This is a genomic window from Acinetobacter sp. TR11 (assembly GCF_027105035.1).
In the GTDB taxonomy this organism is placed as follows: Bacteria; Pseudomonadota; Gammaproteobacteria; order Pseudomonadales; family Moraxellaceae; genus Acinetobacter.
On sequence record NZ_CP114256.1, the window covers coordinates 1,324,725 to 1,382,395 of the forward strand.

General features: G+C 38.1%; 46 protein-coding genes, 6 pseudogenes and 2 other annotated features (1 of these 54 only partly in view). Of the genes and pseudogenes, 28 read left to right on the plus strand and 24 right to left on the minus strand.

Features of this window, described 5'->3' with window-relative positions:
• Together O1450_RS06440 and O1450_RS06445 are read left to right on the plus strand one after the other, a co-directional pair.
• Positions 1–1,503 carry the 3' portion of an AAA domain-containing protein gene (locus O1450_RS06440; protein WP_269230134.1) on the plus strand. 249 nt of this gene lie to the left of the window's left edge, so only the last 1,503 of its 1,752 coding nucleotides appear in the window; its start codon lies beyond the left edge, outside the window; the stop codon is at positions 1,501–1,503.
• Between the two features lie 102 nt (positions 1,504–1,605).
• The gene (locus tag O1450_RS06445) at positions 1,606–3,324 is read left to right on the plus strand and encodes a DUF262 domain-containing protein (protein WP_269230135.1); all 1,719 of its coding nucleotides are present in this window, start codon (positions 1,606–1,608) and stop codon (positions 3,322–3,324) included.
• Between the two features lie 57 nt (positions 3,325–3,381).
• Here the strand turns inward: O1450_RS06445 and O1450_RS06450 are convergent, their stop codons facing one another.
• Entirely contained in the window at positions 3,382–5,649 is a 2,268-nt protein-coding gene (locus O1450_RS06450; protein WP_269230136.1) for an ankyrin repeat domain-containing protein, read from the minus strand.
• A 438-nt stretch (positions 5,650–6,087) separates the two neighbouring features.
• Positions 6,088–6,276: pseudogene (locus O1450_RS06455) on the minus strand (tyrosine-type recombinase/integrase); the annotation flags it as partial.
• Between the two features lie 66 nt (positions 6,277–6,342).
• Between O1450_RS06455 and O1450_RS06460 the strand changes: the two are divergent.
• Positions 6,343–7,144, plus strand: a protein-coding gene (locus O1450_RS06460; protein WP_269230137.1) for an IS5 family transposase whose coding sequence is annotated in 2 segments (ribosomal slippage) — positions 6,343–6,606 and positions 6,608–7,144 — 801 coding nt in all. Because the reading frame shifts where the segments join, the coding sequence is not laid out codon by codon here.
• Here O1450_RS06460 and O1450_RS06465 read toward each other — a convergent pair.
• From O1450_RS06465 to O1450_RS06480, 4 genes are all read right to left on the minus strand, one after another.
• Positions 7,087–8,208 (minus strand): tyrosine-type recombinase/integrase, encoded by a 1,122-nt coding sequence (locus O1450_RS06465; RefSeq protein ID WP_269230138.1) that lies wholly within the window; start codon positions 8,206–8,208, stop codon positions 7,087–7,089. The genes O1450_RS06460 and O1450_RS06465 overlap by 58 nt on opposite strands.
• Before the next feature lie 542 nt (positions 8,209–8,750).
• Positions 8,751–9,521 (minus strand): phage tail protein, encoded by a 771-nt coding sequence (locus O1450_RS06470; protein WP_269230139.1) that lies wholly within the window; start codon positions 9,519–9,521, stop codon positions 8,751–8,753.
• Positions 9,521–10,051, minus strand: a complete 531-nt coding sequence (locus tag O1450_RS06475) for a hypothetical protein (RefSeq protein WP_269230140.1) — start codon at positions 10,049–10,051, stop codon at positions 9,521–9,523. Before O1450_RS06475 ends, O1450_RS06470 begins: the two co-directional genes overlap by 1 nt.
• A complete protein-coding gene (locus tag O1450_RS06480; protein WP_331276167.1) occupies positions 10,051–10,785 on the minus strand; it encodes a baseplate J/gp47 family protein in 735 nt (244 codons plus the stop codon). Before O1450_RS06480 ends, O1450_RS06475 begins: the two co-directional genes overlap by 1 nt.
• Before the next feature lie 71 nt (positions 10,786–10,856).
• Between O1450_RS06480 and O1450_RS06485 the strand changes: the two are divergent.
• Positions 10,857–11,391, plus strand: a pseudogene (locus O1450_RS06485) (IS5 family transposase); the annotation flags it as partial.
• A gap of 55 nt (positions 11,392–11,446) precedes the next feature.
• A protein-coding gene (locus O1450_RS06490) for an IS5 family transposase (RefSeq protein ID WP_269228195.1) occupies positions 11,447–12,248 on the plus strand; the annotation gives its coding sequence in 2 pieces (ribosomal slippage) (positions 11,447–11,710 and positions 11,712–12,248; 801 coding nt in all).
• A 20-nt stretch (positions 12,249–12,268) separates the two neighbouring features.
• Here O1450_RS06490 and O1450_RS06495 read toward each other — a convergent pair.
• Positions 12,269–12,529: pseudogene (locus tag O1450_RS06495) on the minus strand (integrase core domain-containing protein); the annotation flags it as partial.
• A 72-nt stretch (positions 12,530–12,601) separates the two neighbouring features.
• On the opposite strand from O1450_RS06495, the gene O1450_RS06500 reads away from it, so the two are divergent.
• Positions 12,602–13,297, plus strand: coding sequence for an IS1 family transposase (locus tag O1450_RS06500; RefSeq protein ID WP_269228460.1), 696 nt, complete (start codon positions 12,602–12,604; stop codon positions 13,295–13,297).
• Positions 13,298–13,336: 39 nt separating this feature from the next.
• Here the strand turns inward: O1450_RS06500 and O1450_RS06505 are convergent.
• The 3 genes and pseudogenes from O1450_RS06505 to crp form a co-directional block, all read right to left on the minus strand.
• Positions 13,337–14,278, minus strand: a pseudogene (locus O1450_RS06505) (IS3 family transposase); the annotation flags it as partial.
• Positions 13,942–14,055 (minus strand) — a sequence feature (AL1L pseudoknot). It overlaps the preceding pseudogene by 114 nt.
• A gap of 146 nt (positions 14,279–14,424) precedes the next feature.
• Complete coding sequence (locus tag O1450_RS06510) at positions 14,425–15,201, minus strand: M48 family metallopeptidase (RefSeq protein WP_269230141.1); 777 nt, start codon at positions 15,199–15,201, stop codon at positions 14,425–14,427.
• A gap of 213 nt (positions 15,202–15,414) precedes the next feature.
• Entirely contained in the window at positions 15,415–16,122 is a 708-nt protein-coding gene (gene crp / locus O1450_RS06515) for a cAMP-activated global transcriptional regulator CRP (protein WP_269230142.1), read from the minus strand.
• A gap of 148 nt (positions 16,123–16,270) precedes the next feature.
• Between crp and O1450_RS06520 the strand changes: the two genes are divergently transcribed.
• Positions 16,271–16,693, plus strand: a complete 423-nt coding sequence (locus O1450_RS06520) for an OsmC family protein (protein WP_269230143.1) — start codon at positions 16,271–16,273, stop codon at positions 16,691–16,693.
• 70 nt (positions 16,694–16,763) lie between these two features.
• Here the strand turns inward: O1450_RS06520 and O1450_RS06525 are convergent, their stop codons facing one another.
• Positions 16,764–17,564, minus strand: a complete 801-nt coding sequence (locus O1450_RS06525) for a peptidoglycan DD-metalloendopeptidase family protein (RefSeq protein WP_442865412.1) — start codon at positions 17,562–17,564, stop codon at positions 16,764–16,766.
• Between the two features lie 262 nt (positions 17,565–17,826).
• On the opposite strand from O1450_RS06525, the gene clpB reads away from it, so the two are divergent.
• Together clpB and O1450_RS06535 are read left to right on the plus strand one after the other, a co-directional pair.
• The gene (gene clpB, locus O1450_RS06530) at positions 17,827–20,406 is read left to right on the plus strand and encodes an ATP-dependent chaperone ClpB (RefSeq protein ID WP_269230145.1); all 2,580 of its coding nucleotides are present in this window, start codon (positions 17,827–17,829) and stop codon (positions 20,404–20,406) included.
• Between the two features lie 167 nt (positions 20,407–20,573).
• Positions 20,574–20,993: a hypothetical protein gene (locus O1450_RS06535; RefSeq protein ID WP_269230146.1), complete on the plus strand. Its 420-nt coding sequence runs from the start codon at positions 20,574–20,576 to the stop codon at positions 20,991–20,993.
• Between the two features lie 19 nt (positions 20,994–21,012).
• Here the strand turns inward: O1450_RS06535 and O1450_RS06540 are convergent.
• From O1450_RS06540 to O1450_RS06550, 3 genes and pseudogenes are all read right to left on the minus strand, one after another.
• Positions 21,013–21,194: pseudogene (locus O1450_RS06540) on the minus strand (transposase); the annotation flags it as partial.
• Between the two features lie 36 nt (positions 21,195–21,230).
• A pseudogene (locus O1450_RS06545) lies at positions 21,231–22,479 on the minus strand (IS3 family transposase).
• Positions 22,088–22,204: a sequence feature (AL1L pseudoknot), on the minus strand. It overlaps the preceding pseudogene by 117 nt.
• A gap of 107 nt (positions 22,480–22,586) precedes the next feature.
• Positions 22,587–22,970 (minus strand): hypothetical protein, encoded by a 384-nt coding sequence (locus O1450_RS06550; RefSeq protein ID WP_269230147.1) that lies wholly within the window; start codon positions 22,968–22,970, stop codon positions 22,587–22,589.
• Between the two features lie 195 nt (positions 22,971–23,165).
• Here O1450_RS06550 and O1450_RS06555 point away from each other — a divergent pair, with 195 nt between their 5' ends.
• Genes O1450_RS06555 through gspM form a run of 5 tightly spaced genes read left to right on the plus strand, consistent with a single transcriptional unit; the run spans position 23,166 to position 27,035 of the window.
• Positions 23,166–23,744, plus strand: coding sequence for a nitroreductase family protein (locus O1450_RS06555; protein WP_269230148.1), 579 nt, complete (start codon positions 23,166–23,168; stop codon positions 23,742–23,744).
• A 47-nt stretch (positions 23,745–23,791) separates the two neighbouring features.
• Entirely contained in the window at positions 23,792–24,865 is a 1,074-nt protein-coding gene (locus tag O1450_RS06560) for an NAD(P)H-dependent glycerol-3-phosphate dehydrogenase (RefSeq protein WP_269230149.1), read from the plus strand.
• Positions 24,866–24,922: 57 nt separating this feature from the next.
• Positions 24,923–25,378: a phosphohistidine phosphatase SixA gene (gene sixA, locus O1450_RS06565; protein WP_269230150.1), complete on the plus strand. Its 456-nt coding sequence runs from the start codon at positions 24,923–24,925 to the stop codon at positions 25,376–25,378.
• Positions 25,379–25,416: 38 nt separating this feature from the next.
• Positions 25,417–26,556 (plus strand): type II secretion system protein GspL, encoded by a 1,140-nt coding sequence (gene gspL / locus O1450_RS06570; protein ID WP_269230151.1) that lies wholly within the window; start codon positions 25,417–25,419, stop codon positions 26,554–26,556.
• Positions 26,556–27,035, plus strand: coding sequence for a type II secretion system protein GspM (gspM, locus tag O1450_RS06575; protein WP_269230152.1), 480 nt, complete (start codon positions 26,556–26,558; stop codon positions 27,033–27,035). The genes gspL and gspM overlap by 1 nt, the downstream gene beginning before the upstream one ends.
• A gap of 46 nt (positions 27,036–27,081) precedes the next feature.
• Here the strand turns inward: gspM and O1450_RS06580 are convergent, their stop codons facing one another.
• From O1450_RS06580 to O1450_RS16525, 5 genes are all read right to left on the minus strand, one after another.
• Positions 27,082–27,678: a sensor histidine kinase gene (locus O1450_RS06580; RefSeq protein ID WP_269230153.1), complete on the minus strand. Its 597-nt coding sequence runs from the start codon at positions 27,676–27,678 to the stop codon at positions 27,082–27,084.
• Positions 27,679–28,360: 682 nt separating this feature from the next.
• The gene (locus tag O1450_RS06585) at positions 28,361–29,062 is read right to left on the minus strand and encodes a response regulator (protein ID WP_269230154.1); all 702 of its coding nucleotides are present in this window, start codon (positions 29,060–29,062) and stop codon (positions 28,361–28,363) included.
• Between the two features lie 211 nt (positions 29,063–29,273).
• Positions 29,274–29,657 carry a hypothetical protein gene (locus O1450_RS06590; RefSeq protein ID WP_254730747.1) on the minus strand — a complete coding sequence of 128 codons (384 nt, stop codon included), beginning with the start codon at positions 29,655–29,657 and terminating at the stop codon, positions 29,274–29,276.
• Positions 29,658–29,815: 158 nt separating this feature from the next.
• The gene (locus tag O1450_RS06595) at positions 29,816–30,415 is read right to left on the minus strand and encodes a phage tail protein (protein ID WP_269230155.1); all 600 of its coding nucleotides are present in this window, start codon (positions 30,413–30,415) and stop codon (positions 29,816–29,818) included.
• A 49-nt stretch (positions 30,416–30,464) separates the two neighbouring features.
• On the minus strand, positions 30,465–30,821 hold the full coding sequence (locus tag O1450_RS16525; RefSeq protein WP_275904117.1) for a LuxR C-terminal-related transcriptional regulator: 357 nt from the start codon (positions 30,819–30,821) through the stop codon (positions 30,465–30,467).
• Positions 30,822–31,079: 258 nt separating this feature from the next.
• On the opposite strand from O1450_RS16525, the gene O1450_RS06605 reads away from it, so the two are divergent.
• From O1450_RS06605 to ahpF, 13 genes are all read left to right on the plus strand, one after another.
• Positions 31,080–34,601, plus strand: coding sequence for an ESPR-type extended signal peptide-containing protein (locus O1450_RS06605; protein ID WP_269230157.1), 3,522 nt, complete (start codon positions 31,080–31,082; stop codon positions 34,599–34,601).
• A 259-nt stretch (positions 34,602–34,860) separates the two neighbouring features.
• The gene (locus O1450_RS06610) at positions 34,861–35,868 is read left to right on the plus strand and encodes a quinone-dependent dihydroorotate dehydrogenase (RefSeq protein WP_269230158.1); all 1,008 of its coding nucleotides are present in this window, start codon (positions 34,861–34,863) and stop codon (positions 35,866–35,868) included.
• Between the two features lies 1 nt (position 35,869).
• Positions 35,870–36,463: a CvpA family protein gene (locus tag O1450_RS06615; protein WP_005215519.1), complete on the plus strand. Its 594-nt coding sequence runs from the start codon at positions 35,870–35,872 to the stop codon at positions 36,461–36,463.
• Between the two features lie 40 nt (positions 36,464–36,503).
• A complete protein-coding gene (gene purF / locus O1450_RS06620) occupies positions 36,504–38,042 on the plus strand; it encodes an amidophosphoribosyltransferase (RefSeq protein WP_269230159.1) in 1,539 nt (512 codons plus the stop codon).
• 103 nt (positions 38,043–38,145) lie between these two features.
• Positions 38,146–40,035 (plus strand): M48 family metalloprotease, encoded by a 1,890-nt coding sequence (locus O1450_RS06625; RefSeq protein ID WP_269230160.1) that lies wholly within the window; start codon positions 38,146–38,148, stop codon positions 40,033–40,035.
• 129 nt (positions 40,036–40,164) lie between these two features.
• Positions 40,165–40,965, plus strand: a complete 801-nt coding sequence (locus tag O1450_RS06630) for an undecaprenyl-diphosphate phosphatase (RefSeq protein WP_269230161.1) — start codon at positions 40,165–40,167, stop codon at positions 40,963–40,965.
• A 105-nt stretch (positions 40,966–41,070) separates the two neighbouring features.
• Entirely contained in the window at positions 41,071–41,868 is a 798-nt protein-coding gene (locus O1450_RS06635; RefSeq protein WP_269230162.1) for a PaaX family transcriptional regulator C-terminal domain-containing protein, read from the plus strand.
• Between the two features lie 107 nt (positions 41,869–41,975).
• Positions 41,976–42,959, plus strand: a complete 984-nt coding sequence (locus O1450_RS06640; RefSeq protein ID WP_269230163.1) for a fatty acid desaturase family protein — start codon at positions 41,976–41,978, stop codon at positions 42,957–42,959.
• Between the two features lie 62 nt (positions 42,960–43,021).
• Positions 43,022–43,435: a PaaI family thioesterase gene (locus O1450_RS06645; RefSeq protein WP_269230164.1), complete on the plus strand. Its 414-nt coding sequence runs from the start codon at positions 43,022–43,024 to the stop codon at positions 43,433–43,435.
• Between the two features lie 126 nt (positions 43,436–43,561).
• Positions 43,562–44,338 (plus strand): tellurium resistance protein, encoded by a 777-nt coding sequence (locus tag O1450_RS06650; RefSeq protein WP_269230165.1) that lies wholly within the window; start codon positions 43,562–43,564, stop codon positions 44,336–44,338.
• Between the two features lie 12 nt (positions 44,339–44,350).
• Positions 44,351–45,475 (plus strand): toxic anion resistance protein, encoded by a 1,125-nt coding sequence (locus O1450_RS06655; protein WP_269230166.1) that lies wholly within the window; start codon positions 44,351–44,353, stop codon positions 45,473–45,475.
• 27 nt (positions 45,476–45,502) lie between these two features.
• A complete protein-coding gene (locus O1450_RS06660; protein WP_269230167.1) occupies positions 45,503–46,417 on the plus strand; it encodes a hypothetical protein in 915 nt (304 codons plus the stop codon).
• A gap of 130 nt (positions 46,418–46,547) precedes the next feature.
• Positions 46,548–48,113 carry an alkyl hydroperoxide reductase subunit F gene (ahpF, locus tag O1450_RS06665; protein WP_269230168.1) on the plus strand — a complete coding sequence of 522 codons (1,566 nt, stop codon included), beginning with the start codon at positions 46,548–46,550 and terminating at the stop codon, positions 48,111–48,113.
• 49 nt (positions 48,114–48,162) lie between these two features.
• Here ahpF and O1450_RS06670 read toward each other — a convergent pair whose 3' ends face one another.
• The 5 genes from O1450_RS06670 to dnaE all read right to left on the minus strand — a co-directional run bounded on the left by O1450_RS06670 (position 48,163) and on the right by dnaE (position 56,551).
• Positions 48,163–50,181 (minus strand): esterase/lipase family protein, encoded by a 2,019-nt coding sequence (locus O1450_RS06670; RefSeq protein ID WP_269230169.1) that lies wholly within the window; start codon positions 50,179–50,181, stop codon positions 48,163–48,165.
• Between the two features lie 119 nt (positions 50,182–50,300).
• Entirely contained in the window at positions 50,301–51,200 is a 900-nt protein-coding gene (locus O1450_RS06675) for an ABUW_2363 family tetratricopeptide repeat lipoprotein (protein WP_269230170.1), read from the minus strand.
• A gap of 114 nt (positions 51,201–51,314) precedes the next feature.
• Positions 51,315–52,127, minus strand: coding sequence for a serine O-acetyltransferase (gene cysE / locus O1450_RS06680; protein ID WP_005160644.1), 813 nt, complete (start codon positions 52,125–52,127; stop codon positions 51,315–51,317).
• Complete coding sequence (locus tag O1450_RS06685; RefSeq protein WP_269230171.1) at positions 52,120–52,974, minus strand: RNA methyltransferase; 855 nt, start codon at positions 52,972–52,974, stop codon at positions 52,120–52,122. Before O1450_RS06685 ends, cysE begins: the two co-directional genes overlap by 8 nt.
• Positions 52,975–52,987: 13 nt before the next feature.
• Entirely contained in the window at positions 52,988–56,551 is a 3,564-nt protein-coding gene (gene dnaE, locus O1450_RS06690; RefSeq protein ID WP_269230172.1) for a DNA polymerase III subunit alpha, read from the minus strand.
• Positions 56,552–56,766: 215 nt separating this feature from the next.
• Between dnaE and O1450_RS06695 the strand changes: the two genes are divergently transcribed.
• Positions 56,767–57,660, plus strand: coding sequence for an SEL1-like repeat protein (locus tag O1450_RS06695; protein ID WP_269230173.1), 894 nt, complete (start codon positions 56,767–56,769; stop codon positions 57,658–57,660).
• Positions 57,661–57,671 lie beyond the last annotated feature (11 nt).

The following is a 57,671-nucleotide window of genomic DNA, read 5'->3' on the forward strand; positions in this document are numbered from 1 at the left end:
GATTTAATGGATGATCAATCTAATATTCATGTTAATCAAAAAACAAATAAACAAGCCTTAAATGCACAAGAAAAAATTGATGAGTTTATTGCTGAGTTTCGAGCACGTGAATGCTCGTCTATGTCTATTTGTGCAACTCAACCAATACAGAAAAGTTATGAACCAAATGATGCTGCATTTAAGTTAATTCAAAAAGCTTTGGCAAGTGAAGATCTCTTTTTTATCCAAGGTCCACCAGGAACGGGAAAGACGACAGCAATTGTAGAGATAATTCTGCAACTAATTAAGGCTAAACCCAATGCTCGTATTTTGATTAGCTCTGAAACACATGTGGCTGTCGATAATGCAATAGATCGTCTGTCGAATGAAATTGGTCAAGAATTTATAAAATCAATTTTACGATATCCAAAATTTAGTATTACTGAATTCGAGTCTGAAAAAGCTCGAGAGGCAGATGCTCTGACACGAGCAGATACTCTTTGGCATCAAGCTTATGGCATAGCTCCAGAACTAACTATAGAATTATGGAGTGAGCTAAATGCCTCTAAAACCAATAATGATGACGATGTTGTATCCATTGCTCATTGGCAAGCACGGAATTTAGCAGAAATGCACCAAGTGATAGGTGTTACCTGTAATCAGATCGACCATTTGATGGATAGTGAAAGTCAGACATTTGATTTAGCAATCGTTGATGAATGTTCCAAAGCAACTATGCCTGAATGGCTTATGGCTATGAGTGTTGCTAAGAAATGTATTTTGGTGGGGGACCATAAACAATTACCTCCTACCTTTTGTACAGAAGAGTCTGAAGTTCTGGAAAAAATGGATGCACAAAAGGAATGCTTAATTCGTAATGGTGTAATTGACCGCTTATTTGATAACTTTCCAACTACTATGAAAGGAACATTAGGAAAGCAATTTCGGATGCTCCCACACATTGGTCAATTTATCTCCGAGCATTTTTATAAAGGCGAGTTAGATCATTATAGAAAGGAAACTGATCATGAATTTCAGGATTTTGGTTGGCTAACGTATAAGTCTCAAGGATATCGAGTACCAGCACAAAGAGGTAACGAAAAGAAAATCTTGATCAATGAATTTGAGATAGACATTATCTTGAAAAAATTGACAGAAATGAGTAACCGCTTAAAAAATAATTCAGTAAAGAGAAAGATTAGTGTAGCACTGATTACACCTTACCGTGCTCAATGCAAAGCTTTACGTCAAGCATTAAAGAAATATGATTATGGTGAACTACTTGCAGTAGAGGTTGATACTGTTGATGCATTTCAAGGACGTCAAGCTGATGTTGTTTTCTTCTCGTTTGTACGTAACATTGGGCCTGCAACTTTTTATGCTGATGACCGTCGTATTAACGTAGCGATTTCAAGAGCTCGTGACGCAGTGTATTTGGTGGGTGATATAAAGTATATCTCTAGTAAGCGTTTACCTGTACTTGATGCCCTCGTCAAACTACCTATCTTGAATACTGATAGCTGAATACTGTAATTAAGCTAGTTAAAAGTGTGCTAAGCATCTTAGTACTAAAGCTTTTTTACATATGGCTGGATTAATTAATTTTGTTGAAAAAGTAGATATAAAATGATTGAAAGTGAAAAACTATTCGTTGGTAAAGTTTTTGAAAAATGGTACAGAGTACCTGAGTATCAAAGACCATATGTTTGGGGTAAGGATCAAATAGCTGAGTTTTTACAGGATTTGTGTGATGCAATGAATCGTGATGAAAATTCTCAGTATTTTTTAGGATCCATGGTTTTACAAAAGAAAACTTTGGAAAAAAACAATACTCATTATGACGAGTATGATGTTCTTGATGGACAACAACGACTAACTACACTTTTTCTACTTATTGCAGTAATTCGCGATTTAACTAGTGATAAGGATTGTTTTGAAACATGTAAAGAAATTATTTTTCAAAAGAAAAATACATTTAAAAATATTCCTGAACGATTGAGAATAGTTTTCGATATTAGGCAGGAGGTGAAAGATTTTATTAATACTTATGTGAAGGATGATGGCGCCACATGTAAGCTTAACTCAACACTCATTCAAGGTTATGGTAAAGACACAGATCTTTCTGTAATCAATATGTCTAAAAATATTGTCCAAATACGAGAGTTTTTTGAAGATAATCAAAATTTTGATCAGTTTGTTAAATTCTTACTTAATAATGTCTTAATGATTTACGTCGGGTCAGAAGAGTTGGATGATGCTTTTAGATTATTTACTGTTATGAATAATCGAGGGGTTAAACTTCGTAGTAGTGATATTTTAAAAGCTAGTAATTTAGCTCTTGTCTCTGATAATGAGGAAAGAGTTAAAGCTGCAAAGAATTGGGAAGAAGCTGAAAACTATTTTGGTGAAGACTTTGATGAATTTTTATCTCATCTACGTTCAATCTTAGTTAAAAAGAAAGCAACAGTTAGCCTTTTAAAAGAGTATGAAGATAATATTTACGCACCAAAAGAATATGATCGCTCTAATAAAAGTACGAAAAATTTACCTCCTCTATTGAATAAAGGTATAGATACTTTTAACTTTATTGATAAGTATAGAAAGCACTACATTGAAATTTTTGATAATAATCACTATGAGTTATCAAAAAGTTTTGAACTGAATAACTTGCTTGTAATGATGAGATCGGGTTTTGAGTCAGATTTCTGGATTGCTCCACTATTAAAATATTACAATAAATTTGGTAATCATGAATTAATCAATTTTGTAAAATCATTAGATAATGCATTTGCTTATGATTGGTTAGTGGGTTTAACTCCAACAAGCCGAATAGAAAATGTAAATCACTGGATGGAAGCTATAGATTCAAAAACTAGTGAAGAAGTTATTATGTTGTTAAAAGGACATATAGATCAAACAGAATTAGCTCTTGAGCTAGATAAGAAAATTTATGGTAGGAGAGCTGCCAAATATCTTATGCTTAAATTGGATTGTATTCTGCATGGTCATACAACTAAATTAGACTTTCCAAGTACTATTAGTATCGAGCATATTCTTCCTCAAACACCTAAGGTCGACAGCCAATGGTTACAAGATTTTACTGAGGGGGAGCGAGACTATGCTAAAGACAGATTGGGGAATTTAGTATTACTGTCGAGACGAAAAAACTCTTCTCAAAATAACCGAGATTACGCTGATAAAAAGCAAAAATATTTCCAAGGAAATATTGAATTATTCAGTAACTCAATAAGAATTTTTCAGCAATATGCCACTTGGACTGTGACTGATTTTAGTAAAAATCATGCTTATGTGAAAACAAAATTGCTAGAGCATTTTTCAAGTTAAAACAGGTAATACCCAGACTGAATACAGTCTGGGTATTATAGAGCTGCGTATGTTCATTTAGTGTTGGGAAATTAGTCCTTTTGCTTGATTGGCTTTAAAGAACTCAGCTATTTCAGGCAAAAACACACGACGTCCTTCATCTGCTTTTACATAGCTTTGTTCCAATTGAGCCCCATGCTTGAGCATAAGATCGACAGCATAAGCATTATCTTTTTCAACAGCTAGCATGAAGGGTGTATAGCCTTTTATTGGATACTGAGCTGTATTTTGATTTGGATCGGCACCATATTGTAAAAGTAACTCGAAAATCTCGTAGGCATCGCAAACCTTCTTGTCCCCAAGAAAGATTCGCTTCACCTCCTCAAATAATACCTTTCTAGGCTCATGGCTTGGTAGGCTCTGGAGTTGCTTATAACTTTCAATATCGCTACCACCGTTAGAATGACGTCTAATCGAATCTGCAAGATATTTATCATTTGCTTGCTCAACTTTATGACCATTCAATAGGCCGATCACACCTAAATTCTGGTAAAGCATGGAAATACCATAGAGACCTGTAACATTAGGATTAGCCCCATTCTCTAATAACAATTTTGCAAGTTTTGGCAGATTTTCCTCAATAGCGTGGTTTAAAGGGCAAGTCTGCTTTTTCGCTGTACGCTCATTTAAAAGTTCTTTATCAAAACCACATTCGAATACATATTGGATGAATGCGTATGTTTCATCGGATTTAGCGGCAATGTGGTTCAATGCCAAAAGTATAATACTTTCTTTATTTGAAGTTAATGCATTTATGTTTGCACCAGCTTCAATGAGCTTTCTAGCAGTAGAAAAATCTCCGATAGCGACAAAGTACTGAAGTTGAGGCCATTTACGTCTTTGTTCAATATCAATGTAAATGCTTGCATTCACTTTTTTAAAGTCAGGGCTAATATCCATGGGAACTGTAAGGTTGCCGATTTTAGGAATTAATTTCTTAATTTCGGTACCTTTGTCGCTAAAAGTATCGGCAGTAAAATATTTAAAGAAGCCAACTATGGTTGCTTCTTTTTCCCATTCTTCAAATACAAATTCTGTTTTGAAACGGTCAGGGCGCTCAATTGGATCAAATATTCCAACTTTAAGGTCAAATTGAATCGCTAAATTTGAAATCTTTCCAATGAGTTTGTTTTGGCTCTCCACGAGTGAGGCAGTGCAAAGCATCTCATTTAGTAGTACTTCTAAATAACGCATATCACGATATAATAAACCATCCAAGCATAGTTCATATTCAGCGAGTGCTTCCTTAAATTGATATTGATATACCAAATTAATCGCTTTAGCCCAATGAATATATGGCAGTAAGTGAGCTACTTCTTGGTGCTCGGTAAGGTACTTGTCGATTTGGTTTATCATCAATATATTTAGTTGAAACGTTGTTTCACCTGTTGAGCTATATACCATTGATGCTAAACGAGTATCAGTTTGATCAATACGTTTGACGTGCGTGCTATCAAAAAACACCTGAGTTAACTTCTGATATGAAAATGGGATCTCCATCAGAAAAGGAAAATGTGTTTGTGCATTGGCAATAGCCATGGCTCTAAATGTCAATGCTTGTATATCGTGTTCCGAAATACGGTGTGATTTCAATTTTTGATTATGTTGTTCCGCTAAAAACTGAATAAAGTTTCCATGTTGCAATGAGAACCCATATTTAATTTTTAAGGCTTGTAGCAAGCGTGCAAAACACAACAATTCATAATGCGTCTGCGATGATTCCGTATTGGTCAAAAATAGGCGTTTTAAGGTCGACGGCGTAGGTAAGGCATCTGGACGACCAAATTTGCTGATGTAATTTTTCTCATCAGGATTTAAATCATCACTTTTCCAAAAATTAGCAAAGTTTTCATCATTATTTTTTAGATAGCTTAAGCTTTCTTGAATAAAGTTTTCTCCTTTCCAGTGCTTAGTGATCCCCATTTGTGTAATACAAAAGCTTATGAGTTGATGAAGAGATGGAACTAAGTAATTCGACCATAGTGAATTTCGGATAGAATCAACATTCATCAAGGCAGTTAAGCGAGCATGTAATAGCATTGCATTATAACGCTCTAACACATTGCGTTTAAGCAATGTTATAAATTGCAAATTTGTACGTTCTGAAAACTCTTTTGGGCACAACTGCTCCAAAAATAAGTCTACATCATAGTGTGAAGTGAATAGTTTGTTTGATGAACCATCTAAGTGTTTAGAGTCTGTCTCCGAGAGTTGGCTCTTGGTATCCATGTGACTAAATAAATCACGAACAATTTCTATAGTTGTTGGAAAGGTATTCTTTGGCATTGTAAAGCTCTGCGTATATCTGTCTTAAAGTTTAAATAGGTTTTTCGGTCACTAGGTGTACCTGGTATCGTAATCTTCTGTATTTGGTTTACAAGCAAAAAATCATGTTTTTTACCAGGTCTAAAAGATGCGACACCATCCTTAATAAGTTGCCGAATAAATTTGTTCAGCTCTTTGTCATTACTGTACTTTTTCATCGGTAATCCTGGATTAAGGGGATTGCTCCCCTTAATGATTATTTGGCATTACCACGACCACCACCTGATGGGCGACCTGTTGTACTTGGCCAATTGCCACCAGGGCCAGGATGGGATGATGGTGGGCGGTTGTATTGAATGTGCATGAAGTATTATCCTTCGTGTGCATAGCGAAATTGCTATGAATCGAAGAATATAGAAATGCAAGATTTTCTTCCTCTGAGAGAATGGAGTTTAATTTTTAAAAACTAATTTTGGCTTGTTCTAATACCCAGTTTTCATACTTCTGTAGATGCCCTCGCAACATATCCATGGGGCGAACGGTATAGTGCTTTTCAGCTAAAGCACTTGGTTTATGTCCAGATATTTGTGCAGTGACACCTACAGGAATATCTACCCATTCCGCCAATGATTTAAATGAACGTCTAAGAACCTATCCAATATTAATTTCATTCTTTTTTGGCAATTGGAAAAATAATTTGTTAAATTCTCCCCCATGAGAAAACCATATCCCAGCGACATTAGTCGAGAAGCCTTTAAAGAAATTGAACCGTTACTATTGAGCGGAAGAAAACAAACGCGTCCAAGAGTCGTTGATGTCTATGAAGTGTTTTTCGCCTTGCTCTATATTCTAAAAAGTGGATGTCAATGGAGTATGCTTCCTCGAGACTTTCCACCTAAAAGCACTGTGCATTATTACTTCTCGATTTGGAATAGAAAACCATCAGAAACTGAACCTAGCATACTTGAGCAGGCTTTAAAAAAATGTGGTTGGCGAGGCCCGTATCAACAATGGACGGAAAGAACAAACGAGCTTTATCATCATTGATTCACAAAGTGTAAAAAACACAGATACCGCACGTAATAAAGGCTATGACGCTGGTAAAAGAGTTTCAGGGATTAAAAGACATATCATTGTTGATACTCAAGGTCTGCCTCATGGAATATTTATTACGACAGCAGATAAAACAGATCGTCAAGGTGCATTAGATGCCATAACTTTACATAGAGACACCTTACAAAATGTAGAGGTTGTACTTGTTGATGGTGGTTATACAGGCGAACCCTTTTCTTTGGCTGTTAATGATTTAATCAGAGCGCGAGTTGAAGTTGCTAAACGAAGTGAATTACATAAATTTGCAGTCATACCACAACGCTGGGTTGTGGAAAGATCATTTGCTTGGTTAGAAAAATGTAGAAGGCTTTGGAAAAACTGTGAAAAGCACCTAAATACGAGCCTTCAGTTCATTAATTTAGCCTTTTTAAGGCTACTTTTGCATAGAAAATATTCTGGATAGGTTCTAAGACCATGTATTGTTAGCTGAATATCTATTTCATTACAGATTTTCTTAAATTCTTTGTAAGGATTAACGATGTATCCCGTCGCAGAGGTATTACTGCTAAATATATAAGATGAATCGCTGGTTTTTTTTAAGTCACGTAGTAATTTTTCTACGTATTTGGTCATAGGTATAATACGCCCATTATCTTCAACTTTATCCTTCAGTTGGATTGTTTTCCACCTAAAATCTAAGTCTTCCCATGTAAGTGATAGAAACTCATCTTTTCTGGCCCCAGTTAATAGACAACAAATATAAAATGTAGCCAAGGCTTTATTTTGAGAATTGAGAACGGTAGAGAACCATATGTCTAATTGTTCTCTTAGGAGGCAATCTTTTCTTGCTTGAACTGGCTTTACTTTGGATCTTACTTTTTTAGATTTAATTGCATTTGTAGGTGCTATTCCTTGGAATCTATCATCTTCTTCACACCAATTTAAAAAGGCTCTAATGAGACGGAAAGCTTTACTAGCTGTAGTTTCTCGGTAATTATTATTCTGAAGCCATTCAGAAAAAAAGTTGTTATCAAGATCTGATAACCTTTTTTCTAATAATTCAAAAATAGGCTGAGGTTTATAGTGAAATTTTTTTATTTCATCAAATCCACCTTTTGATAGTAATAAATGATCAAGGTAGGTGCGTTCTCTCCATCTTTCTTTATTTTCTTCAAGATAAATATTCCAAGCTTCTTTGAATAAAGTTTCTTTTCGTTTTTCAGTCTTAAGATATTCTTGGTCTGATTTAATACGTTTATTTTTTTCAACTTTGGGGTCGATCCCTTGCGTACACATGACAGCAAGCTCTTTAGCTTTTTCACGAGCTTCAGTTAGTCGCCAATCTTTAATGTTCCCAATTGTTATACGTCGTGTTGTAGACCCTACACGTCCCTGAAAGATATATGTCTTTTTATTGTTTGGGGTTACTTTTACCCCAAAACCGCTGGTAGAGCTATCCCAATAGAAAGAAGGCTTTGAGTCAGATAGGCATTCTAGTTTTTCAATTGCTGGTTTTGTAAAATTCATATAGATACCAAAAAAATAAGCAATTAGTAAGCATATTTAAGATACTATAATCAACTTTAAAGGCCAATGTTTGAAAAATAAAGTTTCGTATCTTATTGTATATAAAAATATATTTGATTTTTTTCTTGTGTGTTAATGTATGGGTTGTAGAACTCATAATCCGTTGGTCGACAGTTCAAGTCTGTCTGGGCCCACCATATATCAAACCTCATAACTATTTGAGTTATGAGGTTTTTTAGTGCCTATTGATTGTGTTTCTCACTGCTTTTTATAGACCGCAATATGGTCGATCGGTTCGATAATCCGATGGTCTATCTGTCTGATTGCCTACACAGTACCTACATATATTCTATGATTTACCCCCAGATCTGTAAGTTTTCGCCCAATTTTGCACTAATTCATTTTTAATTTTGCACTGAATTTTTATATATTATTTTGCACTAGAATATAAATAAACAACTAGTTTTAACCCCTTATTCACACCCATAGCAATTACTTATTAATAAACTGAGCAAATCTATATTAATTCATCATTAAAACACTTAAGTTTTAATGATGAACATTAATGCCAAGTTCCGTGGGCGTACTGACATAGTGGCTTGAACTGCTGTAACTGGGTCTTGTGTTTCTGCTGCGCTGGATAAAACGACTAGATTTGTTGAATCAATTATGGTGGCTTCACCGTTCAGTGCATTCATCATTGTCTGTTGATTATCGTCAGCGGTGTTATATAAGTTAGCAATACGACCTGCCGTAACTGAAGGATCTCCCATAAAAACGGATGTGGCATTTTGGAAGCTACCGAACGCTCGAATATGATCCCAACCTCGTGCAAAATTATCTAGCATATTTGGGACAGCAAAGGTTGTCACACCATCACCGCCAAAGGTGTTGCCAAGAACAGCGAACAAATTTGGATAAGCTGAAACTAAGTATAATTCCCCATTACATTCAAGATATCCCGCTGGACAAACTGAATTTGTCCATAACTCCATCGTTCCAGTCTTTACAAGAAATGGTTGAATAGCTGAAGCTAAAGCCGTTATTGCAGCCGTTAATCTGCTATCAACTTCTTGAATGTTCTCATTTGTTGCAAACAACGTGAATAGAGCAGCCTTTAATTGGTTTTTGTTATTCGGATCAAGAGGCTCATGTACCTCAACTACACCAGCAATTTCTTCTTGAATATGATTACACCATGATGGGTTAATGTAAGTAGCATCTTGTCCGCTTAAATCAGCATTATCATGAAAGCCTTTTTTACCTGCACCATTTACATTAGCACGTGCATTAACGCTATTAATACGTTCCATTAGATTTCCTCAATATCGTAGCGTAAAAACGCGGGTAAAAAATTTGAAATAATGCAATCAATATCAGCTAAAACAGGGCTTTGTAGCTTGAGTTTGACTTTATACCTAAGCTGCTCAGTATTGACTGCCGAATTGCAAGGCGCTGTACATTGCATTGGTTTATAAGTAATTAGCTCAAAATCAATGTTAAAAATCGCTAAAAGCTGCTCTAAGTAATCAAGGTTAAAAACATTTTTGATATTTTTAATCCAGTTGATCACTTGCAACCTTTCTTCAATTGTTTGAGCGACATTAGTCTGACATTTCAATGGCAAACCATATTCTTGCTCATACTCGCTTAGAAGTTCAGGTGGAATGCCTTCCAATACTGATAAAAGCCGCTTGGCATCAAGGTCACATTGAGCTAATGCTTTCGCATGAGCATATATATCTTTAGCAACCACAGTATTTAAAGCTGTGTCATAACCACCCACAGGCAACAACTGACGCAATACTGAAGCATAAATTTTTGTTGTTTCTTCTAAAGTCATTATGTAGCACTCACTGCCAAAGTGCCGATCCGTAACCAGTTTGTATCCATCCAGTCCACGATAGGCACAACGTTAGACGAAGGTGTCAGCGTCACATCTGCGACATTTGGCAAAGCCACAATTCGGGCTGTCAAAATAGCTGCTTGGTATATATCAGCGGGGGCAAGCTCAGCAAAATAATCTCGAATCACTTGCTCAACTTGATTGAGATTTATGCCGATGCCTGAGACAACAGCCGTTATATTTACTAGCTGTAAAGTAGGTAAATAGACACGACAATCAGCCCAAAAGCCTGTGTAAGTATCTAATGCGGCTTGAGCCGCATCGAGTAGCGTTTGGTTTGGTAAAGTTGGTGGATTGCCTATAGCCGTAATCGCCACATCAAGCGAACCAAGTCCGCGACGTTTTGGATAAACATAAACATGCTGAACGCCTGTCACACCTTTCATAAAACCAATCAAGTCAGCTTCACGGTCACGTGATAAACCGAGCTGCTTACGTTCTAAAAGCCTAGCTCGCCATGCCTCTAATTCTTCTTGATCTGAACCGCCGCCAATGCTTACATCAGTAGCCTTACCACTCAAGCCCGCGACAGGACTAACCCATGATAAAGACCCGTTAAAATTCCATGATGCACCTGTTTTATCAGCAATAACATTCACAATAGCAGGCGTGTTCGCTATCAATGAAACATTAGCAACTACGCTCCAGTAATGGCTTTTACCGTCAGTCAACTTAGAGTCTATCCAGTATTAATTTCATTCTTTTTTGGCAATTGGAAAAATAATTTGTTAAATTCTCCCCCATGAGAAAACCATATCCCAGCGACATTAGTCGAGAAGCCTTTAAAGAAATTGAACCGTTACTATTGAGCGGAAGAAAACAAACGCGTCCAAGAGTCGTTGATGTCTATGAAGTGTTTTGCGCCTTGCTCTATATTCTAAAAAGTGGATGTCAATGGAGTATGCTTCCTCGAGACTTTCCACCTAAAAGCACTGTGCATTATTACTTCTCGATTTGGAATAGAAAACCATCAGAAACTGAACCTAGCATACTTGAGCAGGCTTTAAAAAAATGTGGTTGGCGAGGCCCGTATCAACAATGGACGGAAAGAACAAACGAGCTTTATCATCATTGATTCACAAAGTGTAAAAAACACAGATACCGCACGTAATAAAGGCTATGACGCTGGTAAAAGAGTTTCAGGGATTAAAAGACATATCATTGTTGATACTCAAGGTCTGTCTCATGGAATATTTGTTACGACAGCAGATAAAACAGATCGTCAAGGTGCATTAAATGCGATAAATTTGCATAGAGATACCTTAGAACCTATCCAGTATTAATTTCATTCTTTTTTGGCAATTGGAAAAATAATTTGTTAAATTCTCCCCCATGAGAAAACCATATCCCAGCGACATTAGTCGAGAAGCCTTTAAAGAAATTGAACCGTTACTATTGAGCGGAAGAAAACAAACGCGTCCAAGAGTCGTTGATGTCTATGAAGTGTTTTGCGCCTTGCTCTATATTCTAAAAAGTGGATGTCAATGGAGTATGCTTCCTCGAGACTTTCCACCTAAAAGCACTGTGCATTATTACTTCTCGATTTGGAATAGAAAACCATCAGAAACTGAACCTAGCATACTTGAGCAGGCTTTAAAAAAATGTGGTTGGCGAGGCCCGTATCAACAATGGACGGAAAGAACAAACGAGCTTTATCATCATTGATTCACAAAGTGTAAAAAACACAGATACCGCACGTAATAAAGGCTATGACGCTGGTAAAAGAGTTTCAGGGATTAAAAGACATATCATTGTTGATACTCAAGGTCTGCCTCATGGAATATTTATTACGACAGCAGATAAAACAGATCGTCAAGGTGCATTAGATGCCATAACTTTACATAGAGACACCTTACAAAATGTAGAGGTTGTACTTGTTGATGGTGGTTATACAGGCGAACCCTTTTCTTTGGCTGTTAATGATTTAATCAGAGCGCGAGTTGAAGTTGCTAAACGAAGTGAATTACATAAATTTGCAGTCATACCACAACGCTGGGTTGTGGAAAGATCATTTGCTTGGTTAGAAAAATGTAGAAGGCTTTGGAAAAACTGTGAAAAGCACCTAAATACGAGCCTGCAGTTCATTAATTTAGCCTTTTTAAGGCTACTTTTGCATAGAAAATATTCTGGATAGGTTCTTAGAACACCACCAAGTTAGGCCACCTGACCTAACGGGTTAATCTTATCATAGTACATTGCTTCAAACTCAAAAGGCGACTTGTAACCCAATGCACTGTGTAAACACTCTTTATTGAACCAATCTACCCAGTTGAATGTCGCAAGTTGTACATCTGCTAAACCTTGCCAATCTGCTTTTAAATATTCAATCACCTCTGTTTTGTATAAGCCATTCACCGTTTCAGCCAGAGCATTATCGTATGAATCACCAGTCGTACCGACTGATGCTCGTAAATTTGGGTGGTGTTCTAAAAAGTATGCTCATAAGAAAAGGAGGCAACGAGGAACAATTCAGCTATATTTAAATGTGTGAAAATCGAAATAGAACTTCATTGTCCTCGATGCCAGAGTACAAGTATAAAGAAGAATGGCATTAAACACGATGGTAAGCAAAACTATCGTTGTAAAGAATGTAATAGGCAGTTTGTGGGTGACCATAATTTGACGTATTTAGGCTGTCATTCAAAAGCGGTCAAATTGATTTTGCTTATGCTTGTGCGATGTTGTGGCATTCGGGATATTGCAAAGATTACGAGGTTTAGTATTGGCAAGATACTTAAAACGCTTACACAATCAAATCATGAAATAATTCCTCAAAGAACTCATTATAAATGCTTGGAAGTTGATGAATTTTGGACATTTGTAGGCAACAAGAAAGATAAGCATTGGCTACAGTACGTCTATGATAGAAGTAGCGGAGAAATAGTGGCTTTTGTATGGGGAGGAAGAGATGCTCATACAGCACAAAGGCTAAAAAACCGTTTAGAAGAACTGGGTATTACTTATGATTGTATATCGAGTGATCATTGGGAAAGTTTCATCAAAATTTTTAAGCCGGACCAAGAAGGGAAATATTATACAGTCGGGATAGAAGGAAACAACTGCCGATTAAGACACCGCATAAGGCGAGCAGTAAGAAGAACATGCTGTTTTTCGAAGAAGGTATTGAATCATGTAAAAGCTTTTAATCTTGGATTCTTTTACATTAACCACAGTTTTGTATAGTGATGTTAAAATGATCAGCATACATTTTGAAACACCACCTAAATTTGCAGCTTCTAAACGATGGGTATAGCGAATAGAAAGATATTGCACACCTCTGTCGGAATGATGAATCACATTCTTTGGCATGCCCCGATCATGCAATGCTTGCTCCAATGCATCGAGCACCATATCTGTATTCATTCGTGTAGATACTTTCCAGCCAACAATGGCTCGTGAGAACACATCAATAATAAAGGCGGTATAGACCCAGCCTGAATTTGTTTGAATATAGGTAAAGTCAGCGACCTGAGAAGCATTGCTTCGCAAGGGTCAGGATGATCAGCTCTAAAATTCCGTTTCACCAAGTCAGGTGCTCGTTTTTGGTCATCTCGGCTACGGGTGGTTTGTTTGTTCTTACCACGCCAAACACCTTGTATACCTAGCTTTTTCATTAATCGAGCAACAGTGCAGCGTGCAATAATATAGCCTTCACGTTTCAGTTTTTGCCAGACTTTACGTACACCATACCGACCTGAACTTTCCTTCCAAATTCGTTTAATTTGTTCAGCATGATGCAAGTCATGTAAATCTCGCTTTGCTCGATGTTCCCTTGCGAAGCAATGCTTCTCATCGCAGAGATCTAAAGTTCGGTAATAGGTTGAAGCTGCGATCGGTAAAATCTTACAAATCGCATCAATACCATATAAGTCTTTATTGTTATGGATGAAATCCACCATTATTTGTGTGGGCGGTCGAGCTCCGCCTGGGCGAAAAAAGCGGCTGCTTTACGTAGAATCTCATTGGCGCGTTGCAGTTCTTTATTTTCACATTCGAGTCGTTTGATACGTTCTTGGTCTGAAAGCTGCTGTACTTTAACTGGATTTTGTTTATCTAAATATTTTTGATACCAAACACGTAGTGTTTCAGGAGTACAACCCTTGCGCAGTATACTGCTCAGGGAGCAATAGCGGTGATCGCAGCCCAATACGATGGATAGTCTCTCAGAATATTGACTCTCCGACAAACACGGTACGGTTCAGTTGAAACGGATTCAAAAATTGCTGAGATAAATTAGAGGTCTTATATTTAATACAGCTAAAGGATATGCCATTAAATCTCTAAAATGAGATCTAATGGCTTTGGCTAAATTAACGACGTTTATTATAAACTGCCAGAGCAGCAGGTAAATTTTTACGCATATCACCAATACGTTGACTATTTGATGGGTGAGTTGATAAGAATGATGCACCACCAGCACCATCTAGACGATCCATTTTTTCCCAAAGACTAATTGCTGCATTTGGATTATATCCTGCTTTTGCCATCAGCATTAACCCACCAAAATCAGCACGACTTTCTAAACTACGAGAATAGGGTAAACCAATACCAATTTGACTACCTAAAGCAATTGCTGCATTACCAGCTTCACCAATATTCGCACCCGCATAAGACGTACCAATACCAATCGCTAAGTTTGTAAGTGCTTGCGCACCAATTTTACTTTTGGCATGTTCTTCTAAGGCATGGGTCATTTCGTGTCCCATAATTGCTGCTATTTCATCATTGGTCAAATTTAGCTTGTTCACAATACCCGTATAGAAAACGACTTTCCCACCTGGCGCTACATAGGCATTTACAGTATCTGATTTTAGTACTGCTAACTGCCAATCAAAACGCTGACCGGTTTGGTTCATTTGGTCAGCATACGGTTTTAAGCGCAAAAATACTGAGTTAATACGTTGATAAGTACTAGAACTCATATCCAATTGATTTTTGGCACGAGCTTCCTGTGTCATCTTTGCAAAGCTTTGAGCTGACTGAGCATTTAAAGTGGCACTGTCAGCACCTGCCATATCTGCAAATGATGCACAACCTGAAATCGTTATTACAGTCATTGCACAAAGGCTTAAAGCCAATTTTTTCATACTTATTTGCTCCAAATCAGTATCTTATAAATATACCCATGATTAACAAGAATTATAAAAAAAGTTCGCAAGGCTTTAAATTCTGATTATCTCTATAATCATAGTAATTATGTAAGCAGAATTAATGAAAAGCTAAATAGTTTAGCTTTATCTGAATAAAATTAAAGCCAGTGGTTTGCACTGGCTTTGAAATTAGCTTAAAGCTAGAGGGGATTAATCCTCATCATCAAATTCATCTTCAGAAAATGCGTTATCATCTAAAGAAGTATCAAAAATTAAAATTGCTTTACCATCAGTTTGAATCATGCCTTGATCTTCAAGTGTTTTTAAAACACGACCAACCATTTCACGTGAACAACCCACAATACGACCAATTTCTTGACGTGTAATACGAATCTGACGACCATTCGGTAGAATCATTGCCTCAGGTTGTGCAGATAAGTCAATTAGACAACGAGCAATACGACCAGATACGTCGATAAATGCTAAGTCAGTGACTTTACGCGTTGTATTCTTCAGGCGGCGAACAAGCTGAGCAAATACAGCATAGCTCAGGTCAGGATATTGCTTGCTGAGTTCGTGGAAATTTTCATATGAGATTTCTGCAATTTCGCAAATATCTCGAGTACGGACTTCAGCAGTACGTTGAGGGTTATTTTCAAACAACCCCATTTCACCAAAGAAATCACCTGGATTGAGGTATGCAACAACAATCTCACGCTCATCGTCTTCACGTAATATGATTGATACTGAACCTTTTAATATTAAGTACAGTGATTTTGATTCTGTTCCAGCGTCAACAATCGTGGTGCGTTTAGGGTATCTATTAATGTGAGCACGTTTTAGCAATGCTTTAACTGATTCAGGTAATTGACCTGGAGACAAAGCATCAGTGCTAAGATGTGAAAAATTTGAAGTCATGCTTAAAATTTCCGAATTTGGATAAAACCGATCGCACAGGCCCCATTAGAGCCTTTTCTACACAGAAGAGATGAAATTCCTTATCAACTCATTTTATGTTAGTGTACAAGAACTAAAGTAAATTTATAACGTTTTTCGGGTAGTTGCAATGCAAACAAGTGTACATTGGTTAGAGAATGTTGCTTTTGAAGCGAAATCAGAAAGTGGCCATAGTGTGGTGATGGATGGTTCTGCTGAGTATGGTGGGGAAAACCGTGGTCCACGTCCTATGGAATTGATTTTAATGGGACTTGGTGGGTGTGCTTCGTTTGATATTGTGACTATTTTAAAGAAATCACGCCAAGATGTGACCAATGTTGTGTGTCAGTTAAAGGCTGAAAGAGCTGATACGATCCCAGCGGTATTTACAAAAATTCACTTACATTTTGTTGTGACGGGAAAATCTGTTAAAGCCAAGCAAGTTGAAAAAGCTGTTGAGCTTTCGGCAGAAAAATATTGTTCAGCAAGCAAAATGTTGTCTGATGGTGGGGTAGAAATCACACATGACTTTGAAATTGTAGAAGCTGAATAATTTTTATTATTAAGTTTAACTAAAAAGTGGTCTAAGTGGTTAGATCACTTTTTTATTGCCTAAATAATTTTCATTTTATAAATAACTGCGGATCTACACGTGCATTATTTAGACTCATTCCCCAATGTAAATGTGGACCTGTCGCGCGACCTGTATTTCCAACTAAACCTAAAAGCTCACCTCGAGTAATGTGTTGTCCCTTTGAAACCTCAATTTTACTGAGATGGCAGAACATACTGATTAAACCTTGACCGTGATCAATCAAAACAGTCTTACCATTGAAAAAATAATTACCAGTTTGAACGACAATGCCATCTGCTGGCGCTACAACTTTTTGGCCAATTGGTGCTGGAATATCTAGACCTGAATGTGGGGCGCGTTCTTCATTATTAAAGAAACGTTTGCGTCCGAATGAGTTACTAAATTTGCCTGCTGTTGGTGGAATAAAAGTTGGAAATTCAGTCCAATCGCTTTGACTGAAAGAATTATAAATCTCATTTTGTTCTTTTGCTTCCGAAGCATATCGATCAAGTTGATTTTGATTCGGATTAACATAGTCTTGGTTTTTTACATTGAGGTGCTGTTCAGCATATTGATATGGCAGTATTTCAATCTGTATGGGCACAGTATTGGTTGATAGGCTTAACGTTCCCAACGGGGTAGAAAGAGGAATTCCAAAAATAGCGTATCGTTGAGTGCCTTCTTGTGCAATTAGAATTGGTTTTTTCTCATAGAAAACTTGGGTAGTCGTTGATGAAAGTGGGATGACGGCTATACCACCTGCATGTCGTGAATTCTGTGGTAATTGAGCAATAGCTATCTGAATAGGAAAAAGGTAAATACTAGCTATTACAATTCTTCTTAAATGCATAACGATCATTTTTAAATGAAGTAAAGTCTTAAGTTAAAAGTTTCACCGTAAAATAACAATATGGATATTGTTTAAATCAGAATAGATAGAAAATTATACAAAATATACTTGAAATAGATTGTTTATATACCCATATTATTACCAAGTTTTATAAAGTTAAATTTAAATAAAATATTGAAAAATATATAAATTTTATTTGAAATTTTAAAAAGTGTTCCCATCTTAGTGGTAAGTTAAAAATTTGTTGTGAGGAATAACAAGAATGCGTTTTGAAAAATTTACGAACCGTCTACAGCAAGCTCTTTCAGATGCACAATCATTGGCAATGGGTAAAGACCATACTTCTATTGCGGGTATTCATATTCTATCGACTTTGTTAGAAGAACCTGCCAATTTAAGTTTGTTGCAGCAATCAGGTGCTCGCTTGCCTGAGTTGAAACAAAAGTTAGAACAAGCGATAAGAAATGCACCGACTTTATCAAATCCAACAGGAGATATTAATCTTAATCCTGAAGCGGTAAAGATCTTAAATTTAGCTGATCGTTATGCGCAAAAAACAGGTGATGAATTCTTATCAACGGATTGGGTGTTGTTAAGTCTAGCGGAAACAGGTGAAACCAAAACGATATTAAACAGCGTTGGGGTAACACCAGATAGTTTACGCAAAGTAATTGAAAATATTCGAGGAAATGACAAAGTCATGAGCAATAATCATGAAGATCAACGCGATTCATTGAATAAATATACCATTGATTTAACAGAACGTGCTTTGGCAGGTAAACTGGATCCTGTAATTGGTCGTGACGATGAAATACGTCGTACAATACAGGTCTTATCACGCCGAACTAAAAATAACCCAGTCTTGATTGGTGAACCTGGCGTGGGTAAAACTGCGATTGTTGAAGGTCTAGCGCAACGTATTATTAATGGTGAAGTTCCTGAAAGTTTAAAAAGTAAACGGGTATTATCTTTGGATCTGGGTTCGTTGCTTGCAGGTGCTAAATATCGCGGTGAGTTCGAAGAGCGTTTGAAAGCCGTTCTGAATGATCTTGCAAAACAAGAAGGTGAAGTCATCCTGTTTATTGATGAATTACATACACTTGTAGGTGCAGGAAAAGGTGATGGCGCGATGGATGCAGGTAATATGTTGAAACCTGCTTTAGCGCGTGGTGAGTTGCGTTGTGTTGGAGCAACAACTTTAGATGAATATCGTCAATATATTGAGAAAGACGCGGCACTAGAACGTCGTTTCCAAAAAGTACTCGTTGATGAACCAAGTGTGGAAGATACCATTGCGATTTTGCGTGGTCTAAAAGAAAAATATGCAACACATCATGGCGTTCAAATTTTAGACTCAGCAATTATTGCAGCTGCAAAAATGTCGCATCGTTATATCACAGATCGTCAATTACCTGATAAAGCCATTGATTTAATTGATGAAGCTGCTTCACGTATTAAAATGGAGATTGATTCTAAACCCGAAGCTTTAGATAAACTTGATCGTCGTTTAATCCAGTTGAAAATGCAATTGGAAGCAGTGAAGAAAGATGAGGATGCTGGTAGTAAAGCTGAAGTGAATCATCTTGAACAGCAAATTACTGAAAAGCAAAAAGAATATAATGATCTAGAGGAAATTTGGAAAGCCGAGAAAACACTCGTTGAAGGTGATAAGAAAGCTCAAGTTGAATTGGATCAAGCACGTGTTGCTTTAGAAAAAGCAAAACGTGAAGGTGATTTGGCTGAAGCAGCACGCTTACAATATGGCGTGATTCCTGAGTTGCAAAAACGCTTGGAACAAGCGGAAGTCGCTGAGGAAAATGAAGAACCGAAGCTAATTCGTACCAAAGTGACTGAAAATGAAATTGCTGAAGTAGTGAGTGCGGCAACAGGCATTCCTGTGGCGAAAATGCTACAAGGTGAACGTGAAAAACTACTGAATATGGAAGAGTTTTTACATAACCGTGTAGTCGGGCAACATGAAGCTGTGGTTGCAGTTTCCAATGCAGTCCGTCGCTCACGTGCAGGTTTATCTGATCCGAATCGTCCGAGTGGATCATTCTTATTCCTTGGACCGACAGGTGTAGGTAAAACTGAGCTAACTAAAGCATTAGCAAACTTCTTGTTTGATAGTGATGATGCCATGATTCGTATCGATATGTCTGAATTTATGGAAAAGCATTCTGTCAGCCGTTTAGTGGGTGCTCCTCCGGGATATGTCGGTTATGAAGAAGGCGGAGTTTTAACAGAAGCTGTTCGTCGTAAGCCATATAGTGTGGTGTTATTTGACGAAGTGGAAAAAGCCCATCCAGATGTATTCAATATCCTGTTACAGGTATTGGATGATGGTCGCTTAACTGATTCTCAAGGTCGTGTTATCGATTTTAAAAATACGGTCATTGTGATGACATCTAACCTAGGTTCACAAGATGTTCGTGAATTAGGTGAAGGTGCAACTGATGAGGAAGTTCGAACAGTGGTCATGAGTGCTGTAACTCAACATTTCCGTCCAGAGTTCATTAACCGTATTGATGAATTAGTCATTTTCCATTCGTTGAAGAAAGCTCAAATTCGTGGTATCGCGGATATTCAATTGAATCGTTTACGTTCACGTCTGAGCGAACGAGATATGGGTTTAACTGTTGATGATAGTGCATTTGATATATTGATTGATGCTGGTTTTGATCCAATCTATGGCGCACGACCACTAAAACGTGCAATACAGCAACAAGTTGAAAATAACTTGGCTCAGAAAATCTTATCTGGTGAATTCCAGCCGGGAGATAATATTCTGATTAAAGGTGATAGTGGTCAGCTTGTGTTTGATAAAATGAAACTTAGCTAAATCTAATTTGAATGATTGACTAAAAAGATGGTGATGAAAATCGCCATCTTTTTTTATATCAGTGCAATTTATCTGATTTCCTAAGGAATATTACCAATGACATTGCGATTTTATGAAAAGCTTGATAGTTTCGGAATAAATAAGAAAAAAATTCAGGATGAATTAAAATGGAGAATAAGCAGCATTATTACACTTATATTGGTGTAATTGTGTTTTTGACGGCTTTACCATTAATTGGTTCGGCTGCACAACCGATGACAGAGGGAACTTTAGCCTTGCAAACAGGTATGTTGAACAAGGCGCTGCCTAATATTATTGAGAAAGCACAGCGGGATGCGATGCAGCCGGAAGAGGAGCGTTGGCGTACGCAACGTGTTTTAAGCGATCGTAATTTACGTGAGATAAGAATTAGTATGCTTGGTGAAGGAGCTTTGTCGCCTTACGAAGAGCAAAAGAAAACATCAATTTCAGATGTTCGTGAAAAAAGGAAAGCAAATATGAAGCCCCATAGTGAAGCTCCAGATCGATTTATGATTTATGAGTTTGATTCATCTAATGTTAAAAAAACCAAAATAACCTATAGATAAATTAGGGTCTGTTGACATTTCATAATGGCAACCAGATGTATATGCAAGCTAAAGCAACAGCATTTTCATAATTACGTTTTAGCTTGTCATATCGAGTTGCTATTCCTCTAAATTGCTGCAATCTTGCAAAAGTATTTTCCACTAAGTGCCTATTTTATATAAATTCCAATCCATATGATTATTGTTGGACTGCGTATTTGAACCGTACCGGGTTTGTCGGAGACTTTTTTATTTAAGTTAGGCCACCTGACCTAACGGGTTAATCTTATCATAGTACATTGCTTCAAACTCAAAAGGCGATACATAACCCAGTGCACTATGTACACGCGTTTTGTTGAACCAATCTACCCAGTTTAGTGTCGCAAGTTGTACATCTGCTAAACCTTGCCAATCTGCTTTTAAATATTCAATCACCTCTGTTTTGTATAAGCCATTCACCGTTTCAGCCAGAGCATTATCGTATGAATCACCAGTCGTACCGACTGATGCTCGTAAATTTGCAGCTTCTAAACGATGGGTATAGCGAATAGAAAGATATTGCACACCTCTGTCGGAATGATGAATCACATTCTTTGGCATGCCCCGATCATGCAATGCTTGCTCCAATGCATCGAGCACCATATCTGTATTCATTCGTGTAGATACTTTCCAGCCAACAATGGCTCGTGAGAACACATCAATAATAAAGGCGGTATAGACCCAGCCTGAATTTGTTTGAATATAGGTAAAGTCAGCGACCTGAGAAGCATTGCTTCGCAAGGGTCAGGATGATCAGCTCTAAAATTCCGTTTCACCAAGTCAGGTGCTCGTTTTTGGTCATCTCGGCTACGGGTGGTTTGTTTGTTCTTACCACGCCAAACACCTTGTATACCTAGCTTTTTCATTAATCGAGCAACAGTGCAGCGTGCAATAATATAGCCTTCACGTTTCAGTTTTTGCCAGACTTTACGTACACCATACCGACCTGAACTTTCCTTCCAAATTCGTTTAATTTGTTCAGCATGATGCAAGTCATGTAAATTTCGCTTTGCTCGATGTTCCCTTGCGAAGCAATGCTTCTCATCGTAGAGATCTAAAGTTCGGTAATAGGTTGAAGGTGCGATCGGTAAAATCTTACAAATCGCATCAATACCATATAAGTCTTTATTGTTATGGATGAAATCCACCATTATTTGTGTGGGCGGTCGAGCTCCGCCTGGGCGAAAAAAGCGGCTGCTTTACGTAGAATCTCATTGGCGCGTTGCAGTTCTTTATTTTCACGTTCGAGTTGTTTGATACGTTCTTGGTCTGAAAGCTGCTGTACTTTAACTGGATTTTGTTTATCTAAATATTTTTGATACCAAACACGTAGTGTTTCAGGGGTACAACCAATCTTAGCTGCAATAGCGGTGATCGCAGCCCAATTCGATGGATAATCTTTTTCGGATTCAATCAATAATTGAACCGCTCTTTCTCTGATTTCAGGGGTATAGTTTGATTTTTTCATTGGAGTAGTCTCTCAGAATATTGACTCTCCGACAAACCCGGTACGGTTCAATATTGAACTGGTGGAAAAATGATTTATGCAAGAGGTTTAATATCGGCTTTTTTTATTTAAGCATTAGGTTTGCAGTAGAAGGTCAATGTCGTTTGGTAATCATCATCTTTGGCTAGAGAAGCATTTTTCCCAGTAAGTGTGCCGATTACACCCGCAGCAGCTTCAACCAATTTGCCTGTTTGTTCATCGACTACACCTTTTAAAACGCCTTGATATGCAGTTTTCTCATCAACCACGACTGGTGATGTATTTCGGGTACAAGTTTTTTGAGCGGCACTAATGGCATTATTCTTAGCGATCAAATTGGTTTTACCAATTCCCGTCACTTCATATTGATTATTTTCTTTTTGGATCGCTAAGGTGTTGGTCGGTGTTGATGCACATGCGGTGAGCCCGAGTACCAAGCCACCTAATAAACTCATGATTAACGTTTTTTTCATTGCTTGTTCTCAAGTAGTTACCTAATTGGATTATTTGAACATATTATTTTTAATTGCTTTTGCAGGTTATGTACAGTTTGTAGTAGCGCTCTGTTAAATTTCTCAAATTGATGATTAAGCAAGGATTAAACGTGGTGGAAATTGGCTAGATTATGCTAATCTAAACAAATCCTTGTGTTAGTTAGATTCATGTCAATGACGGACTCAAATATAGAGACAATTCATCAAAATATTCATCAACGTCAATCTGTTGGTCAGCTTGTTGAACCAGCGCCAAATTTACAACAACTCGAAAAAGCAGTACAAGCTGCGTTGACTGCACCTGATCATCATCGTTTAAAACCAACACGTTTTGTGGTTGTAACACCTGAGCAACGAGCGGCTTTTGGTGAGTTTTTAGCAAATGCTTTAGCTGATATGGGCGAAAATGATCCTGCACAATTAGAAAGAGTGAAGCACCATCCATTTCGCGCGCCTTTACTTGTTTTAGCCTTAACCACGATCCAAGATCACTCAAAGGTTCCGCACTTCGAACAAATTTTAAGTACGGGTGCTGCTGTTCAAAACTTCTTACTCTCATTACAAGCACAAGGTTTTGCGAGTATGTGGCGTTCTGGTGCAGTTGTAGAATCCAATTGGCTTAAGCAACAATTCGGCTTAAAAGAGCAAGATTTAATTTCAGGTATTATTTATATTGGAACAGCTGCTAAAACGATTGCACCTCGTGCAGAAATAGAGAGTCAAGATTTTTTAAAAGTATGGCAACATGTTTAATCTTATTGATGAATGATTAAAGAAAGAAATTGGTTTCAGGAAAAAAAATGACAGAGTTAAAATTTAGTAATTTAGTTGAGCCTGTGGCAGTAGATCAAAAAACAGCATTAAGAATTACGGTATTGGGCGGTGGAAGTTTTGGTACAGCAATGGCAAATTTAGCTGTACGCAATGGTTGCGATACCATGATTTGGATTCGTGATGCGGCTGTAGCAGAAGAAATTAATCAAACACATATTAATAAACGTTATTTACCTGATTATCCGTTAGAGCCAGCTTTGCGCGCTGTTGCTGATTTAGAATTAGCAGTAAGAGATCGAGATATTATTCTGGTCGCTATTCCTAGTCATTCATTTCGAGATGTTTTAAAACAAATTGCGCCGTTTATTACAGCCCAAGCCGTAGTTTCATTAACCAAAGGTATTGAAGCAAAAACCTTTAGTTTCATGAGTGAGATTATTCGCGCAGAATTACCAGAAGTTCCTTACGGCGTTTTATCAGGGCCTAATTTAGCCAAAGAAATTATGGGAGGTATGCCATCAGGAACAGTGATTGCAAGTGAATCGGAATTGGTACGTTATGCGGTACAACATGCTTTGCATAGTGCGTTATTCCGTGTGTTTGGTAGCGATGACGTACACGGTGTAGAACTGGGTGGAGCATTAAAAAATATTTATGCAGTTGCTATGGGGATGGGTGCTGCTTATAACATCGGTGAAAATACCAAAAGTATGATTTTAACCCGTGCTTTGGCGGAAATGAGTCGTTTTGCAGTCAAGCAGGGTGCAAATCCTTTAACTTTTTTAGGGCTTTCTGGTGTAGGTGATTTATTTGCAACTTGTAATAGTCCATTAAGTCGTAACTATCAAATTGGTTTTGCGCTCGGTTCGGGTAAAACACTTGATCAAGCAACCAAAGAATTAGGTCAAACAGCCGAAGGGATTAATACCATTGTCCAAGTACGTGCTAAAGCACAAGAACTGGATGTTTACATGCCGATTACCAATGCTTTATATGAAGTTATTTTTGAAAATGCGCCACCAATGACGATCGCTTTATCATTGATGAAAAATGGTCATCGTAGTGATGTAGAATTTGTTTTACCACATCATGAAGTTTAATCAGAAAACTGTCATCAATCATTGTTAATATATAGGTATAAATAATAAGGTCGTTATATGCAGTTAACTTTAGTACGTCACGGTGAAGCATCTCCAGCAATCAATGGTAATGATACGCAACGCCCATTAACAGTGCGTGGACATCAACAAGCAGAGCAAACAGGACATTTTTTAAAAGATGTCATTCAGCCTGAAATTTTTATTGTTAGTCCGCTATTACGTGCCCAAGAAACTTTGGCACACATCAAGGCTCATTTTCACGGTATTCCTGTTTTAATTTGCGAGAAAATTAAACCTGATGATGATGCTAAAGATGCAATTGAATGGTTATCTAAATTACCCTATGAATCCATTGCTGTGGTTTGTCATATGAATGTAGTTGCACATATCGCAGAGCAATTGACCCATGAGAATTTTAATCCGTTTGCATTAGCAGAAGCACGTATTTATGATCAAGCTGTGATTGCCAATGGTTTATCAACACAAAAGAATCGTTTTATACCAACACTATAATTTATATATCCGCGATAGGATAAGGGTACTGAACACCGATGCTGTATATATGGATGCCCGAAACCAATGGAACATGGTATTGGTCGGCAGGGGAAAATTGGTTACAGGCAAATAGTCTTGAGCAGTTGATTCAGGACTTACAAGTGCATAATGGAAAAGAGGCGGTGGTCTATTTTCCAAGTCGTAATGCGCAAATCTTGCAACAACCTATGACAAAAATGCACTACAAGCAGTTAGGGCAAGAAGGGCTTAAATACTTATTAGAAGAATATGTGACTTTGCCAATCGATCAAATGAAGGTGGTTCATCATTTTCAAAATGATCAGCTTAATGTGATGGGTGTGGCTCATTCCACAGTTGAGACATGGCAACACGCACTTAGTCTTTTGCCAATTCAAATTGCAGCGTTCCTACCTGATTTTTTAATCTTACCAACACCAGAAGAAAACCAAGTGGTGATTGCAAACCTGTATGATCACTTATTGGTAAGAGAATCGGAATGGTCTGGTAATTCAGTGGATGACTTGGGATTATTCCTTGAGTTTCAAACACCTGAAACGAACTATAAGCTGGCAAATCTTAATTCAACTGAATTAGCAACTGTTATGGCTGCTTTAAGCCATGATCAATACACTGAATTTAGTTACCAATGTCAGCCCTTGGCAAAAGCAAAACAGCATCCATTTAATGTTTTGCCAAAATCCAAGAATGCAGAAGTTCAGTGGTCAGGTTATTGGAAAGCTTCAGTATTGGTTTTGGTTGCCGTCATTTTTGTTCAATTGGGTTATGATGCTTTGCGTTGGTCTAAACTAAAAAAAGTGGCTGATCAGACATCGGCTCAGGCAATAGATCAATATAAATTCTGGTTTGGTGAAAATAGTCGCGTTACTGAGCAAAACATTAAAAGTCAGTTCGAAAGTCAATTACGTATGAGTCAGCTAGGTGATACACAAGCACTTTCGTTGTTGAGTAGAGTAGGACCGATTTTAATGCAGAAACAGATCATTGCTCAGCAAGTCAATTATGATGCTTCGACTTTAGCAATGTCATTAAAAGCTAAATCTGCAGATGACTTACAAGGATTAACTCAACAATTAAATCAACAAGGTTTGCAAGCTGAATTGGGTAACGTTCAAGCAGATTCGATTGGTGCGATTGGGGTGGTAAAAGTAAAATAATGAAAGCATTAACAGGTCTACAAAATAGTTTCGATCAAAAAATTGAAACCTTAAATCAATATTTACAGAGCTTATCTGTACGTGAACGCGTGATGGTAATTTTCACAACAGTTTTTTTAGTTGTTGTGATTATTGGTTTTGCATTATGGAAAATGCATGCATCGGCCGAGCAACAGCAAAAACGTTTAAATGAATTAAAAGATTTAACGGTTTGGATGCAAAGTAATGCAGCAACAATGAAACCAGCAAATGATCTGGAGCTCTCAGCGGCAGATAAAATTCAACGTACGGCACAACAACAAGGCTTATCAGTTTCTTCACAGCAAAATGGTGAGCAAATTCAAATTGTCGCCGAACATCAAAATTATGCTGTTCTTGCAAACTTTTTAATGCAACTCTCTCAAATGGGGTTGAGCATCCAAAAAATGGACATGGTTTCAAATAACAATCAAATCAAGTTAACTGCGACCGTGCAATAAATATAAAGGAGCTTGTAGCTCCTTTATATTTATAAATTCATCATAATTAACTCTGAATGACTCGAATGATGGTTTGACCACGCTTGGACTGAACATCCATGACAGAATGAATTTTCTCAAGGCGAATTTTCATGCTGCGTAAACCAATATTGACATTTGCACTATTCACTTCATCGACATTAAAGCCGATACCATCATCTTCAATCTCTAAAATAATTTGTTTAAGGTCAGAAAAATACAAACGAACAATGACTTTTTGGGCGTAACTATGTTTGATGACGTTGGTAAGTGCTTCTTCTGTAATCCGCAATAATGTCAAACATTCCAATGCACTAGGTTGTGAATGCCAAACTTCTGCAAAATCCCAAACAGATTGAATACTTAACTCATTGAAAATTTGACTAAATCGATGTCTAACAGGTGCTCCCCATAAAATAGGTGTTTTCGGAACTTCACCTGAGATACTTGATCCACTATCGATGACTTCTCTGAGATCATCACGTAGCAGTTTCAGAATAGATAAGAACTGTTGGTTATCAAAATTTTCTTTGCTTTGGCTAATCACACCAATAGAACGAACTAAAGAGCTGCCTAAAATATCATGTAAATCATGAGAAAATTGTAGTCGCTCCTGACGTCTCATTCTCTCTAATTCTGTTTGATGAATATTTAAAATATCTTTGATATTACTGATAATTAATAATGTTGAAAAAATCAGCAGCCCAAATAAAAAGCACAATTGTATTTGAAACCAATCATGATCTGTGTGCACTGTTTGAAAAATAATTTTCTGATCGATGAGAGGGGCTATAAAAATTAAACCTGATGATAGAAAAATAATTTTGATCATTTTGTCTATCATACTATAGCTATTTACAGCGAAGATTTTTGGAAATTTTAATCCAACAATACACGCCGAAAAAAGGAAAGAAATAAGTAAAGTAAGTTCTAATTTTGAATTTAGATAAGCGAAATAAAATAATATAGGAATAAAAATACTAACCAGAATAAAAATCAGTTTGAAAGAAAAAGATTGATTGAATTTATATAAAACTGCTTGAGCAAATGAGAAAAAAACACCTAAATAAATTAAGCTGAAAAAGAAATACCAATGAGGTGTTTTTTGAACAGGAGCTAAATGCAGAATTAATAAACTAGATCCTGTCATCATTAGAAAAATTGATAACCAAGAAATAGAAGGAGGTAAATATTTTTTTAAAGTTGTGGTTAGTAAAATAGCACCAAATGCCATGATGAAAATAGGAATAAATAGGTTAAATGAATTTTGAATAATCGACATTTATTTATAATTTCTTTCCCAATTTTCAGAATAAACCCAATGAATATGCAATTTTTATTGCTTTAGAACGACTATCTACCGCAAGCTTACTATATATATTGCGTAAATGAGCTTCTACGGTATAACGCGATAATCCTAATTCATTTGCGATATCTTGATTGTTAAATCCCTGAGTAACGTAATCTAGAATTTCTAATTCTCTTGCAGATAAATTTTCTGGTGAATTTTTAATCTTTTGTGGCTTTTTGACCATATTTGTTAAAATAATCTGAGCAAGAAAAGGGTCGATTGGAATACCACCTTGTAATATTTGTTTAATTGAAATAGTGACTTCATAATCATCACGTTCTTTCAATAGATAACCAGTTGCACCAGCTTGTATTGCTTTAAAAATTGCATCTCTGGTACTCCAAGCTGAAATAACAAGAATTGGAATGGTAGAATTTTTTTGTCTCAAACTACGAATTAATTTTGTACCATTGCCATCAGGCAAGCCTAAATCGACTAAGGCAAATGCAATATTATGTTGTTTTACCTCAAGCATAGATTGAGATAAGTTTTCAGAAAATATTAAATCGTTATTGCTATAGTTAAGGTCGATTAAAATTTTTTTTAATCTATTTTGAATTATATAGTCGTCATCAACAACCAGAACTGGTTTTGGTAAAGCAGAGCTAAGTAAATTTTGATCAAAAAAACTTAATCTATCTTTTATTTGTTCTATCATGATGATTATCAAATATACGTATATTTTTTATTATAATCATCGGTTCTGTATTTGCTATATTTTTTTAAATTAATTTAAATTGTTTATAAAATTTAAATTAATTTTTATAATATAATTAATAGTTGTTTGAATAAATCTTTATATGTTTGGTTAATATCAACAAGCTTAGAAATTACTAAGCTTGCTGTAAGCAAAGAATGACCATAGTTAATTAACAACTACCAACCACTGTACCGCTCCAAAGTGCTTGATCATTGACATACAACGTGATTTTAAGCCCTGTTGGAATTCCCCAAGTTGTGCAAACATCACCACATACGCGTAAATTTGCATTTGCAGGGATGCCGATTGGAACATTTACACAAACATTTCCGAAAACAGGGAAGTCAAAACAAACATCGCCGTTTCGATAAGAAGCACCTACACAAGCACTTAGACTTAAAGCTTGTACATTGGTACTACTTAACTGATTTTGTACAGATTCAATTGTATTTGTTGTTTTTACACTAGATTGTAAAGCATTACTATTTTCACCATTAAAACCTACTTTTGTGTAGTCTGGAACGACTTGTGGATCACATTGACATCCGCTCATTATTTTACTTCCTTTAATATTTATAAAAGTTATAGTTCGTACTCTTATGGCTTTTCCGAATATCGCCCCATTTTTTGTAGTGGTTTCTGGCATCCACAATAAGTCTTAAGACAAGCGATGAAGATCGTTTTAAGACTTAATTCTATTGATTTGAATTCTTATGAGCGTGAAGGGTATATACCTTCTAAGCTGATCACATAGTAAAGAGCTAAATACGGGTTTGTGATATTGACGGGCTGGCTGCCTCCAGATATTCCTGTGTTTTGCACAGGAACAACGACTTGCGTGGTGGCATTTAACTGTTTCATATTGACTAATTGACTTGTATCTTGAGTAAACACGTCATATACACTGCCTGTGTTAGGATCATTTGCATTTGCCCATGCTGCATTAGCAGGGCTACTTGTATTACCACCGGCTGAGCTTGCTTGTGGTGTTAATGAAACTGAAGCATTGATGGTTTGACTAGCAACGACATGTGTATGTGCTGGTAAGTTATTGATTGTGAGAGTCGTACTTTGACTTCCTGCGGCTTGTCCAATTGGAAAATTATTGTTTACCCCTAGTGCGAAGCGTCCACCTAAATTTGGTAGTGCGAAAGTAGTTTTCCCATCACCACCATAAATGGTACCAAGTAAGCTGAAAAGTGCTTGGTTTTGTGCGATTGATAATAATTGTCCATTGCATGCCGCCCAACCTTTTGGAACGAAGTTGTATGGAATTAGCATGATTTCACCTAGGTATGGATCTGCGCTCATAATTTTTACCTTTTAATTTTCAGTAATATTGTTGATGTTTTTGTGTTTGTTAATTTACTGAAATTTCTTCATGAGCCAATATCCCCAAAACATCGTATTTTGATTGAATGGTTTTGAGTTTTCGATTAATTGATTTCCGATAACTATAGACAGTTTCAATGCTGAGATTTAATTGGATAGATATGTTGGAGCTACTCAAGTCTTTAGATAAAAGCTCGACGATCATTAATTCTCGAGGTGTGAGTAGGTTTAAAAATTCAGAATAATATGATGAAAATTGCAGCAGGAAAGATCTGTGATGAATGTCGAGTTTTTGATAAATGTTTTCTTGGTGGGTAGTAACAGTTCTTTCACTAATATGAAGTTTTAAGGAGATCTCTTTAACTCGATAACCATGTACTAACATTTAAAAAAATTTGATGCTCACGTTTACTTAGCACTTTTAAAGTATCCATTTTTATCCTTTGTATTGAATTAAAAATTAAAATTTTTATGTGGATTTATTAGAGATAAATTACTTAGCGTGTGCATCATTGAAATTTGTTATTCCAAACAGTTTTTTTATCGATATTTTTTTTATTTTTCTACCAAATTTCAATGATTCTTTATTACTAAAAATACTCTCTAATTTATGTGTTTATATTCACAAAAAGAAGGGAATAGTATGAATCTTATCTTTAAAAAAATTTGGAATAAATCTCTAGGGTGCTGTGTCGTTGTATCAGAAAATACCAAAAATTCAGGTAAGGGGAGTCAGGTCACTGGAAGCGTGCAACAACCATCAAAAATAGCCAGTAACATTCAGTTATTTAAGTTGAAACCATTGGTAGTGGCTACAGGTCTATCTTTAGTGAGTTTGGTTTCACAACAAGTGTTTGCTGAGCAAGTGATTACATGTGGCGCACAAGGCTCTAACAATAATCCGAGTATTGCGACTGCTGCATTGAATAATACGATTATTTCACAACAATATTGGGGAACGCTTTATTGTTTAAATCAACCTTCAGGTACATTGGTATCCGATAATAAACTGTTGAATGATGATTTAAATGTAACAATTAGCACGGATACTTTAAAAGTTGGAGCAGGCGGAATTACCTCTAAGGGGGCATTAGGGAATGATCCTGGAAATGGTTCAATTTCTTTCAATAATAATAAGATCACCAACCTATCAAACGGTATATCTACAAATGATGCAGTTAATTTTGGCCAACTAAATTCGTTGGCCAATGTTTTTGGTGGTGGTGCAGGTTTTAGCGGAGGTGTATTTACTGGCCCAACTTATGTCATACAAGGGTCAAATTATACAAATATAGGAAGTGCTTTTACTGCTGTAAATACTAAATTAACGAGTTTACAAAGCCAGATTGATGGTTTACCAACAGGCGGTGGTGCTGATGGTAAAAGTGCTTATGAACTTGCAGTTGTAGGTGGATATGTTGGTACACAAACTCAGTGGTTAGCCTCTTTAAAAGGTGACAAAGGCGATAAGGGTGATAAAGGTGATGTCGGTGCTACGGGCGCGACTGGTGCAACAGGAGCTACAGGTGCTCAGGGTGACAAAGGCGATAAAGGCGATAAAGGTGACGTAGGTGCTACGGGCGCAACTGGAGCCACAGGAGCTCAAGGTGATAAGGGCGACAAGGGCGATAAAGGTGACGTAGGTGCTACGGGTGCAACAGGAGCTACAGGTGCTCAAGGTGATAAGGGCGACAAGGGCGATAAAGGTGACGTAGGTGCTACGGGTGCAACAGGAGCTACAGGTGCTCAAGGTGATAAGGGCGACAAGGGCGATAAAGGTGATGTAGGTGCAACAGGAGCTACAGGTGCTCAAGGTGATAAGGGCGACAAGGGCGATAAAGGTGACGTAGGGGCTACGGGTGCAACAGGAGCTACAGGAGCTCAAGGTGATAAGGGCGATAAAGGTGACGTAGGTGCTACGGGCGCAACTGGAGCCACAGGAGCTCAAGGTGATAAGGGCGACAAGGGCGATAAAGGTGATGTAGGTGCTACGGGTGCAACAGGAGCTACAGGTGCTCAAGGTGATAAGGGCGACAAGGGCGATAAAGGTGACGTAGGGGCTACGGGTGCAACAGGAGCTACAGGTGCTCAAGGTGATAAGGGCGACAAGGGCGATAAAGGTGACATAGGTGCTACGGGCGCAACTGGTGCTACAGGAGCTAAGGGCGATAAAGGTGACGTAGGTGCTACGGGTGCAACAGGAGCTACAGGTGCTCAAGGTGATAAGGGCGATAAAGGTGACGTAGGTGCTACCGGTGCAACAGGAGCTCAAGGTGACAAGGGCGATAAAGGTGACGTAGGTGCTACGGGCGCTACGGGTGCAACTGGAGCTAAAGGTGACAAGGGCGACAAAGGTGATATCGGCGCAACTGGTGCAACAGGCGCTCAAGGTGACAAAGGCGATAAAGGTGATATCGGCGCTACGGGCGCGACTGGAGCTAAAGGCGACAAGGGCGATAAAGGCGATGTCGGTGCTACGGGTGCAACTGGAGCTAAAGGCGACAAAGGTGATATCGGCGCGACTGGCGCAACTGGCGCAACTGGAGCTAAAGGCGATAAAGGTGATGTAGGTGCTACGGGCGCGGCTGGTGCCACAGGTGCTCAAGGTGACAAGGGCGACAAAGGTGATGTCGGTGCTACGGGTGCAACTGGAGCTAAAGGCGATAAAGGTGATGTAGGTGCTACGGGCGCGGCTGGTGCCACAGGTGCTCAAGGTGACAAGGGCGACAAAGGTGATGTCGGTGCTACGGGTGCAACTGGAGCCACTGGTGCTCAAGGTGACAAGGGCGACAAAGGTGATATCGGCGCGACTGGCGCAACTGGAGCTAAAGGCGATAAAGGTGATGTCGGTGCTACGGGTGCAACTGGAGCCACAGGAGCTCAAGGTGACAAGGGCGACAAAGGTGATATCGGCGCGACAGGAGCTAAAGGCGATAAAGGTGATGTCGGTGCTACGGGCGCAACTGGAGCTAAAGGCGATAAAGGTGACGTAGGTGCTACGGGTGCAACTGGAGCTAAAGGCGACAAAGGTGATATCGGCGCTACAGGCGTGACTGGAGCTAAGGGTGATAAAGGTGATGTAGGGACTACAGGCGCGACTGGAGCTAAAGGACCGAAAGGAGATACGGGAGCAAATGGTAAAAGTGCATTTGAAATAGCCGTTGACAATGGTTATTCAGGTACAGAACAAGAGTGGCTTGCATCTCAAGGTGGTGGTAACAATCCTTACTTTGATGCGAATCCAAATGTAACGAGCTCTGGAGCTAAAGCTACAGGCTCTGGAGCTACTGCTCTTGGAGATGGTGCTGTTGCCGATGGTGAAAATAATACGGTGGTGGGTTCTGGAGCTTCAGCAAAAGGAAAATCAAATACTGTAGTCGGTAAAGGCAATAAAGTTGAAGGTGAGCGTTCAGGTGCCTTTGGTGATCCAAATGTCATTCAAGCAAATGGAAGTTATGCTGTTGGTAATGATAATACGGTCACTGGTGATAACAGTTTTGTTGTTGGCAATAACGTAAATACTGCTGCCAAAAATGCTGTTGTTTTGGGTAATGATTCAGCTTCAGACAGAGATAATACTGTTTCAGTTGGTGCTGCTGGTAAGGAACGTCAGATTATTCATGTTGCAGCTGGTGTGCAAGATACTGATGCTGTAAATGTTAAGCAGATGAAAGATGCGAATACCAAAACTTTAACTGATGCTAAAACTTATGCAGATGCAGGTGATCAGGCAACATTAACAAGTGCAAAAGGATATACAGATAGTCGTGAAGTGGTAATGCGTCAAGAATATAAAACTGCTGATGCAAAAGTGCTTTCTGATTCGAAAGCTTATACTGATACCAAAGTTATGGATCTAGAAAATAACTTTAGAGATGTATCTAGCCGTGTGGATCAAACCAATCAAGATGTTCGTAAAAACCGAGAAATTGCCGCGCAAGGTATTGCTGGTATTACTGCGATGACAAATATTCCAATGCCAGCTGAACAAGGGGCTTCTACTGTTGGTATGGGTATGGGGTATTATGATAGTCAGTCTGCTATCGCTGTGGGAGCAAGTCATTACTTCGATAATGGTGTTGCAATCAAGGGAGCATTCTCAACAGGCTTTAATAATGGTAATACAACTGCTGTAGGTGCTGGTGTGTCTTATTCTTGGAAATAAGTAACATTTCTACAATTTAGTGAAAGGAACTAAGCTTTAAACGAGCTTAGTTCCTTTTTTTATTGAACTGCGAAATGTGAATTTGAATCAATTGCAAATGACCTGACCAAGATTAAAAACCTGAATAAAACCAGAAAATTGTTTAATCAAGAAGCACTAAAGCAAAGACTCTACAAAATAAGCATATGTCAAGCATGGTGTTTTGTTGAGCCTATGCCTATAATACGGCTACTTGAAAAATCAGTAGACTGTGATTGGTATGTTATATTCATTGGCTCGCCCTTTGTTGTTTACTTTGGCACCAGAGCGTGCACATGAACTCACACTTTCTATGCTCGATACAGCGCATAAATTTGGATTGATGCATCAGAAAACTGCACATAAACCAGTGAGCTGTATGGGTATCGAGTTTCCAAACCCTGTTGGTCTTGCTGCCGGTTTAGATAAAAATGGTGCGCACATTGATGCTCTAGCTGCATTAGGTTTCGGTTTTATTGAAATTGGTACCATTACACCACGTCCACAAGCAGGTAATCCTCAACCACGTTTATTTCGTATTCCAGAAGCGAAAGCAATCATCAATCGCATGGGATTCAATAATGACGGTGTTGATCAACTGATTGAAAATGTTAAAGCTGCTAAGTTTAAAGGCGTTTTAGGAATTAATATTGGTAAAAATGCAGATACTGCCGTTGAAGATGCGGTTTCTGATTATTTGATTTGTTTAGAAAAAGTTTATAATTACGCATCATATATTACAGTTAATATTTCCTCACCGAATACAAAGAATTTACGTAGTTTACAAAGTGGCGATGCACTTACAGAGCTATTACAAACTTTGAAACAACGTCAACTAGAACTTGCTAAAGAAAATAATCATTATGTTCCTTTAGTACTCAAAGTAGCGCCAGATTTAACGTCTGAAGATATTACATTTATCGCTAAACAATTATTGAAATTTAAGATTGATGGTTTGATTGTTACCAATACAACATTAGGGCGAGACGGTGTTGAAAATCTGCCAAATGGTAATGAAGCTGGTGGTTTGTCGGGCGCACCCGTTTTTGAAAAAAGCACCGAATGTTTACGTCAGTTCGCCGATGTTTTAGATGGAAAAATTCCTTTAATTGGTGTCGGGGGAATTGTTTCAGGTGAGCAGGCCGTAGCAAAACAAGAGGCGGGCGCGAGTCTCGTTCAAGTATACAGTGGCCTTATTTATACAGGTCCAACACTAGTAAAAGATTGTGTTAACGCGATGACTGTGTGACATGAACACACTTGATATCATCATCCTGATCATCTTGCTCATTGGAGGGCTAAACGGTTTGCGTCAAGGATTTATTAAAGCCTTTGCGAACTTGATCGGGTGGATATTCGCATTGGTCATTGGGGCTAAATACGCGGTCATTTGGGCACCTGCGATGAGCAGTCTAAGCCAAGACCCAGTTGTACAAAAAATTGCTGCTTTTGCTTTTATTGTATTAGCCATCGTGATTTGCACGTGGGTTATTACCGCATTCCTGAATGGGCTCTTGAAAAGTTTAAAATTGGGCCCATTAAATCGTCTAGCAGGCGGTGCATTTGGTTCACTAAAAGGTTTATTGATTGTCTTGATTGCGATGCAGGGTGTCGGTCCTTGGGTGAATAGTTCACCGCATTGGAAGCAATCAAAATTTGTACAGATTTTATTGCCATACGCGCCATTAGCGACCGAAATATCAAAAGATGCTGCAAATGAAGCGATACATCAAATGACATCTGAAGGTGCGTTATTACATCGCCCTTCGACTGAAATGGAGGAGTCAGAACGCGCTTCAGTAGATCAACGTTCTGATCATTCCACGAAAAATCCTTTTTATTAATTGGGGTTAAACCCCGTTCCTAGCTTGTCGCGAGGTTGCTATGTGTGGAGTTGTTGGGATTGCCGGTAAATCGCCAGTAAACCAAATGTTATTTGATGCCTTGACGATGTTACAACATCGAGGACAAGATGCAGCAGGGATTGTAACTTGCCATCAAGGGCGTTTATTCCTCCGCAAAGATAATGGTATGGTGCGTGATGTATTCCATACCCGTCACATGCGTGCTTTGCTTGGTAACTATGGGATAGGACATGTTCGTTATCCAACAGCAGGTTCATCAAGTAGTGCTGAAGCACAGCCGTTTTATGTAAACTCTCCATATGGTATTACCCTTGCACACAATGGTAACTTGACCAACGCCGCAGAAATTCATGATGATCTGTTTAAAACAGATTTACGTCACATGAATACTGATTCTGATTCTGAAGTTTTACTCAACGTGTTTGCACATGAGTTACAGAAGATCGGTACACTCAACCCAACGCCAGAAGATATCTTCCACACCGTATCTCGTGTTCATGAGCGTTGTAAAGGTGCTTACGGGGTTGTTGCGATGATCACAGGTCATGGGCTTGTTGGTTTTCGCGATCCAAACGGAATTCGTCCTTTAGTTTATGGCTCTCGTGAAACTGAGCAAGGCACTGAATATATCATTGCCTCTGAATCCGTTGCGATTACAGCGCTAGGTTTTAAAGTTGAGCGTGATATTGCACCAGGTGAGGCAATTTTCATTAATTCAAATGGCGAATTATTTACCAAACAATGTGCAGTAAATCCAGAATATCGTCCATGTATTTTTGAATATGTGTACTTTGCTCGTCCAGATGCAACAATTGATGGTATCTCAGTTTATAAAGCTCGTTTAAAAATGGGTGAAAAACTGGCGTATAAAATTTTGAAGGAATGGGGTGAGGAGCACGATATTGATGTGGTCATTCCAATTCCAGATACTAGCCGTACTTCAGCATTAGAATTGGCTAATATTTTGGGCGTGAAATTCCGTGAAGGTTTTATGAAAAACCGTTACATCGGACGTACCTTCATTATGCCAGGTCAACAGCAGCGCAAAAAATCAGTTCGTCAAAAGCTAAACCCAGTTGAGCTTGAATTTAAAGATAAAAATGTACTGTTAGTGGATGACTCGATTGTACGTGGCACAACCTGTAATGAAATTATTCAAATGGCACGTGATTCTGGCGCGAAGAAAGTATTCTTTGCTTCGGCTGCACCTATGGTGAAATATCCAAACGTGTATGGTATTGATATGCCAGCAAAATCTGAATTAATTGCTTCAGATCGTACAGTTGAAGAAATTCGTGAGATTATTGGTGCAGATCGTTTAGTCTTCCAAGATTTGGAAGATTTAAAGAACGCAGTGCGTACTAGCAAAGTACCTGATTTAAGAGAATTTGATTGTTCAGTATTTGACGGGATCTATGTGGCTGGTGGGATTGATAATGACTATCTGATAAATCTTGAGCAGAAACGTAATGATTCAGCAAAAAAGAAAGCAGATGGTTATATTGATGTAAATATCGATGCTTCTTCTGTTGATTTAACAGGTATTAAAGAAGAGTAATCATTTAAATCTATAGAAAAGCGGGAAATTCCCGCTTTTTTATTTTATGATACTTAAGGTTTCAAAGCCTCTAAGATCAACAATGTAATCAGGAAAATTTACATTGAAAGAAATGAGCCATTATTTAATTGAAAATAAAAATATTGCATGGTCGGTAAGTTTTTGCTTGCTCGCTATGTTGTCGACAGTTTTTATTCTCAATTTGATTTTGGGTTTAGTCGTTCATTTCTTTGACTACACTCAAGCCATTTGGTGGCATGTTCTTAGTCCATATTTCATCTTTCTTTTATTCTTCGTTATGGTTTGGTCGGTTGGTGCTGAACTGTATGTCTTACGTGAAGGTGGTCATTCACTCGCAAAACAACTTAAAGCAAGACGCCTTGTTTTTGATGAGAGTACGCCCGAAGAAAGCACAGCATTAAAAGTCGTAGAGCAAGTTGCTCAAAGTTTTATGATAGATACACCTGCTGTTTATGTACTTCCAAATGAAGTGGGCGTCAATGCTTTAACAGCAGGCTTCAGATCTCAAGACATCGTAATTATTTTAACGTGGGGTGCTTTACAAAATTTGGATGAATTAGAGCTTTATGGTTTATTGAGCTATGAATTTAATCAAATTTTATCGGGTGAGGCTGTAGAAAACACCAAATTAAAAATCTTGTACAGTGGTTTAACCACTTTTAGCCAATGGGGGAGTAAATTAGCACAAGCTGGATACAATCCTTATGCAACGTCTTATCGAAACAAATTCGAAACTATTTTTGTTGCGATTGGTGGTGTTATTTGGTTGGCAGGTAGCTTAGGTATTTTGATTACACGGTTGATTAAATATTTAACTTTGAGTGGTCGAACCTTTCGTAATGACCTGAAAACTATGCGTTTGATGAATAATAATGCCAATATTCAAACCTTGTTACGTATCTATGTGCACCATTCAGGTTCGCAAATTCATAGTGCGTATTCAGAATCGATTTCACATATGTGTTTCGCAAATTCACTTAGCCCACAAAGCTGGATGAATATTCATCCAAGTATCAAAGATCGAATTTATGAACTAAATCCTACTTTGTTACAGGATTTGCAATTAGAAAATTTAAAAAAGCTACGCAATCGTCCTTTATTTAGTCTGTTTCGTTCTTTGGAAGAAGAAATGGCAGATATGACCTTACCTTGGAGTTCTCCACAGCCTTTACCTTTATTGCGTTTATCGCCGATCAGTTTCGCTTTGAATGATGCAATTAAGCCTTTAAATTCTGAAATGCGGAAGAATAAAAAGCGCCCAGAATTGATACAAAGAGCGATGCAAACGGCGACAGGTTCAAGGGAAGTGATGGTTGCGATTTTGATGATTCGTCAATATCGTGAATTCATTCCTCAAGAAGCCGCTGTAAGTCATGCAATCGTAGATTCTTTATTGAATTTAGATGGTCGTATTCATGTTCAAATCTTCCATGATGCCTGTAAGAATATTGGGCATATGCCGACAAGTATTGCTCGTCAATTTTTGACTAAATTGGCTTGTATTATTCAAGAAGATGGTGAGGTGGGTTTGCTTGATGCTTTGTTATTGGAGCGGGTGAAGCGTGAACTCAATCTTATGCCTGCACATTTACCAACGTCATTTGAAGATGTGAAAGCACAAATTGTGCATTTAATTGATGCTTTATTGCATGTACAACAAATTAATAGTCCAAATCAGCTTGAGGTGCGTGAACGAATTCTGCAACAGATTTTAGCACCCGAAGAAATGCAGATTTACGCAGATATTTCTGATGAACCACTTGATTTAGCAGAAATTTTAAATGATGTTTCAGGCTTGTTATTACGTGATCGTCTCAATATTTTAGCAATTGCAGAGCGATGTTTATGGAGCGATCGTATCATCACGCAGGATGAATTAGATGTTTTAGAATTGCTTTATTGGCGTTTAGGATTCGATACACATGAAGTTGTTGAACAAATGCAAAAGAAAAATAGTTTGATGATTATTTAATAGAAAACCCGTATTAGAGCGAGAAAGATCAAGCTTAAAACATTACGTGACAATCACATAAAATGATTTAATTTCAAGGTAAGCTTGCGCTTTATTTTAATCTTGAATTACGCATTTTTTGAGTAAGTTATGCAACATATTGAAATTTTAAAGGCTTTATTTTTAGGGTTTATTGAGGGTTTGATCGAATTTTTACCGATTTCAAGTACAGGTCATTTAATTTTATTTGGTCACATGATCGACTTCCATTCTGACGATGGGCGTGTATTTGAAGTTGTCATTCAGCTTGGTGCAATTTTAGCTGTCTGTTGGTTATACCGACAAAAGATTTTTGATTTGATTAAAGGTTTTTTTAGTGGGGATTCAGAAGCGCGTCATTTTGCTTTTAGCGTTTTAATTGCTTTTTTTCCTGCTGTCGTGATTGGTATTTTTGCAGTCGATTTTATTAAAAGTGTCTTATTTAGTCCACTTGTGGTCGCAATCGCACTGATTGTTGGTGGTCTGATTATTTTCTGGGTTGAATCCAAGAATTTTGATCATAAAACAACTGAAGCGACAAAAATTACTTACAAGCAAGCTTTTTTAGTCGGTTGTGCACAATGCGTTGCGATGATTCCAGGGACTTCTCGTTCTGGTGCTACCATTGTGGGAGGAATGTTCTCAGGTTTGTCTCGTAAAGCGGCAACAGAATTTTCTTTCTTTCTCGCAATGCCAACGATGTTGGGGGCTGCAACTTTTGATCTTATTCGTAATGCGGATGTATTGACACAAGATAATATGTTGAATATTGGGGTCGGTTTTGTTGCTGCTTTTATTTCGGCATTATTGGTGGTGAGCGCATTAGTTAAATTTGTTGAACGCCACACTTTACGCGTATTTGCTTGGTATCGGATTGTACTGGGTATAATTTTCTTATTTGTTTTTCTATAAAAATAAAATCTCCCTTTTAGAAAAATTACTAAAAGGGAGGGATTCTAAGTTAAAATTCTTATTCTTTATTTCTTTTTTCATGTTTAGAACTGGTTCGATTGTAAGATGACAATAGCTAAAATGAATGCCCGAGATTTAATCATTGATTTACTTTTAGGGCTACAAGGTCGTGAGATCTCGATTAAACAAATTATTATCGCAGCGAAGCTTTTTGAGATTAGCGAAAATAGTATTCGTGTCGCAGTAACCCGATTATCTAGTGATGGGGTGATTGAGGCGATTGAGCGCGGTATATATCAATTTACGGCTAAATCACACGAATGGGCCGATGTGATGTTGAACCGTAAAAACGGAATTAAGCAAACAAAACAATGGGATCATCAATACTTAGCTGTCTTTACGGGTGAATTAGGGCGGGTTGATCGTACAGCTTTAAACCGCCGAGAACGCGCATTAAAGCACTTCGGTTTTAAAGAGTTAGAACAAGGTATTTATATTCGCCCTGATAATTTAGCCATTTCTTTTAAAGAGGTATTTGGGGGATTACAAGCTTCTGGCTTAGAAAAAAGCGCCAAAATTTGCCAAATCAATCATTTCGACACCACAACATTAAATAAAATTCCGAAGCTTTGGCCCACTCAAACGCTTAACCAAAACTATAAAAAATATAGTCAAATGATTCAAAAGTGGTTGGAGACAGTTGAGCAATTAAGCTTAGATATTGCTGCTAAAGAATCGCTATTGCTTGGTCGGCAGACCATTTCTTTGCTGATGAATGATCCATTATTACCTGAGGATTTTGTTGATGTTCATTTACGTGATCAATTTGCATTAAGTGTTCAGCAATTGGATCAGACTGGACTGGAATTGTGGCAACGATTCTATGAAATCAGTTTAGTATAAATATTACTAAAAAATTAATTTTAATATATTGACAGAAATATTACTTAATTTAAAATAAAAATCATATTTACGTATCTATAGAAATAGAAAAATTGTAGGGTAGGGATATGAATACACGTACATCAATAAGTGATTTGTTCACACGAGAAGAAATCACAGAATTGACAACAAAGTCAGATTTACACGGTAGTTGGGCTGTTTTATCAACGTGGGCAGTCATTGGTGGAACCTTCGCTGCGCTTGCCAGTACATGGGAGTATTTACCTGTCTGGGGCAAATTACTGATGTGTATAGCTGCATTGGTAATATTAGCGGGTCGTCAACTTGCGCTTGCAATTATTATGCATGACGCTTCACACCAAAGCTTATTTAAAACCAAATGGCTGAATGATATTGCCACAGATTGGCTTTGTGCTCGCCCGATTTGGAATGATTTAAAGAAATATCGTGCGCATCACTTACGTCATCATAGTAAGACTTCTACTGTGGATGATCCTGATTTGTCGCTTGTTGAAGGTTTTCCAACCTCAAAAAAATCGTTGATGCGTAAATTTTTTCGTGATGTTTCAGGGGTAACAGGCTTAAAATTTGCACTTGGACGTGTGCTAATGGATGTTGAGAAAATGGAATGGACGGTGTCAAATGACCGTCGTTGGATTTCTCAAGAGGGGCGTCATTGGACAGATTATCCCAAAACATTCTTAAAAAATAGTGGTGGTGCGATTGCAACTAATGCTGCTTTATTTTCAGTATTGTGGGCAGCGGGTCATCCTAAACTGTATGCACTTTGGGTATTGGCATATTTAACGCCTTTTCCATTGTTATTACGTATTCGTTCTATGGCTGAACATGCGGGTATGCCAACTAGTCATAGTGCTTTAACCAATACACGTACCACAAAGGCTGGTTATCTTGCCCGTGCTTTAGTTGCGCCTATCCATGTCAATTACCATAAAGAGCATCATTTGATGGCAACAGTTCCATATTTTAAGTTACCTAGAATGCACCAGATGTTATTAGAGCGTGGACATGTTCCTGAGCCTCCTAGTTATTGGCAAGTCTTAAATGAACTTTCAGACCAAGCTGATTAAATGTTTGTTTATAGTTTTAGGCATAATTCAAAAATAATCTAAGTCATTTGGGATGTATTGTGATGGCGCTTAGTAAGCATGAAATTACTCATTTTTTGGCACAGGAATTTCCTCAAGCACTCGAAAAAACTAGTATCGAAGAGATTAGTCCTAAAGGGGCACAGTTACTTTATAAAATCGATCAGAACGATTTACGTCCAGGTCAAACTGTATCAGGTCCAACCTTGATGTTGGTGGCTGATTTCGCGTTATATGTTGCGATTATGGGGCATTTAGGTCTAATTGCTATGGCTGTGACCACCAATATGACGATTAACTTTTTCCGTAAACCGAATGGAAATCAAGATATTAAAGCTGAGTGTAAATTAATCAAAGTTGGTAAAACATTGGTGACAGGTGAAGTGTGGTTATATTCTTTGGATGATGATGAGCCTGTAGCACATGTGATTGGGACTTATGCATTACCACAAAAGTGATAAGTTTTGAAAATTTATTGAGAAAAACACTTAAAAATCATAACAACATTTAAGTATGCGAAAGAGTAAGAACATGCTAAAACTAATTATGTTCAAATTTATTTGTTCTTACTATACTCGGCTAATATGACGCAATCGTTCGACTTCATACCCTTATCGCAAATTGAATCAAATCAAGAACATGTTTTAGCGATTAAACGTAATGATTTACTTCCTCTACTCAATGATCCACATCGTTTGAATCATTATGCAGATCATTTAGTTCAAGCTCAAAGTGTATTACTGAATGGTGTTGACCCTAGATTGAATCAGCAATTGAGTGAAGTGATTACCCAGATTATTCAGCAACTTTCAATTTCCAAAAAACATTTAGGTGGCCGTCGTTTTAACGCGTTGCAAAAATGGTTAGGTATAGATGTTGAATATGATGCTGGACAAGTAAAGTTTGTCAAAGATCTTGAGCGTTTAATCAATGAAGCAAATCATTTAAGTCAGCGATTACAGATCGAAATCCAAAAATCTCAATCACGACTACAGCAAGCTTTAGGTTTAAGAGAACAGATGGCCACTTATATCCGCGCCGCTGATGAGTTTTTAATAGAATATCCTCAGTTTACGCAACAGCAAAAGCTTGACCATTTTGTTGAACGGCTCTCGAAAAAAATAAATACCTTACAAACCTTACAAGCGAGTAATGATATTGCGATGAAACAAATGCAGTTATCACAAGAGTTATCTTTTGGCTTGCTAGATCGATTTAAAGAAGCACAACAGGTTTTGATTCCTGCATGGCAATATCACGTTAAACAAAGTACAGCATCGACTTCAACAAATACACTTGATCAGCTTGATAAAAGTCGAGAAGATTTAATTAAAAATTTGAAAAAATCATTACAGAAATAAGAGGGAAAAAAGATGTCAGATTCAGAAATTAGCAAATTATCTCATCAGCTTGAAGTGAAGCCTGAGCAACGTTTTGAACAGTTGAATTTAAAAGATTTAGGATTGCAACCACATGATCTTGCAGAAGTAATGGATGCACATAAAGAACTGGCAGATATCAGCACCACAGTGGTGGCGGAATATGGCAAAAATATTGCGAATAAAACTTCAACTTATACCGATGAACTGTTAAATCTTGTTCAGAATAAAGATTTGGACACGACTGGACAAAAACTTAATGAGGTAGTGCAAGTCGCACAGCAATTGAATACTTCAAGTATTTTGAATAAATCAAAAAGCTCTGGGTTTTTTGGCGGGTTACTGAGTAAGTTTAAAAGTGCTAAACAAAATTTTGATCAGCATTTTAATACCACTAAAGAGCAGATTGATGTATTGGTTCAAGAAATTGAAAGTTCTCAATCGGGGTTGAAAGCTCGGGTTGGAACCTTAGATAAAATGTTTGATGCGGTACAGGATGAATATAAACAGCTTGGTGTTTATATTGCTGCAGGGCAATTAAAACAGCAGGATATTCAGCAACAGATCTCAATGCTCACATCACAAGAGCAGGATCGACAAACGACGCAACAGATTTATGATCTTAATCATTTGGCGAATAATCTTGAGAAAAGAGTCAGTGATTTGCAGGTTTTACAACAGTCTGCAATGCAGACTTTGCCAATGATTCGGATCATCCAATCGAATAATTTAATGTTGGTAGATAAGTTCTATGCCATTAAAAATATTACGCTACCAGCATGGAAAAATCAGATTAGTTTGGCGATCTCATTACAAGAGCAAAAGAATAGTGTCCAGCTTGCCAAGGCTATTGATGACACAACGAATGAATTATTACGTCGCAATGCTGAATTATTACATCAAAATTCAGTCGATACTGCGAAAGCGAATCAACGTTCAGTGATTGATGTGGAAACACTTGAACATGTGCAAAACACCCTCATTAAAACTGTAAATGATGTGATTCAGATCCAGAAAGAAGGGATGCAAAAGCGTGCGGAAGCAACAACACGTTTACGTGCTTTGCAAGAGAATTTAAATCATTTAGTGCTTGAGCATAGCCAGCCACCAAAATCTTGATATTGTTAATTTTTGAAGGAAAGATCATTGTCACCCATAAACGATTTTAGTGTACAACCGATTGACCAACGTTTAGATGCATTAAAAAAACGTCAACGTCACTTAATGATCTGGTTTATTTTAGCCTGTACATTGGTCGTTATTACAGTTGCATCGTTATTTTTCCAAAAAGAATTTATCTATCGGTTCTTTGATCTTTCCACGCATGTTCAGGCATTAGATTTGCCTTATCATGTTCAAGAATTGGTGCCATTTAAACAACCAGTCGATTATTTTTTTAATTTATTATCATGGTTTGGTTGGTTGTTTCTAAAAATTTTGGTTTCGTTTATTGGGGCATTTTTACTGCTCAGTTGGATGAAGAAATTTAAGTTTTTTCAGCAACGTTTCCAAGCATGGACACAACGAGTTTTGGCTTGGATTATTGCCTTTATTTTGCTTTGGTCTGGTCTGAGCTACATTCAATATGATTGGAAAGATGAAACCAAGCAGGCGTATCAACAATGGATGAGCTATCAAAATAATATTGTTGAAAGTCAAATTGCTCAAGATTTACAGCAGTCCAACATTTCATCGACTGAAAAAGCCTATGTGTTGGCACAAGTGGCTTTATTGCATCAACCTGTCGATCGTAAAACTGCCAATGTCTATGTGAATCAATTGATTGTCGCTGAGAAGAATAACCCGATTCAGTTTAAACAATATGATTTTAAGTCTGAACAGTTATGGGTCATGCAGCAACAGCTCTACGGTAAAAGTATCACCTCAATTACACAACCTTTAGATATCCGTGCGCAACAAGCTGAGCGTATTTCTCAGATTGTGAAGCTAATTTTATGGGGATTGATTGTATTGGCTGTCGCTTTAAGTACGGTTTTATATGTGCTTGCCAAAAACTTTAAAAATCGTCGTGTTCGAATTATCCAAAAATTGGATGCTTGATAAATTATCGTTCGGTTTATCCGATTAAATTTATAAAAACATACTGTTTTACCTATTTATACATTTTGCGTACTATAGCTTCATTGAATGAATTTAGCTGATTTGAACTGCTTAGAATTTGGAGAAATACATGTTAGATCAAAATATTAAAACTCAATTAAAAACTTACTTAGAACGTTTAGAAAGTCCAATCGAGTTGGTTGCTGCTTTAGATGAATCAGACAAAGCCGCAAAAATCAAAGAACTCGTGACTGAAATTGCAGAACTTTCTGACCAAGTTACGGCGCGTTTTGATGGTTCAAACGCTCGCCGTCCGAGTTTCGGTGTGGCTAAAGCAGGTGAACAACCACGTGTGTTCTTTGCTGGTTTACCGATGGGACATGAGTTTACTTCTTTGATCTTGGCTTTATTACAAGTGTCAGGCTATGCCCCTAAAGTCTCTGATGAAGTATTAACTCAGATCAAAGGTTTAAATTTAAAATCAAACTTTGATGTGTTTGTATCTTTAAGCTGCCATAACTGTCCAGATGTGGTTCAAGCCTTAAATTTAATTGCAATCTATAACCCGAATGCAACTGCGACCATGATTGATGGTGGTTTTTTCCAAGAAGAAGTTGAGGAACGTAAAATCTTGGCTGTGCCAATGCTGTTCCAAGACAATGAACATATTGGACAAGGTCGTATGACTTTGGAAGAAATCGTGGCGAAGCTAGACACTGATTCTGCTGAGAAAGATGCCGCAGCACTCAATGCGAAAGAGGCTTTTGATGTATTGGTGATTGGTGGTGGTCCTGCAGGTGGTACAGCAGCGATCTACGCAGCACGTAAAGGCATCAAAACAGGTATCGTGGCTGAACGTTTTGGTGGTCAGGTCATGGATACCATGGACATTGAGAACTTCACCACAGTACAAAAAACGGTAGGTCCGAAGTTTGCTCAAGATATGGAAGCGCATGTTCGTGAATATGGCGTGGACATCATGAACTTACAAAGAGTCAGCAAGATCACAGGTGCAGATCAAACGGCCAATGGTCTGGTTGAAGTTGAATTGGAAAATGGGGCTAAGCTTGAATCTAAAACCATTATTCTTTCAACAGGCGCACGTTGGAGAGAAATGAATGTACCGGGTGAAGCAGAATACCGTACTCGTGGTGTGGCGTACTGCCCCCACTGTGATGGTCCATTGTTTAAAGGTAAACGTGTTGCGGTGATTGGTGGTGGTAACTCTGGTGTAGAAGCAGCGATTGACCTTGCAGGCATTGTAGAGCATGTGACGTTGGTGGAGTTTGATACCAAACTTCGTGCAGACCAAGTGTTGCAAGACAAGTTAAACAGCTTGCCAAATACTACTGTGATTTTGAATGCGCTTAGTACTGAAGTGGTCGGTGATGGTTCACAAGTGACGGCGTTGAAATATAAAGATCGCGCCACTGATGTTGAGCATACGGTCGAACTTGCAGGAATCTTTGTACAAATTGGTTTATTACCAAACACCGATTTCTTGAAGAACAGTGCGGTTGAACTCAGCAATCGTGGTGAGATTGTGATCAATGATCGAAATGAAACCAATGTCAAAGGTGTGTTTGCTGCGGGGGACTGTACCACCGTGCCGTACAAGCAAATCATCATTGCCACAGGTGAAGGTGCCAAAGCTTCTCTAGCAGCTTTTGACTATATGATTCGCTCTGATGTTTAAATGATTTGATTAAAAAAGCCCCAATTGTTTGGGGGCTTTTTTATTGTGCTTAATTCTTCGGTTTATATAAACCATGATCAACTAAATGTTGGCGTAAGATGCGACGAAGTTCTAACACAGCTTCGGGCGTTTCTTGAATAGAGTGACCACCCGTAAAAATTTTCTCAGAAACTGCTCCATCTAAATGTGCACTCTTATATGGAACGATGCCATCTGTAATCACATTCGGATCATCACTTTTAGTAATATTGCCCATAATAGAATGGAAAACCAAGCCTTTTTCGGGTGGGATACTCGCTGTCAGTTCCATAAATTTAGATTTTTTACTTAGATCACTTGGTCCATTTTGAATGACATCATTAGTCAGTGTTTTGACAAAATCTTTTAAATCAACATCATCACTGGTCAGCGTATCTGCAAGGGTCGTTAAGAAAGTTGCAGGAAGTTTAATAATTTTTCTTGCTGCTAGAGTAAACCAACGGTCTGCGTAGTCTGTCCCTCGGTGTGGTGCTGCGAGAAAAATAGCTCGATCAAAATTTTCAATTGGTTTCATTTTGAGTCTTTCACCAATGACAGGGTGTTTTCTTAGACGTGTTTGTTGGCGATTATTCATCAATTCTAAAGCTTGTTTAGAAATATCTGCATCACTCACTAAAAGTCGACTAATAATTCCACCCATACTATGCCCAATTAAAACTGCATCTTGAGCCGCCGCATCTTTGGGATTAAGTGAACCAAATGCTTGTTTTAATAACGCATAAATTTGAAAACGGCTTTCTAAAATTGGCATATTGGTAGAGTAAAAAATTTGCCAAACTTGATAATGTTCTCTTAATATTGCATCACCCATAATGTCATTAGTTACCGCAATCCATGCTTCAGGGCTACTTGCTAGACCATGTACTAATACAATGATTTTTTTATTCGGGTTATAGGGTTCCAACATATAGAGATGCGGCATTGCCAAATGCTGATCGCGGTCAATTAAGGTCAAATATGCAGCCGCACCTAAATTATTTTCTGCTAGCCATAAACCATAGGGTGCAGAAAAATTTGCTGCTAATGAATATGGTTTACCTGCAATCTCTACTTTCTCAACGCTATAAGGATCATAAACCTTAATTTCAAAATTCGGGTTTGTTAAAACATCTTCTATCGTTGCATTCGATTTTTTAGGTTGAGCAATAATTGTGGCTGCTAAATAGCGTGCTTTATGGATATTCGGATTTATCCCTTTAGGATAATCATGAGTTAAAGGATTAAGAATATATTTATTTTCTTGTGATGATGAGTCGGTCGATGGAAAGACTGCGACAAAATCAGAACCGAAACCATCACGGCGGTTAATCGCTCTTAATCCAGAAAAATTCATGTTGTAACTGGAAATAAATTTTTCCAGTTTCATATTTTGTAGGCGTTGATATGCTTGAATATCAATTGTATAAGTACTTTTTCCAATTTTAATCGTTGGGGTAAGATTGGTCGATGGATTCCTTAAACTATGACCATTCACCAATTGAGTAAGTGCCTGATTGTAGAAATCTCGAATTTGTACTTGGCGGTTATCAAAAAGTCGTTCTTGTGGCTGACGTGATGTTTTGAATAAATACGCATAACTATAACGAATACTTTTATCCAAAGCTTCAAGCTTCTGATCTAAACAACTTTCATAATTTTGCTGAATTAGCTTTTGTTCATCAGCGGGTTTGTGTTTAGGCAATTTACTGATTTTACATTCTGAGGAGTCCGACAGTGACATGGCTTTAGCAAGATATAGTTCACTGGCTGTCGACAATAATTGTTCGTCTTGAATCTGAGGAATTTTATGTAGATCTGCAATGCATTCATTCGGGGATTGCATACAAATTTTTGCTTCTTTACCTGACATCGATAAGACGTTCAGGCTCGCTTCACTTAACTTTTTCTGAGTTAGTATGCTATTACGTTCATTGGCTATGGTGACATCAACCGCTTGTTGCTTGAGGCTAACGACCTGACAGCCATTTAAAGCAATAGTTGATAACAGCGTAAAGGCAAATAGATATTTGTTTGAATTAGATGCTTGCATTATCAAGGAGCAAATTTAGCTGGAAGATTCTAGCTATAATACGAAAAAAAGATGTTTTTTCAATCAACTTAAAAAAATAGACTGTTCTGAACAGTCTATTTTTACAAAATCACAAATCTTTAATTTAGGACTTGCCAAACATTCCAGCGTTTTCCAGATTCAACTTCTTTGATAAGTTGATCTGCAACTTCGGCTTCATCTGGATAATTAATTTTATAATTTTTGAGTGTTTGAATCGCATTTTTCTTTTGCTCTAACCAGAGATAGTTATTTGCAGCAGAAAGATAAGCTTCTTGTACACCGCCTTTAATCGCTTTATCTAGATATGGAATCGCTTCACGTTGACCGCCACCTTCAGATAGACCAAAACCAAACCAGAAATTAGTTTCAGGGTCATTTGGGCTAATCGCAAGAATACGCTGTGCATAGTTGAGTGATTTGGTTGTATAGGCTGTACCTAAGTCCATATTACGTGCCATAACGCTTGCTTTAAATGCACGAGTAAGTACATCCAGAGAAGCATTGGGCTTTTCTGCTAAAGCATCAAGTTTCTGCGTAATTTCACGAAGTTTTGCCTCATAACCTTTACGTTCTTGGCGTTCAGTAAAACGTGGTGGGTAGTGACGCGCTTTACCTTCAACCAATTGAAGAAAATCATCAATTTCAGTGACATCTACTTCATTATCGCCAGCAAGCACCGCATATTTCATATTACGTTGCTTCTGATCAATCGTAGGGACAATTAATTTATTCACCTCAAGGGTGGTTGATTTTGATGGGTCACCTTGAAGTGAAACAACCATTTTTGTTACAGGTTGAGCCGATGCATCTTTAATTGCAACTTCAAAGCTTGGTGGAGCATCATATTTAACTGGATTTAAAGCGTAAAATGGGGGAGTTGGATCAGGTTCTTTGAATACAAAAGGTTCAGCAGCTTTTTCTTTTTTTACTGGCGTAGTACCACAAGCTGTTAAAAAAGAAGTTGAAAGTACAAGAAGTGCCAAAGGCTTAAAATTCATGCTTTACATCCATTAATTTTAGTGAATTAACTAGGTCGGTCGTTGGTTTTACCAGTCTAGGAAAAGCAAAACCAACTTGCAACGAGAAGCTTGTTACATTTTTTATAAATTGGATTAGTTCGAAGAAGTTTTGCTCTGAGCTTCACATTCACGTCTAACTTCTTCAATAATTTTAAGTTCTTCTTTACTAAATGGCTGGGTCTTCTGTTTTTGACCGTTAAATGTTGGGTCCAGTAGCGAGAGGCGCTGGCAAAGGGTATTCATGCGCTTTTCATTTTGCTGCATCCGATCCAGTAAAACACGAATACCTTCTAAAATTGGGTCTGACTGATCTTGCGTGGTGGCATAAGGCTGGAAACCGATGCTTTCAGCATAATCACGGCGGCGTGCTTCATCCTGCTCAATCTGGGTTTTATCCTTGAAAATGTATCGTGCAGGGTTGCCAACAGCCGTTACACCCTCAGGAACCTCTTTGGTGATGACTGCATTTGAGCCAACTTTTGCACCTTTATGTACAGTAAATGGTCCTAGAATCTTTGCTCCAGCCCCAACAACGACCCCATCTTCGAGGGTTGGGTGACGTTTTCCTTTATTCCATGTTGTGCCACCTAGGGTCACACCATGATAAAGCGTGACATCATCACCAATTTCAGCTGTTTCACCAATGACAACACCCATGCCATGATCGATAAAAAAGCGTTTACCAATTTTTGCGCCAGGATGAATTTCAATTCCTGTTGCAAAGCGGCTAAATGACGAGAGTAAACGTGCTGTACCTTTGTATTCTTTTTTCCAAAGCTCATGTGCCATACGATGCATGATCAAAGCATGAATACCTGGATAGGTCGTCAGAACTTCGAGTGTATTTCGGGCAGCAGGATCACGTGCAAATACAGCCTCGATATCTTCTTTAAGCTGTTTAATCATTGGTATGATCCTCCGAATTGGTTTGTTTCCATGAGCCTTTGGCTAAAGCCTGTACACGGCTGAAAATTCCGCGCAATAAATGATATTCCATACGATCTAATTGTATCCTTCCGAACAGGCGACGCAAGCGTAATGGAAGTAAACGAGGATTATTTGGATCTAAAAATTCGATTTCAGTCAGCATTTTTTCAAGATGAGGATAGAATTCTTCCATTTGTTTTTGTGTTACTAATGGCTCATCCCATTCCATGCTTTGCTGTTGTTTCAGTTGCATGTGATCATCTGGTGTTGCTGTCACTTGTGAATTTTGTTCAAGTGCTGCCATTCTCAACTCGTAACAAACCACTTGAATCGCTTGTGCGACATTTAAAACACCATACTCAGGATTAACTGGGATGGTTAAGTGATAATTGGCTAAAGCAAGTTCTTCATTGGTGAGACCACGGTCTTCACGACCAAAAACAATAGCGATATTTTGCTGTTGGCTCGCGCCTTGTAAAGCTTCCTTTGCAGCAGGACGTACGTCCAGTAACGGCCATGGAATGGTACGGCTACGTGCGCTGGTTCCAAACACGAGATGACAGTCTTGAATAGCTTGCTCTAAAGTATCAACGATCTCAATTTTTTCAATTAAATCCTGTGCACCCGCTGCTAAAGCATCAATATCTGGGTGTGGATAGGTTTTAGGAGCAACTAAAACGAGTTGAGATAAACCCATCGTTTTCATTGCGCGTAAGGCACTACCAATATTGGCTGGTAGGGTGGTATTGACCATAACAATACGCACATGATCCAAGTGTTTGGACACCTTGTTTTGGGTAACAGGGTTTGAGTCAAACAGGTTCATATATCATCCAAAATTAAGAATATTGAGAGATTTCAGCTTGGTAAAGATCAAGTGCTTCATCCATTGACATGTTTTTAGGTGGAGGCGCGACAACCGCTATTTTAGGTGCTTCCGCCACTTTTGCAGCTTTGGATTTCACTTGGTATTCGATAAAAATCGCGTCCTTACCAAAATAATCACGTAGCTTGCCTAGCAATTCATCTAAAGGTGCGACTTTCCATTGCGGACCTAGATGCAACTCTGCTGTCGCAAAGCTTTGTTCAAGTTGGATTTGTAAAGCAATATGCTGACACATATCGACATTGCAATAAGGTAATAAAATTGCCTGTAAATCTTTGGCTAAAGATTTGGTCATTAAATCTTGAGGGAGACGAATTTGAATACTTTGGGCACGTTTTTGGCGGATTTCATTGAGGCTAAAAGCTTTACTCAAACGAGCCATCGGGCGATCAAAACCCTCACGCTCATAAATTTCGCCTTCGATAACAATTACTTGTTCTAGACGAACGATTTCTTTATAACGTTGAAAACGTTCATGATTACAGCTGATTTCAACACGAGCAGTGCCATCATCTACTGTAATCATGATACGGTTCGGGAAGTTGGCAATATCAACGACTAAACCAGCAAAGACGGTCGTGACACCACGACGTGTCGGGGTGAGTTCATTTAATTTCGCTGGAATAAATGACTTTAATTCTGGGCGATAGACATCAATCGGATGACCAGTGAGATACAATCCAAGCGTATCTTTTTCACCTTTAAGGCGAACTTCGTCTGACCACGGTTTCACAGGTTTAGCAGGTTTGCGTTGAACTTCTTCAACTTCACCAAATAAATCCATGATACCCGTTTCACGGTTAGTTCGTGCTTGGTCGGCTGCTTGAACAGCTTCAGGCAATTGAGCCATTAAGCTTGAACGTTCAATGCCTAAACAATCCAACGCACCCGCACGAATTAAGGCTTCTAAGGTACGTTTATTGATCTTTTTCAGGTCGATTCGATGACAGAAATCGAATAAATCTTTGTATGGACCTTCATTGATGCGTGAGTCGATGACCGACTGCATCGCTTGTTCGCCGACACCTTTAATTGCACCGAGACCATAAACAATGGTTTTCTCATCACTGGCGTGGAAATGATACAAAGACATATTTACGGAAGGCGGTAGCACTTCTAATTTATTATTACGGCAGTCATCAATTAAGAATACGATACTGTCCGTATTCTGCATTTCCGACGATAAAACGGCTGCCATAAATTCTGATGGATAATGTGCTTTTAGCCATGCAGTGTGATAGGCAACAAGGGCATAGGCTGCGGCATGTGATTTGTTAAATCCATAACCTGCGAACTTTTCCATATAGTCGAAGATATGGTTTGCTGTTGCTTCATCAATCTCTTTTTTTGCAGCACCTTCAATAAAGATTTGGCGCTGTTTAACCATTTCTTCAGGTTTCTTTTTACCCATGGCGCGGCGCAGTAAATCTGCACCACCAAGCGTATAGCCTGCGCAGAACTGTGCTGCTTGCATCACCTGTTCTTGGTAAACCATAATCCCATAGGTAGGTTCCAATACGCCTTCTAGCAATGGATGTAGATATTCGAACTCACCACCATGCATACGATGGATAAAGTCTGGAATTAGATCCATTGGACCGGGGCGGTATAAAGAAACGAAGGCAATAATTTCTTCAAATTTACTCGGTCTTGCTTCCTTGAGCATCTTTTTCATGCCGACGGATTCAAACTGGAATACCGCAGTTGTATTCGCATCCGCAAAGACTAAATAGGCATCTTTGTCATCCAACGGAACATTGGCAATTTCGAGTGGAATCTCAGATTTAATTCTTTTATTAATATTTTGAACGGCATCTTCAATCACCGTTAGGTTACGTAACCCCAAGAAGTCAAATTTGACCAGACCTGCGGCTTCGACATCATCTTTATCGTATTGGGCAACACGACTTGTTCCATCTGCTTCACACAGTACCGCTGAATAATCGGTAATTTTACCGGGTGCAATGACTACACCACCTGCATGTTTCCCGGTGTTTCGTGTAATGCCTTCGAGCTTAAGTGCCATTTCCCAAATTTCAGCAGCATCATCATTATCTGGATTTGATGGGTTGGTCACAATGTCTTTCAGCTGTGGTTCCATGTCAATCGCAGTTGCTAAATCAACACCCAGTGGCTTAGTTGGAATCATTTTAGAAATGCGGTCAGCCAAACCGTAAGATTTGCCTAGAACTCGTGCAACGTCTCGGATGGCACCTTTTGCAGCCATCGTACCAAAGGTTGCAATCTGTGAAACGGCTTCACGACCATAGTTTTGTGCAACATATTCGATCACTCGGTCTCGACCTGCAATACAGAAATCGACGTCAAAATCGGGCATTGAGACACGTTCAGGGTTTAAGAAACGTTCGAAAAGTAGGTCATAACGTAATGGATCAAGATCAGTAATTTTTAAACTGTAGGCAACTAATGAACCAGCACCCGAACCACGTCCTGGCCCTACAGGTACGCCATTATTTTTTGCCCATTGAATAAAGTCCATGACAATCAGGAAGTAACCTGGAAAGCCCATTTTTAAAATAATATCGACTTCGTACTTAATACGATCATCATAGGGCTGACGAATCTCAGCCCAATCTTCATCACGTTCAGCAATAGGATAAAGGTGATTTAAGCGTTCCTCTAAACCTGTACGAGATAAATGTTCGAAATAGGTGTCGATGGTATAACCATCTGGGATCGGGAAATCAGGTAAGAAATAAGTCCCGAGTTGTAAGGCAACATTACAACGTTTTGCGATCTGGTAAGTATTTTCAATTGCACTTGGGATGTCTGAAAATAGTTCAGACATTTGCTCACCAGTTTTAAAATACTGTTCAGAGCTATAATTCTTAGGACGTTTATCGTCACCAAGTACATAACCATCAGCAATACACACACGTGCTTCATGTGCTTCAAAATCATCTTGTTCAACAAAGTGAACATCATTATGTGCAACGACACCAATTTGATATTTAGCAGCGAGTTTAACGGCTTGTTGAATAAAATCTTCTTCACCAACACGTTCAGTACGTGTTAATGCTAAATAAACACGATTACCAAACTTTTCAATCCATGCTTCTAATAAAGGTTCTGCTTTTTGTGGATTGGATGAACAAAGCATTTTGCCGACATCACTATGCTGTCCAAGCAATACAATTAAATCTTCTGATTGTTCAAGTATCCATTCTTTTTGTACGCATGGGATACTAAGTTGTTGTCCTTCAATAAAGCCCCGAGATACGATTTCGGTTAGATTTCGCCACCCTTTACTGCTCATAGCTAATAAGGTTGCGCGATGCTCTGCATCATTCAGTCGAATGACACTGCCTAAAACAGGTTTAATGCCTTTTTTTAAACAAGCTTCATAAAATTTCACCGCAGCGTGCAAGTTGGATAAGTCTGTTAATGCAAGCGCAGGCATGTCATCTTTAACGGCAGCTTTGACCAAATCAGGTATGCGAACAATCGATTCCGTAATCGAAAATTCTGTATGGATACCGAGATGAACAAACCGCATAGAAGGACTATCCTTTTTCAAAGCAATGCATAGTTTAGCATGCAAACCGAAAATGGCATGCTTAATATTTTGGCAAACTGTCTATTTGTTCTGTGCTTTTTATAAATTAATAAAAATTAACTTTTGATTTATATGGAAATATAAATATACATTTACTTAAGTTGTTTAGCCGCTAGAATGTATCTGCATAAAAATGTACCAAAGTAGGTTCAAGAATGAAATTAAAGAATATCGTATTTTCAATATTATTAAGTATGAGCGCAATTTCTTTAGCTCAAGCTGAGGATGTATCTTTTAGTCAGGAACTCGTTCAACAAGCAAAAAGCGGTGATGCGATTGCCCAAAATAATCTTGGAGATGCTTATTATTATGGAAATGATGTCGATCAAGATTTTGGTAAAGCATTAGAATGGTTCAAAAAGGCGGCTGCAAAGGGAAATGCTGATGCACTTTTTTCCGTAGGGTATATGTATGATTATGGCGAAGGGGCTGAAGAAGATAATCCCACAGCGTTAAAGTGGTATACACAGGCGGCACAAAAAGGGCAATTATACGCTCAGTATTATTTAGGTTTTTTATACCTCTATGGCGATGACGGCGTTAGTATTAATACTAAAAAAGGCTTGGAATGGATGACCAAATCTGCTGATGCGGGATTGGATCTTGCACAAGCTGAATTAGGTCATTTGTATAGTGATGGGAATGATGAAGTCGCTCAGGACCTTAAAAAAGCATTACATTACTATCAGTTAGCTGTAAAGCAAGATGAATCTTCAGCAATTAACAATCTTGGTATTTTCTATTTGGAAGGCAAAGCAGGTTTAAAGCAAGATTATAAAGAAGCTTTACGTCTGTTTACCTTAGCCTCTAAAGCTGAAAATGGCTTAGGTTCGTCTAATATTGCTTATGTTTATGAAGAAGGTAAGGGCGTTGAAAAAAATTATAAAAAAGCAGCCGAATATTATTCACTCGCGGTAGAGCAGGGTGAAAATGAAGCATTGTTGGATTTGGCGCGTTTATATGAAAATGGCGGTTTTGGCTTAGCTAAGAATTTAAAGAAGTCGAAAGAGTATGAAGCGCAGTGGGATGGGCTGCAAAAAACTGAATAAATTTCATCTCG

Bases quoted from the DNA above. Each gene is read 5' to 3' on its own strand.
- O1450_RS06445 (WP_269230135.1), top strand. From the start codon at position 1,606: ATGATTGAAAGTGAAAAACTATTCGTTGGTAAAGTTTTTGAAAAATGG.
- O1450_RS06450 (WP_269230136.1), bottom strand. From the start codon at position 5,649: ATGCCAAAGAATACCTTTCCAACAACTATAGAAATTGTTCGTGATTTA.
- O1450_RS06465 (WP_269230138.1), bottom strand. From the start codon at position 8,208: ATGAATTTTACAAAACCAGCAATTGAAAAACTAGAATGCCTATCTGAC.
- O1450_RS06470 (WP_269230139.1), bottom strand. From the start codon at position 9,521: ATGGAACGTATTAATAGCGTTAATGCACGTGCTAATGTAAATGGTGCA.
- O1450_RS06475 (WP_269230140.1), bottom strand. From the start codon at position 10,051: ATGACTTTAGAAGAAACAACAAAAATTTATGCTTCAGTATTGCGTCAG.
- O1450_RS06510 (WP_269230141.1), bottom strand. From the start codon at position 15,201: ATGAAAAAATTGGCTTTAAGCCTTTGTGCAATGACTGTAATAACGATT.
- crp (WP_269230142.1), bottom strand. From the start codon at position 16,122: ATGACTTCAAATTTTTCACATCTTAGCACTGATGCTTTGTCTCCAGGT.
- O1450_RS06520 (WP_269230143.1), top strand. From the start codon at position 16,271: ATGCAAACAAGTGTACATTGGTTAGAGAATGTTGCTTTTGAAGCGAAA.
- O1450_RS06525 (WP_442865412.1), bottom strand. From the start codon at position 17,564: ATGCATTTAAGAAGAATTGTAATAGCTAGTATTTACCTTTTTCCTATT.
- clpB (WP_269230145.1), top strand. From the start codon at position 17,827: ATGCGTTTTGAAAAATTTACGAACCGTCTACAGCAAGCTCTTTCAGAT.
- O1450_RS06535 (WP_269230146.1), top strand. From the start codon at position 20,574: ATGGAGAATAAGCAGCATTATTACACTTATATTGGTGTAATTGTGTTT.
- O1450_RS06550 (WP_269230147.1), bottom strand. From the start codon at position 22,970: ATGAAAAAAACGTTAATCATGAGTTTATTAGGTGGCTTGGTACTCGGG.
- O1450_RS06555 (WP_269230148.1), top strand. From the start codon at position 23,166: ATGACGGACTCAAATATAGAGACAATTCATCAAAATATTCATCAACGT.
- O1450_RS06560 (WP_269230149.1), top strand. From the start codon at position 23,792: ATGACAGAGTTAAAATTTAGTAATTTAGTTGAGCCTGTGGCAGTAGAT.
- sixA (WP_269230150.1), top strand. From the start codon at position 24,923: ATGCAGTTAACTTTAGTACGTCACGGTGAAGCATCTCCAGCAATCAAT.
- gspL (WP_269230151.1), top strand. From the start codon at position 25,417: ATGCTGTATATATGGATGCCCGAAACCAATGGAACATGGTATTGGTCG.
- gspM (WP_269230152.1), top strand. From the start codon at position 26,556: ATGAAAGCATTAACAGGTCTACAAAATAGTTTCGATCAAAAAATTGAA.
- O1450_RS06580 (WP_269230153.1), bottom strand. From the start codon at position 27,678: ATGAGACGTCAGGAGCGACTACAATTTTCTCATGATTTACATGATATT.
- O1450_RS06585 (WP_269230154.1), bottom strand. From the start codon at position 29,062: ATGATAGAACAAATAAAAGATAGATTAAGTTTTTTTGATCAAAATTTA.
- O1450_RS06590 (WP_254730747.1), bottom strand. From the start codon at position 29,657: ATGAGCGGATGTCAATGTGATCCACAAGTCGTTCCAGACTACACAAAA.
- O1450_RS06595 (WP_269230155.1), bottom strand. From the start codon at position 30,415: ATGAGCGCAGATCCATACCTAGGTGAAATCATGCTAATTCCATACAAC.
- O1450_RS16525 (WP_275904117.1), bottom strand. From the start codon at position 30,821: ATGTTAGTACATGGTTATCGAGTTAAAGAGATCTCCTTAAAACTTCAT.
- O1450_RS06605 (WP_269230157.1), top strand. From the start codon at position 31,080: ATGAATCTTATCTTTAAAAAAATTTGGAATAAATCTCTAGGGTGCTGT.
- O1450_RS06610 (WP_269230158.1), top strand. From the start codon at position 34,861: ATGTTATATTCATTGGCTCGCCCTTTGTTGTTTACTTTGGCACCAGAG.
- O1450_RS06615 (WP_005215519.1), top strand. From the start codon at position 35,870: ATGAACACACTTGATATCATCATCCTGATCATCTTGCTCATTGGAGGG.
- purF (WP_269230159.1), top strand. From the start codon at position 36,504: ATGTGTGGAGTTGTTGGGATTGCCGGTAAATCGCCAGTAAACCAAATG.
- O1450_RS06630 (WP_269230161.1), top strand. From the start codon at position 40,165: ATGCAACATATTGAAATTTTAAAGGCTTTATTTTTAGGGTTTATTGAG.
- O1450_RS06635 (WP_269230162.1), top strand. From the start codon at position 41,071: ATGACAATAGCTAAAATGAATGCCCGAGATTTAATCATTGATTTACTT.
- O1450_RS06640 (WP_269230163.1), top strand. From the start codon at position 41,976: ATGAATACACGTACATCAATAAGTGATTTGTTCACACGAGAAGAAATC.
- O1450_RS06645 (WP_269230164.1), top strand. From the start codon at position 43,022: ATGGCGCTTAGTAAGCATGAAATTACTCATTTTTTGGCACAGGAATTT.
- O1450_RS06650 (WP_269230165.1), top strand. From the start codon at position 43,562: ATGACGCAATCGTTCGACTTCATACCCTTATCGCAAATTGAATCAAAT.
- O1450_RS06655 (WP_269230166.1), top strand. From the start codon at position 44,351: ATGTCAGATTCAGAAATTAGCAAATTATCTCATCAGCTTGAAGTGAAG.
- ahpF (WP_269230168.1), top strand. From the start codon at position 46,548: ATGTTAGATCAAAATATTAAAACTCAATTAAAAACTTACTTAGAACGT.
- O1450_RS06670 (WP_269230169.1), bottom strand. From the start codon at position 50,181: ATGCAAGCATCTAATTCAAACAAATATCTATTTGCCTTTACGCTGTTA.
- O1450_RS06675 (WP_269230170.1), bottom strand. From the start codon at position 51,200: ATGAATTTTAAGCCTTTGGCACTTCTTGTACTTTCAACTTCTTTTTTA.
- cysE (WP_005160644.1), bottom strand. From the start codon at position 52,127: ATGATTAAACAGCTTAAAGAAGATATCGAGGCTGTATTTGCACGTGAT.
- O1450_RS06685 (WP_269230171.1), bottom strand. From the start codon at position 52,974: ATGAACCTGTTTGACTCAAACCCTGTTACCCAAAACAAGGTGTCCAAA.
- dnaE (WP_269230172.1), bottom strand. From the start codon at position 56,551: ATGCGGTTTGTTCATCTCGGTATCCATACAGAATTTTCGATTACGGAA.
- O1450_RS06695 (WP_269230173.1), top strand. From the start codon at position 56,767: ATGAAATTAAAGAATATCGTATTTTCAATATTATTAAGTATGAGCGCA.